This is a genomic window from Paraburkholderia sp. IMGN_8, from assembly GCF_038050405.1.
In the GTDB taxonomy this organism is placed as follows: Bacteria; Pseudomonadota; Gammaproteobacteria; order Burkholderiales; family Burkholderiaceae; genus Paraburkholderia.
On record NZ_CP150901.1, the window covers coordinates 3,905,544 to 3,963,214 of the forward strand.

Annotated in this window: 51 protein-coding genes and 1 pseudogene (2 of these 52 cut by a window edge); 18 read left to right on the top strand and 34 right to left on the bottom strand. The window is 62.9% G+C overall.

Annotated features, from left to right (window positions below; translation table 11 throughout):
- Together WN982_RS38620 and WN982_RS38625 are read left to right on the top strand one after the other, a co-directional pair.
- Positions 1 to 157: the 3' portion of a hypothetical protein gene (locus WN982_RS38620; RefSeq protein WP_341317210.1), read on the top strand. Its footprint begins 101 nt before the window's first position; the window shows 157 of its 258 coding nt (coding positions 102-258); its start codon lies beyond the left edge, outside the window; its stop codon occupies positions 155 to 157.
- A 147-nt stretch (positions 158 to 304) separates the two neighbouring features.
- Positions 305 to 1,414 (top strand): AGE family epimerase/isomerase, encoded by a 1,110-nt coding sequence (locus tag WN982_RS38625; RefSeq protein WP_341317211.1) that lies wholly within the window; start codon positions 305 to 307, stop codon positions 1,412 to 1,414.
- Between the two features lie 54 nt (positions 1,415 to 1,468).
- Here WN982_RS38625 and WN982_RS38630 read toward each other — a convergent pair whose 3' ends face one another.
- A complete protein-coding gene (locus tag WN982_RS38630; protein WP_341317212.1) occupies positions 1,469 to 1,744 on the bottom strand; it encodes a hypothetical protein in 276 nt (91 codons plus the stop codon).
- Between the two features lie 219 nt (positions 1,745 to 1,963).
- Between WN982_RS38630 and WN982_RS38635 the strand changes: the two genes are divergently transcribed.
- Positions 1,964 to 2,167 carry a cold-shock protein gene (locus WN982_RS38635; protein ID WP_007178724.1) on the top strand — a complete coding sequence of 68 codons (204 nt, stop codon included), beginning with the start codon at positions 1,964 to 1,966 and terminating at the stop codon, positions 2,165 to 2,167.
- Positions 2,168 to 2,278: 111 nt separating this feature from the next.
- On the opposite strand, the gene WN982_RS38640 is transcribed toward WN982_RS38635, so the two are convergent.
- Positions 2,279 to 3,901 (bottom strand): methyl-accepting chemotaxis protein, encoded by a 1,623-nt coding sequence (locus WN982_RS38640; RefSeq protein WP_341317213.1) that lies wholly within the window; start codon positions 3,899 to 3,901, stop codon positions 2,279 to 2,281.
- Positions 3,902 to 4,172: 271 nt separating this feature from the next.
- Here WN982_RS38640 and WN982_RS38645 point away from each other — a divergent pair, with 271 nt between their 5' ends.
- Positions 4,173 to 4,607, top strand: a complete 435-nt coding sequence (locus WN982_RS38645) for a PaaI family thioesterase (protein ID WP_341317214.1) — start codon at positions 4,173 to 4,175, stop codon at positions 4,605 to 4,607.
- 250 nt (positions 4,608 to 4,857) lie between these two features.
- Here the strand turns inward: WN982_RS38645 and WN982_RS38650 are convergent, their stop codons facing one another.
- The 9 genes from WN982_RS38650 to WN982_RS38690 form a co-directional block, all read right to left on the bottom strand.
- Positions 4,858 to 5,706, bottom strand: a complete 849-nt coding sequence (locus WN982_RS38650) for an ureidoglycolate lyase (RefSeq protein WP_341317215.1) — start codon at positions 5,704 to 5,706, stop codon at positions 4,858 to 4,860.
- A gap of 36 nt (positions 5,707 to 5,742) precedes the next feature.
- A complete protein-coding gene (locus tag WN982_RS38655; protein ID WP_341317216.1) occupies positions 5,743 to 6,486 on the bottom strand; it encodes an SDR family oxidoreductase in 744 nt (247 codons plus the stop codon).
- Between the two features lie 54 nt (positions 6,487 to 6,540).
- Positions 6,541 to 7,371: an amidohydrolase family protein gene (locus tag WN982_RS38660; RefSeq protein ID WP_341317217.1), complete on the bottom strand. Its 831-nt coding sequence runs from the start codon at positions 7,369 to 7,371 to the stop codon at positions 6,541 to 6,543.
- A gap of 6 nt (positions 7,372 to 7,377) precedes the next feature.
- A complete protein-coding gene (locus WN982_RS38665) occupies positions 7,378 to 8,418 on the bottom strand; it encodes an aldo/keto reductase (RefSeq protein ID WP_341317218.1) in 1,041 nt (346 codons plus the stop codon).
- Between the two features lie 78 nt (positions 8,419 to 8,496).
- On the bottom strand, positions 8,497 to 9,810 hold the full coding sequence (locus WN982_RS38670; protein ID WP_341317219.1) for a UxaA family hydrolase: 1,314 nt from the start codon (positions 9,808 to 9,810) through the stop codon (positions 8,497 to 8,499).
- A 42-nt stretch (positions 9,811 to 9,852) separates the two neighbouring features.
- Positions 9,853 to 10,179: a UxaA family hydrolase gene (locus tag WN982_RS38675; RefSeq protein ID WP_341317220.1), complete on the bottom strand. Its 327-nt coding sequence runs from the start codon at positions 10,177 to 10,179 to the stop codon at positions 9,853 to 9,855.
- Between the two features lie 25 nt (positions 10,180 to 10,204).
- Positions 10,205 to 11,254, bottom strand: coding sequence for an ABC transporter permease (locus WN982_RS38680; protein ID WP_341317221.1), 1,050 nt, complete (start codon positions 11,252 to 11,254; stop codon positions 10,205 to 10,207).
- Positions 11,244 to 12,764 (bottom strand): sugar ABC transporter ATP-binding protein, encoded by a 1,521-nt coding sequence (locus tag WN982_RS38685; protein ID WP_341317222.1) that lies wholly within the window; start codon positions 12,762 to 12,764, stop codon positions 11,244 to 11,246. Before WN982_RS38685 ends, WN982_RS38680 begins: the two co-directional genes overlap by 11 nt.
- The gene (locus tag WN982_RS38690; RefSeq protein WP_341317223.1) at positions 12,761 to 13,810 is read right to left on the bottom strand and encodes a sugar ABC transporter substrate-binding protein; all 1,050 of its coding nucleotides are present in this window, start codon (positions 13,808 to 13,810) and stop codon (positions 12,761 to 12,763) included. Before WN982_RS38690 ends, WN982_RS38685 begins: the two co-directional genes overlap by 4 nt.
- 264 nt (positions 13,811 to 14,074) lie before the next feature.
- On the opposite strand from WN982_RS38690, the gene WN982_RS38695 reads away from it, so the two are divergent.
- Both WN982_RS38695 and WN982_RS38700 read left to right on the top strand, forming a co-directional pair.
- Positions 14,075 to 14,860 (top strand): IclR family transcriptional regulator, encoded by a 786-nt coding sequence (locus tag WN982_RS38695; protein WP_341319561.1) that lies wholly within the window; start codon positions 14,075 to 14,077, stop codon positions 14,858 to 14,860.
- Between the two features lie 132 nt (positions 14,861 to 14,992).
- Positions 14,993 to 15,538, top strand: a complete 546-nt coding sequence (locus WN982_RS38700; protein ID WP_341317224.1) for a hypothetical protein — start codon at positions 14,993 to 14,995, stop codon at positions 15,536 to 15,538.
- 80 nt (positions 15,539 to 15,618) lie between these two features.
- Here WN982_RS38700 and WN982_RS38705 read toward each other — a convergent pair whose 3' ends face one another.
- Positions 15,619 to 18,072: a GNAT family N-acetyltransferase gene (locus WN982_RS38705; RefSeq protein WP_341317225.1), complete on the bottom strand. Its 2,454-nt coding sequence runs from the start codon at positions 18,070 to 18,072 to the stop codon at positions 15,619 to 15,621.
- Positions 18,073 to 18,432: 360 nt separating this feature from the next.
- On the opposite strand from WN982_RS38705, the gene WN982_RS38710 reads away from it, so the two are divergent.
- Positions 18,433 to 19,302: a LysR family transcriptional regulator gene (locus tag WN982_RS38710; RefSeq protein ID WP_341317226.1), complete on the top strand. Its 870-nt coding sequence runs from the start codon at positions 18,433 to 18,435 to the stop codon at positions 19,300 to 19,302.
- Between the two features lie 119 nt (positions 19,303 to 19,421).
- Here the strand turns inward: WN982_RS38710 and WN982_RS38715 are convergent, their stop codons facing one another.
- The 10 genes from WN982_RS38715 to WN982_RS38760 form a co-directional block, all read right to left on the bottom strand.
- A complete protein-coding gene (locus WN982_RS38715) occupies positions 19,422 to 21,023 on the bottom strand; it encodes a peptide chain release factor 3 (RefSeq protein ID WP_341317227.1) in 1,602 nt (533 codons plus the stop codon).
- Positions 21,024 to 21,407: 384 nt separating this feature from the next.
- Positions 21,408 to 22,793, bottom strand: coding sequence for an MFS transporter (locus WN982_RS38720; protein WP_341317228.1), 1,386 nt, complete (start codon positions 22,791 to 22,793; stop codon positions 21,408 to 21,410).
- Between the two features lie 135 nt (positions 22,794 to 22,928).
- On the bottom strand, positions 22,929 to 24,368 hold the full coding sequence (locus WN982_RS38725) for an NAD-dependent succinate-semialdehyde dehydrogenase (RefSeq protein ID WP_341317229.1): 1,440 nt from the start codon (positions 24,366 to 24,368) through the stop codon (positions 22,929 to 22,931).
- A complete protein-coding gene (locus WN982_RS38730; protein ID WP_341317230.1) occupies positions 24,365 to 25,402 on the bottom strand; it encodes an aldo/keto reductase in 1,038 nt (345 codons plus the stop codon). The genes WN982_RS38725 and WN982_RS38730 overlap by 4 nt, the downstream gene beginning before the upstream one ends.
- A 43-nt stretch (positions 25,403 to 25,445) precedes the next feature.
- The gene (gene fae, locus WN982_RS38735; RefSeq protein WP_341317231.1) at positions 25,446 to 25,970 is read right to left on the bottom strand and encodes a formaldehyde-activating enzyme; all 525 of its coding nucleotides are present in this window, start codon (positions 25,968 to 25,970) and stop codon (positions 25,446 to 25,448) included.
- Positions 25,971 to 26,584: 614 nt separating this feature from the next.
- Positions 26,585 to 26,875: an H-NS histone family protein gene (locus WN982_RS38740; protein ID WP_341317232.1), complete on the bottom strand. Its 291-nt coding sequence runs from the start codon at positions 26,873 to 26,875 to the stop codon at positions 26,585 to 26,587.
- Between the two features lie 133 nt (positions 26,876 to 27,008).
- A complete protein-coding gene (locus tag WN982_RS38745; protein ID WP_341317233.1) occupies positions 27,009 to 28,208 on the bottom strand; it encodes a serine hydrolase domain-containing protein in 1,200 nt (399 codons plus the stop codon).
- Positions 28,209 to 28,337: 129 nt separating this feature from the next.
- Positions 28,338 to 28,541, bottom strand: a complete 204-nt coding sequence (locus tag WN982_RS38750) for a hypothetical protein (protein ID WP_341317234.1) — start codon at positions 28,539 to 28,541, stop codon at positions 28,338 to 28,340.
- Positions 28,542 to 29,045: 504 nt separating this feature from the next.
- Positions 29,046 to 29,306, bottom strand: coding sequence for a hypothetical protein (locus WN982_RS38755; RefSeq protein ID WP_341317235.1), 261 nt, complete (start codon positions 29,304 to 29,306; stop codon positions 29,046 to 29,048).
- A 76-nt stretch (positions 29,307 to 29,382) separates the two neighbouring features.
- Entirely contained in the window at positions 29,383 to 30,855 is a 1,473-nt protein-coding gene (locus WN982_RS38760; protein WP_341317236.1) for a sigma 54-interacting transcriptional regulator, read from the bottom strand.
- A gap of 301 nt (positions 30,856 to 31,156) precedes the next feature.
- On the opposite strand from WN982_RS38760, the gene WN982_RS38765 reads away from it, so the two are divergent.
- From WN982_RS38765 to WN982_RS38805, 9 genes are all read left to right on the top strand, one after another.
- Positions 31,157 to 32,557 (top strand): GntP family permease, encoded by a 1,401-nt coding sequence (locus WN982_RS38765; RefSeq protein WP_341317237.1) that lies wholly within the window; start codon positions 31,157 to 31,159, stop codon positions 32,555 to 32,557.
- 236 nt (positions 32,558 to 32,793) lie between these two features.
- Positions 32,794 to 34,371 carry a diguanylate cyclase gene (locus WN982_RS38770; RefSeq protein WP_341317238.1) on the top strand — a complete coding sequence of 526 codons (1,578 nt, stop codon included), beginning with the start codon at positions 32,794 to 32,796 and terminating at the stop codon, positions 34,369 to 34,371.
- Between the two features lie 213 nt (positions 34,372 to 34,584).
- The gene (locus WN982_RS38775; protein ID WP_341317239.1) at positions 34,585 to 34,986 is read left to right on the top strand and encodes a RidA family protein; all 402 of its coding nucleotides are present in this window, start codon (positions 34,585 to 34,587) and stop codon (positions 34,984 to 34,986) included.
- Between the two features lie 200 nt (positions 34,987 to 35,186).
- A complete protein-coding gene (locus WN982_RS38780; RefSeq protein WP_341317240.1) occupies positions 35,187 to 36,887 on the top strand; it encodes a methyl-accepting chemotaxis protein in 1,701 nt (566 codons plus the stop codon).
- Positions 36,888 to 37,342: 455 nt separating this feature from the next.
- Positions 37,343 to 37,936, top strand: a complete 594-nt coding sequence (locus WN982_RS38785) for a DinB family protein (RefSeq protein ID WP_341317241.1) — start codon at positions 37,343 to 37,345, stop codon at positions 37,934 to 37,936.
- Positions 37,937 to 38,262: 326 nt separating this feature from the next.
- Complete coding sequence (locus tag WN982_RS38790; RefSeq protein WP_007178686.1) at positions 38,263 to 38,514, top strand: hypothetical protein; 252 nt, start codon at positions 38,263 to 38,265, stop codon at positions 38,512 to 38,514.
- Positions 38,515 to 38,892: 378 nt separating this feature from the next.
- Entirely contained in the window at positions 38,893 to 39,885 is a 993-nt protein-coding gene (locus WN982_RS38795; protein WP_341317242.1) for a DedA family protein/thiosulfate sulfurtransferase GlpE, read from the top strand.
- Between the two features lie 86 nt (positions 39,886 to 39,971).
- Positions 39,972 to 41,684 carry an FAD-dependent oxidoreductase gene (locus tag WN982_RS38800; RefSeq protein WP_341317243.1) on the top strand — a complete coding sequence of 571 codons (1,713 nt, stop codon included), beginning with the start codon at positions 39,972 to 39,974 and terminating at the stop codon, positions 41,682 to 41,684.
- 259 nt (positions 41,685 to 41,943) lie between these two features.
- Positions 41,944 to 43,167 (top strand): winged helix-turn-helix domain-containing protein, encoded by a 1,224-nt coding sequence (locus WN982_RS38805; RefSeq protein WP_341317244.1) that lies wholly within the window; start codon positions 41,944 to 41,946, stop codon positions 43,165 to 43,167.
- Positions 43,168 to 43,189: 22 nt separating this feature from the next.
- Here WN982_RS38805 and WN982_RS38810 read toward each other — a convergent pair whose 3' ends face one another.
- From WN982_RS38810 to WN982_RS38830, 5 genes and pseudogenes are all read right to left on the bottom strand, one after another.
- On the bottom strand, positions 43,190 to 43,789 hold the full coding sequence (locus tag WN982_RS38810) for a LysE family transporter (RefSeq protein ID WP_341317245.1): 600 nt from the start codon (positions 43,787 to 43,789) through the stop codon (positions 43,190 to 43,192).
- A 140-nt stretch (positions 43,790 to 43,929) separates the two neighbouring features.
- Positions 43,930 to 44,187, bottom strand: a complete 258-nt coding sequence (locus tag WN982_RS38815) for a hypothetical protein (protein WP_341317246.1) — start codon at positions 44,185 to 44,187, stop codon at positions 43,930 to 43,932.
- Positions 44,188 to 44,297: 110 nt separating this feature from the next.
- The gene (locus tag WN982_RS38820; protein WP_341317247.1) at positions 44,298 to 46,481 is read right to left on the bottom strand and encodes a hypothetical protein; all 2,184 of its coding nucleotides are present in this window, start codon (positions 46,479 to 46,481) and stop codon (positions 44,298 to 44,300) included.
- Positions 46,482 to 46,694: 213 nt separating this feature from the next.
- Positions 46,695 to 46,805 (bottom strand): annotated as a pseudogene (locus WN982_RS38825) (MarR family transcriptional regulator); the annotation flags it as partial.
- A 36-nt stretch (positions 46,806 to 46,841) separates the two neighbouring features.
- Complete coding sequence (locus tag WN982_RS38830) at positions 46,842 to 47,711, bottom strand: LysR family transcriptional regulator (protein ID WP_341319562.1); 870 nt, start codon at positions 47,709 to 47,711, stop codon at positions 46,842 to 46,844.
- A 128-nt stretch (positions 47,712 to 47,839) separates the two neighbouring features.
- Here WN982_RS38830 and WN982_RS38835 point away from each other — a divergent pair, with 128 nt between their 5' ends.
- Positions 47,840 to 49,267: an MFS transporter gene (locus tag WN982_RS38835; protein WP_341317248.1), complete on the top strand. Its 1,428-nt coding sequence runs from the start codon at positions 47,840 to 47,842 to the stop codon at positions 49,265 to 49,267.
- 17 nt (positions 49,268 to 49,284) lie between these two features.
- Here WN982_RS38835 and WN982_RS38840 read toward each other — a convergent pair whose 3' ends face one another.
- From WN982_RS38840 to WN982_RS38870, 7 genes are all read right to left on the bottom strand, one after another.
- Positions 49,285 to 50,484 (bottom strand): ABC transporter ATP-binding protein, encoded by a 1,200-nt coding sequence (locus tag WN982_RS38840; protein ID WP_341317249.1) that lies wholly within the window; start codon positions 50,482 to 50,484, stop codon positions 49,285 to 49,287.
- Entirely contained in the window at positions 50,481 to 51,134 is a 654-nt protein-coding gene (locus WN982_RS38845; RefSeq protein WP_341317250.1) for an ABC transporter permease, read from the bottom strand. Before WN982_RS38845 ends, WN982_RS38840 begins: the two co-directional genes overlap by 4 nt.
- Positions 51,135 to 51,147: 13 nt before the next feature.
- Positions 51,148 to 52,041 (bottom strand): glycine betaine ABC transporter substrate-binding protein, encoded by an 894-nt coding sequence (locus tag WN982_RS38850; RefSeq protein WP_341319563.1) that lies wholly within the window; start codon positions 52,039 to 52,041, stop codon positions 51,148 to 51,150.
- Complete coding sequence (locus WN982_RS38855; RefSeq protein ID WP_341317251.1) at positions 52,041 to 52,757, bottom strand: ABC transporter permease; 717 nt, start codon at positions 52,755 to 52,757, stop codon at positions 52,041 to 52,043. Before WN982_RS38855 ends, WN982_RS38850 begins: the two co-directional genes overlap by 1 nt.
- 962 nt (positions 52,758 to 53,719) lie before the next feature.
- Entirely contained in the window at positions 53,720 to 54,520 is an 801-nt protein-coding gene (gene scpB / locus WN982_RS38860) for a methylmalonyl-CoA decarboxylase (protein ID WP_341317252.1), read from the bottom strand.
- Positions 54,517 to 55,776, bottom strand: a complete 1,260-nt coding sequence (locus WN982_RS38865; protein WP_341317253.1) for a CaiB/BaiF CoA-transferase family protein — start codon at positions 55,774 to 55,776, stop codon at positions 54,517 to 54,519. Before WN982_RS38865 ends, scpB begins: the two co-directional genes overlap by 4 nt.
- Positions 55,777 to 55,817: 41 nt before the next feature.
- Positions 55,818 to 57,155, bottom strand: coding sequence for an MFS transporter (locus WN982_RS38870; protein WP_341317254.1), 1,338 nt, complete (start codon positions 57,153 to 57,155; stop codon positions 55,818 to 55,820).
- A 175-nt stretch (positions 57,156 to 57,330) separates the two neighbouring features.
- Here WN982_RS38870 and WN982_RS38875 point away from each other — a divergent pair, with 175 nt between their 5' ends.
- Positions 57,331 to 57,671, top strand: the start of a protein-coding gene (locus tag WN982_RS38875) for a LysR substrate-binding domain-containing protein (protein WP_341317255.1). The gene runs 577 nt beyond the window's last position; only the first 341 of its 918 coding nucleotides appear in the window; it begins with the start codon at positions 57,331 to 57,333; the stop codon falls past the right edge of the window.

The window sequence follows — 57,671 nt, forward strand, 5'->3', positions numbered from 1 at the left end:
ACGGCTTGACGCCGAGCAGTTGACGCAAGCGTTCGCAGTTCGCGTCGTATTCAATGCCTGGCACTACCTGCGCACCCATCCGCGCCGGATCGAGCACGACATGTTGGCCGGACGCCGGACGACACTGCGGCGAACCCACATGCCGACACAATCATGAATAGCGAGCGCCGAGCCGACATGATTCGAAGCGTATTGCGCGTCTGCACGAGCGTGCCAGCAGCACGCGTTTGCTTTATGCTTGGCCGCACGCCGAATGGCCTGAATCAATGGGCGTTTCGAATTACAGCGTTTGAAGAACTGAACTATGCAAAGCATGAACCCTTCCGCCGCTTCGGCGATCTCCCTGGCTGCCACGTTGCGCGATCACTTCGCCCGGGTGGTGCTGCCGCTCTGGCGCGGGCCGGGTTTCAACACTGAGTTGAAGCTGCCGTACGAAGCGGTCAGCGCCGACGATCATCAACCGCTTCCCGCCGCACGCTACCGCGCGATGGCTTGCGCGCGACAATTGTTCGTGTTTTCGCAAGCCGGCGATGCGGCGCATGCACAGGTGCTGTTCGACGCGCTGGTGCACACGTTTCAGGACACACGCCACGGTGGATGGATCTATAGCGTCGATGCGCAAGGCGCGCCGCTCGACACCACCAAAGATTTGTACACCCACGCGTTCGTCGTATTCGCGTGCGCGGAATATGGCCGCCGTTCCGGAAATCGCGACGCGCTGGAAGTCGTGCATCGCACGTCGACACTGATTCAGTCGCGTTTTGCCGCCGACGGCGATCTTTTCAACGCCGCTTTGGACGCCGACTTCGCCGCCGTGACCGGCACGCCGATCCAGAATCCGCTGATGCATTTGACCGAGGCCTGGCTGGCGGCCCGCGAAGCGACGCACGACGCCGCCTTCGACGCCGCGTTGAGCCGCCTTGCCGGCGCCGTCGCGCGTCATTTCGTGCATGCGCCGACCGGCTGCGTCGCCGAGTTGCCGCTGGGCGCCGACGACAACCGTTTGGAGCCGGGGCATCAGTTCGAATGGTTCTGGCTGGTGAAACGCGGGGGCGCTCTGTTTGAGGCCTCGGGTCTCAACGAAGCACTCACGCGCGCGTTCAGCTTTGCGCAGCAATACGGCGTGGATAAAGACACCGGCGGCGTTTGCGCGTCGCTCGACGAAACCGGCCGGATCAAGGACGCCACCCAGCGGATCTGGGCGCAAACCGAATATCTGCGCGCACTGGCGAGCCACGACGACCCGGCTGCACTCGCCGCGCTACCGGGCCAGATCGAACGTTTCCAGCAGCGCTTTCTGCGTCCGCAAGGCTGGTTCGAATGCAAGACACCGGCGGGTGAAGTGGCGAGGGCCGACATGCCGTCGACCACGCCCTATCACCTTGCAACGGCCTACGAGGCGCTGCCGGGCTGAGCTGAGCGCCGTCAATGAACCGGACGCGGCCGGTTCAGCCGACCGGCCGGTCGATCAATACTCTTCGCGCTGCCAGGGTCCCCAATCGGCGTTGGCCGTTTTAAATCGCGTGAAGGTCGCGCTTTTTCCGGTGGGGGTGTCCGACGTGTCGCCGTGCGGCTTCTGGTCGGTGGTGTGAAGGGCGAAAGCCTGGTGATCTTCGGTGTCGACGGTAATTCGGCCGACCGGATCCAGGGCGCCTTCTTGAGGTGATTTAGACTCCAATATCGCGAGATAGGGGGTCAAACGACTCCAGAACGATGTAAGTTCTTCTTGCAAATAATGTGTCAATGTTTTTCCTGGAAGAGTAATACAACCAGTTTACCCTACCGGCCGGGGCACCCCTTCAAAATGCCTCGAAGGGCTCAAAACGGGGCTATCGGGGGAATACCCGAATACTTGTTGATTGGCGTCCATCATAAAGACGTGATACAACTCGTACTTCGCGCTCGATCTCGTGTTGAGAAATAGCGGTCGCGAATGCAACACACAACATTTACTGGATTAAAAATGGCAACAGGTACTGTGAAGTGGTTTAACGATGCAAAGGGCTTTGGCTTCATCACGCCGGACGACGGTGGCGAAGACCTGTTCGCGCACTTTTCGGAAGTTCAAGGTAGCGGCTTCAAGTCGCTGCAAGAAAACCAGAAGGTGACGTTTGAAGTTAAGCAAGGCCCGAAGGGCAAGCAGGCTGCGAACATCCAGCCGGCCTAAGTACCCTCAGGTACGCCTGGCACCCTTAGGCGCTTGCGTCTAAAGCAAAATGGCCCGCTCGCGCGGGCCATTTTCATTGGCGAACGCCATTTTTCCAGGCGCTTGCACGGCTTAAATCGCCCGCACTTCCGACAGCGAAAACGCCGCAGCCTGGCCGCGCATGTCATCAATGTGTTGCGTGCGCAACACAGTTTCCGAAATTTCGAACACGGACACGGCCTGCTTCAGTTGCTGCGTCTGCTGGTGCAGCGAAGCCGCCGCTGCCGCCGCCTCTTCGACGAGCGCCGCATTCTGCTGCGTCATCTCATCCATCTGCACCACTGCCTGATTGACCTGTTCGATGCCCGTGCTCTGCTCGAGCGACGACGCGCTGATCTCGGCCATCATCTGCGTGACGCGTGAAATCGATGCCGAAACGTTGCTCATGGCCTCGCCGGCATGCTCGACCAGCATCGAACCGCCCTGAATCTCGGCAACCGATTCGCTGATCAAGGTCTTGATTTCCTTGGCCGACTGCGCGCTGCGCTGGGCCAGCCCCCGCACCTCGCCCGCTACCACCGCGAAGCCGCGGCCCTGTTCGCCCGCGCGGGCCGCTTCGACGGCCGCGTTCAACGCGAGGATATTGGTCTGGAACGCAATGCCGTCGATCACCGAAATGATCTCGGCGATCTTGTCCGAGCTTTGCGCGATGCCGCGCATCTTCACGACCACTTCGTTGACCACTTCGCTGCCGCGCGAGGTCGCATCGAGCGCCGTCTCGGCGAGCGCGTTGGCTTCGCGGGCGTGCTCGGCGTTCTGGCGCACGGTGGCGGTCAGCTCTTCCATGCTCGACGCGGTTTCTTCGAGCGATGCCGCCTGGTTTTCGGTGCGCGCGGACAGATCGGCGTTGCCGGTGGCGATTTCGTCGGCGCCCAGGTGGATCGAGTCGGCGGATTCGCGCACGGTCTGCACGGTGCGCGCGACGCTCGCCTGCATTTTCGCGAGGCCGGAGAAGAGACGCCCGATTTCATTAGTGCCGCGCGACGCGATCGGCTGGTTGAGGCGGCCCAGCGCGATGCGCTCGAAGTGACGGCCAGCTTCTTCGAGCGGCGCCACCACGCCCCGGCGCAACGCCATATAAACCGCAAACGTGCCCACTACCAGCAACAGCAGAATGGCGATGCTGACGCCGCGGAACATCGCCATGCGGGCGTCGATCGAATCGAGCGACGCGCGGCTCGCCGCGTCGCCGAACTGCACGAAGTTGTGCGACTCCGCGAGGTAGGCGTCCTGGAACGACTGGGTCGGCTGGTCGAGAAACGCCTGGATATTGTTCGAGTCGAGGAACTGCACCAGCTCCGCGAGCGCGTCGTGCAGCTTTTTATAGCGCTCGGCCAACGCCGTGGCGCGGGCGCTGTTTTCGTCGCTGGTCTTCTGCGCGCTCATGAAAGCGGCGAATGACTGATCGGCGGCCGTCAGTTGTTCACGGGCGTGCTGCACGATGTCGGCCGGCTCGGCGCCGCCGCGCACCATCCGCGTACCGGCGCGCGACAGGTTGATACGGGCATCCATCAGATGTTGCGTCGTTTCATTGACTGCATCGACCTGCTTCAACGCGATATTCGACAGATCGCCCACGTCGTCGTGAGTGCGCGTGAGCGACCAGAACCCCAGGCCGACGGTCACAAGCTGGAACACGCAGAACGCGGCCAGGACACATAACAGGCCGGATGCAACCTTGATCTTGCTGAACATCGTTAACACCTGAATTGCAAAAGAATGGCAGGGAGCTACCTTCGGGTTAACGGCGACGCCAGGCGTGTCTTGAGATCAATTTCCCTAAAAATCGCCTTACGTCCCCTTTTTATCGGCCAACTTCACAATTGCGGTCGTTTTGCACAACAATGTGTGGCGGATTTTTCCGAATCACCTTGACGCCGTGCACACAGGCTTCCTAGAGTGGGTAGGGACTGCACAACGCACGCCAGTGCAGATGCCACCGCGGGCCATGCCCGAAGGAATCAAGATGACCGACCTCCTCGACCGGGCGCGCGGCGCACTGCATGCCCAGCCGTTCAGCATGCTGCTTGGCGCCGAGTTGATGCACACGGGCACCAGCGAACTGACGCTGTCTCTGCCGATCCGCGACGAACTGCGGCAGCAGCATGGCTTCGTGCATGGCGGCGTCATCAGCTATCTCGCCGACAACGCGCTGACGTTCGCCGGCGCGTTATCGCTGGGACCGAAGGTCGTGACCGGCGAGTACAAGATCAACTATCTGCGGCCGGCGATCAACGGCACGCTGATCGCGCGCGCCAAGGTCATCTACGCGGGTCAGACTCAGGCGACCTGCCAATGCAACGTGTACGTGATGGACGGCAATCGCGAGAAGCTTGTTGCGGTTGCGCAAGGCACGGTCAATCGGATCAGTGATAGCAGCGAGCACGAACCGGCGGGTTAAACGCGCGGCGGCCGCTAGTCATAACCGCACCGCCGTAAAGCCGGTTGCTCACTCGGCATCGCGCCCGCCACCACCACGCAGCACGTGCGTATCCTCGCTGACGCCGGGCTTGCGCAGCTGCTCAAAGCTCAGCGTGTGTGAACCCGCCTGAACGCTCCCGCCAAGAACGGGGTCATAAAAAAAGGCCGTTCCTGCTCGACGCGGGAACGGCCCTTTTTCATCATCAACACCTTTCGACTACACCCGCCACTCACTCCGCCGCATAAGTCTTCTGCGTCTGCTCGCCTAAGCCTTCGATACCCAGACGGATCGTCTGTCCCGGCTTCAGATACACCGGATTCGGCTTCACGCCCATGCCGACGCCCGGCGGCGTGCCGGTCGAAATCACGTCGCCCGGTTGCAGGCTCATGCACTGCGACACATACGACACCAGCTTCGCGACGCCGAACACCATCGTCTTCGTGCTGCCGTTCTGATAGCGATGGCCGTCCACTTCGAGCCACAGGCTCAGGTTCTGCGGATCCGCAACTTCGTCGCGCGTGACGACCCACGGGCCGATCGGGCCGAACGTATCGAAGCCCTTGCCCTTATCCCACGTGCCGCCGCGCTCGATCTGCCATTCGCGTTCCGACACGTCATTGATCACGCAATAACCGGCGACGTAATCGAGCGCGTTGGCTTCGTCGACGTATTTCGCCGGCTTGCCGATCACCACGCCGAGTTCGACTTCCCAGTCGGTCTTTTGCGAGCCGCGCGGAATTTCGACGTCGTCGTGCGGGCCGCTGATCGCGCTCGTCCACTTGTTGAAAATCACCGGCTCGGCCGGCACCGGCAGATTCGATTCCGCCGCATGATCCGCATAGTTCAGCCCAATGCAGATGAACTTGCCGATCTTGCCGACGCACGGGCCGAGACGCGGATTGCCTTCGACCAGCGGCAGCGAAGCCGGATCGACCGCGCGCAGTTTGGCGAGACCTTCAGCGGTCAGCGCGGCGCCGTCGATATCGGCGACCACTTTCGACAGATCGCGAATCTTGCCCTGCGCGTCGAGCAAGCCCGGCTTTTCCTGACCTTTCGGCCCATAACGAAGCAGTTTCATCCTGACACGTCCTTTTTCAGTGATATTCAGTGTGCGTCAGTTCGACCAGCCGCCGTCGATCACATGCGCGTGACCGGTGGTAAACGACGATTCGTCGGACGCGAGATACAGCGCCAGCGCGGCGATCTCTTCGGGCTTGCCGACACGGCCCATCGGCTGACGCGCGACAAAGGCCGCCTGCACGACGTCGAGCGTCACGCCTTGCGCCCGAGCCTGCTCGGCGATCCGCTGTTCGAGCGACGGCGAAGCCACCGTGCCCGGGCAGATCGCGTTACAGCGTACACCACGCGTGATGAAGTCCGCAGCAACGGACTTCGTCAGACCGATCACCGCGGCTTTCGACGCGCTGTACGCAAAGCGGTTCGGCACGCCCTTCACGCTCGACGCCGCCGACGACATATTGATGATCGAGCCGCCGCCCTTTTCCAGCATGGCCGGCAAGAACGCACGGATCGTGCGGTACATCGCCTTCACATTCAGGTCGAACGCGAAGTCCCAATCTTCTTCGCTGCATTCGAGAATCGTACCGGCGTGCACAAAGCCCGCGCAATTGAACAGCACGTCGATCGCGCCGAGTTCGGCGGACAGCGCCTTGATCGCCGCGTCGTCGCGCACGTCGAGCTTGCGCGCTTCGACCGGCTTGCCGGCGAGCCCGTCGATGCGGATATCGGTGGCGATCACGCGCGCGCCTTCGCGTGCGTATAGCTCCGCGGTGGCGAGACCGATGCCTTGTCCCGCCGCGGTGATCAGGGCCGTTTTGCCGGCCAGTCTTTGTGTCATCTACGACTCCAGTTGAATGGGCTTCTCTTGTCTTCGCGACCCGTCTTCATCGCGTCAAAGTCGATAAAACGCGGCGGCGTTGCCGCCGAAAACCGCCTCGCGCTCGCCGTCGCTCAAGGACGCGAGCAAGGTGTTCGCCACCGAATGCCACAACAGATAGTCGCCGTTCAGATCGAGCACCGGCCAGTCGCTGCCCCACATCAAACGCGCTGGACCGAACGACGCCAGCAGATGATCGACATACGGCTGCAAGGTTTCTTCGGTCCAGCCAGGTGCTGCCTCCGTAACGAGCCCCGACAGCTTGCAATGCACGTGCGGCAACGCTGCGAGCCGCGTGATCGCGTCGGCCCATGTTTGCCAACCCGCGCGAGCGTAACGGATCGGCGGCTTCGCACCATGGTCGACGACGATGCGCAGCGCCGGAAAGCGCGTCGCGAAGGTTTCGAAGTGCTCGACGTGGCGCGCGTAAATCAGCGCGTCGAACGCAAGATCGTGTGCGATCAGGGCTTCAATCGCGGGGGTGAGATCGGGGTTGGCGATCCACGTATTGTCAGGCAAATCCTGCAACATCGGCCGCACGCCTTTGAACTTCGGCTCATGCGCGAAGGCATCGATCACGTCCGGCGCAGTCGGCAACAACAACGGCACCCAACCGACCACGCCCGCAATCGACGGCTCATGGCGCGCAATATCCAGCAAGTAACGCGTTTCATCGATGGTCGGTGCCGCCTGCACTACCACCGTTCGCTCGATTCCCGCTCTGTCGCGCAACGGTGCGAGGTCGGCGGGGCCAAACGGGCGATACAGGGTTTTCAGTTCCGGTGTGAGCCACTCGTAATCGCCGCGCGCGGGGTCCCAATAGTGCTGGTGGGCGTCGATATGCATCGTCAGTCAATCCTCCGGCGCGGGCGCGCGGCGGTCGAGCAAGCCCTCGTCGCGCAACGCGGACCACAACGCCGCGGGGATCGGCTGCTCGAACGACGCCACGTTCTCGCGCAATTCATCGGCACTGCGCGCGCCGGTCAGCACGGTGGCGACCGCCGGATGCGCATAGGGAAATTGCAAGGCTGCGGCGGCAAGCGGCACGCCATGCACGCGGCACACCGCTTCCAGCCGTGCGACGCGCTCGACCACTTCGCGCGGCGCATCGCCGTAGTTGAATTTCAGATCGCCTTCGACGCCGCGCGCCAGAATGCCCGAATTGAACGCGCCGCCTAACAGGATGCTGACGCCGCGCTTTTCGCATGCCGGCAGCAGGTCGTCGAGGGTGGTCTGTTCGAGCAGCGTATAACGGCCCGCGAGCAACGCGCAATCGATATCGAACTCCGCCATCGCGTCGAGTATTACCGCGCCTTCGTTGACGCCGAGCCCGACCGCCTTAACCGCACCCGATGAACGCAACTCGTCGAGCGCGCGAAAGCCGCCACCTTCGGTCAGTTGCCGCCAGTAATGGGGATTCTTGTCGCCGTGCGTGACACGGCCGATATCGTGCACCAGCAGGATGTCGATATCGACGATGCCCAGGCGCTGCTGGCTGTCTTCGAACGACCGCAGAATGCCGTCGTGCGTGTAGTCGTAGATCGCTTCGAACGGCAGCGGGTTTTGCCAGCCTTCGCTGCCGTCGTAGGGCGTGGTGCGCGGCACGAAGCGGCGCCCCACTTTGGTGGACAGCACGAACTCGCTGCGCGGATAGCAGCGCAACGCGTCGCCCAGACGATGCTCGGCTTTCGTATGGCCGTAATGCGGCGCGGTATCGAAGTAACGCACGCCCGTGTCCCACGCGGCGGCGATCGTTGCGTGCGCTTCGTCATCGGACAGATCGCGGTAAAGGCCGCCCAGTGGCGCCGTACCGAGCCCCAATCCGCTCACTTGCAGCGCGCGGCGGCCGATGCCGCGCCGCTGCCCGATCTTCGAACCGATCGTTGCCGTCATTGACCGCGTCTCCTGTGATTAAACGTGTTTTAGCACGCGCGGACGAGGTTTGCCCAGCGCGTTCGTGGACCGATCTGCTCAGTGCGCCTCGATCGCGACAACCCGATGCGGCGCTGCAGCGCTCGACGGCAAGCACGCCGGGCCGACCGGTTCGAAGGTCTTGTAAGTCAGAATGAATTCCTGATGCCCGAGCATCTCCGATTTCGATGCCGCGCCTCGGGACACCGCCACCGTTTGCTCGAATACTTCGCGGCCGACTTCGTCGAGCGTGCCGCGTCCTTCGAGAATGCGGCCCGCATCGACATCCATATCGCCGGCCAGATTGCGATACGTCGCCGGATTCGCGCACACCTTGATAACCGGCGAAATCGCCGAGCCGACCACCGAGCCCCGGCCGGTGGTGAACAGAATCACATGCGCGCCGCATGCGATCAATTCGCCGATTTCCGCGTTGTCGCTGATGTTCGGAAAGCCGAAGCGCGGTTCGCCGTCCGGCACGACATCGAGCAGATAAAGGCCACCGGTCGGCGGCACATCGCCCGGTTTGACGATGCCGACAATCGGCGACGCGCCGCTTTTGGCATACGCGCCTAAAGATTTCTCTTCCTGCGTAGTCAGGCCGCCGTCCGCATTGCCGACCGCGAAGCTGCCATGCCCGAGAATCGAGTAATAGCGCGCCGCCTTCGCCACGCACGCGACGATTGCGTCGCCGAGATCGGGTCGCGCCGCGCGCGTTTTCATATGAAATTCGCAACCCACCAGTTCGCCGGTTTCTTCGAAGATGCAGGTGGCGCCCGCGTCGATCAGATGATCGAACGCGCGGCCCACAGCCGGATTCGCGGTGATGCCGCTGGTGCCGTCCGAGCCGCCGCAGATCGTGCCGATCACCAGCTCGCTCAGCGCCATCGGCACTTTCTGTTGCGCGGCGAGCTGCTTGCGCGCGTCGCGAATCCAGTCGACCCCGTATTGAATCGTGCTGCGTGTGCCGCCTTTTTCCTGAATCGTCAGTATTTCGACGGGACGGCCGCTCGCGCGCACCACGTCCGCCAGATAGTGCTTGTTCATGCTCTCGCAACCGAGCGACACGAACAGCACCGCGCCCACATTCGGGTGCGTGGTGAGACGCTCAAGCATTTTCTCGGCGTAACCGTTCGGATAGCAGCCGGGAAAGCCGATCAGATGCACCGGCGGCTCACGCTCGGCAGAAAGATTATCGAATGCATCCAGCGGCTCGCGAAACTGCGTGACGATCTCGCGCGCGACGTGGTGCGCGCACTCGACCAGATACGCCACCGCGACCACGTTGCGGATGCCTTTGCGGCCATCGCTGCGCAGGTAGCCTTGCAGCGTCGGCTGCTGTGCGGTGGCAGATGCTACGGAAGTGTCAGTCATGATCGTTCCAGCGTGGCGCGCGGCCACTTCAATGTGCACAAATCAGTGATGTACGAACTGGTGGCCCGCATCGTGCGTATAAGTCGGCAGGTAGTCGCTTTCGAGGTTGTGCGTATGCAGATGCGCGCCGCGCATGACTGCTTCGGTCACGTGACCGATTACTGCGCCGTAACGCAGCACCTTGTCGTCTTTCGCGAGTTCCTGGCGTGCCACCTTATGACCGAGTTCGATCGTTTTGGCGAGCGTCACGCGCTCACCTTCGATCTCGACTTGCGTGCCCGCTTCGAGGCGCGCCGCCGCGATCAGGCAGTTATCGGCGGGGCTGAGCAGGATCAAGCGTGGGTCGGTTTGCAATGGGCGGCTGGTCAAGTGAGTTCTCCGTCACGCGTGCTCATTAGTTCTGGCCTTCGCCGCTGGCGAGGCGCGCGATCATCAGCGAGCCGAGGATGATCGCGCCGTAGATCGCCTGAATCCAGAACGACGGTACTTGCGCGAGCGTCAGCAGGTTCTGCACGACGCCGAGCAGCAGCACGCCGGAGAGCGCGCCGAGCATCGTGCCCTTGCCGCCGTCGAGCGAAATGCCGCCGATCACCGCCGCCGCGAACACCGTGAAAATCATCCCGTTGCCCTGATTCGCGTTGATCGCGCCGACATAGCCGGTCACGATCAAGCCGCCGACCGATGCGAGCATGCTGCCGAGCACGAATACGCCCCACGTGATGCGCTCGACACGAATCCCCGCTGCGCGCGCCGCTTCCGGATTGCCGCCGATCGCGTATAGCGCGCGGCCCAAACGGTGATAGCGCAAGACGAATGCCGCAATCGCGAACGCCGCCGCCGCGAGCCAGACAGACAACGGCAAGCCGAGCACGATGGTGGTCGCGAGCGAGAAGAACGACGGCGGCATATCGAACAACGTGCCGCCTTTGGTGGCGCCGACCAGCATGCCGCGTAACACGATCAGCATGGCCAGCGTGACGATGAATGCATTCAGCCGCAAACGCACCACCAGAAATCCGTTGATGAACCCGATCACCGCGCCGACTACGACGATGGCGAGCAAGCCCGCCGCCGCCGGCCATTGCATGCCGAAGCCCGCGGACGCCGCCGGCATCACCAGCATCGCGCCGACAGCAGGCGCGATGCCAACCGTCGATTCGAGCGACAGATCGAACTTGCCGGTCAGCACGATCAGCGATTCAGCGAGCACGACAAGCGCCAATGCCGCCGACGCGCCCAGCACGCTGATCAGATTCGCTCGCGTCAGAAAACTCGGGCTGACAAATGCGCCGATCACGAGCAGCAACGCGAGCGCGGGCAACAACGCCAAGTCGCGCAGGCGAGCAAATTCGATCCGCGCGCGTTTGCCGCGCGTGGCTGCCACGGCCGGCTGCGCTTGAGCTTGCGTCGTGCCGAATGCGGGGCTGGGCACACTATTCTTCATGGAGACTGACTCCTTCAACGGATGCGATCAGATCGTGGTCCTGCCAACCGGCGGGAAATTCGCCCGCGACGCGGCCACGGAACATGACCAGCACACGGTCACAGGTACGCAGATCGTCGAGTTCGCCGGACACCACCAGCACGGCTTTGCCCTCTTCGCGCACGCGATCCACGACGGACAGCAACGCTTCCTTCGATTTCACGTCGACACCGGCGGTCGGGTCGATCAGCACGAGCACATTGGGATCGGTGGCGAGCGCGCGGGCCATCACCACTTTCTGCTGATTGCCGCCCGAGAGCCCAGAGACGATGTGCTCGGGACCTTGCGCGACGATGCCGAGCGCGTCGATCATCTTCTGGCCGAAGGCGTTTTTCTTCGCCGGTGGCGCGATGCCGAATTTGCCGAGCAGGCGCGCAATGGTCATCGAGGCGTTTTCGGCGACCGATTGCGTCAGCACCAGGCCTTCGTGATGGCGATCCTTCGGCACGCAGCCGATGCCATGTGCCAATGCCGCGGGTACGTCGCCAGGCGGCAGTGTGGCGCCGTCAACGCGAATTGCGCCGCGTTTCGCCGCACGCAAACCAGCGATCGCTTCCGCCACGCTGGTGCGGCCGCTACTCGTCGCGCCGGTGAGGCCGACTACTTCGCCGCGCTTCACCGCGAACGACACGTCTTCGTAATCGGAGCCGGCCAGTTCTTCGACTTCCAGCGCGATGGCCGTATCGGCAGGCAACGCATCGCGCGCCGCCGCATCGGCGACTGCGAGGCCGCCGCGCTCGCCGGTCATCGCTTCGATCAACCGCTCGCGCGGCAACGCGGAAACCGGCGCGCTGACGATATGCCGCGCGTCGCGCAGCACCGTCACGGCCTGGCAGATCTCATAGACCTCTTGCAGATGATGCGAGATGAACAGGAATGTCACGCCCTCGCGCTGCAACTCGCTGATACGGCGGAACAGGCGCTTGATTTCATCGCCGTCGAGTTGCGCGGTCGGCTCGTCGAGGATGATGAAACGCGCGCCGTATGACAGCGCCCGCGCGATTTCGACCAGTTGCCGCGCTTCCACTGTCAGATCGCCGGCGCGCGCGTCTTCGCGCACGTCGATTTTCCAGTGGTCGAGCAAATCGCGAGCGTCGCGGCGCATCGCGTTCCAGTCGATCACGCCGTGCCGCGACGGTTGCCGGTTGATGAACAGATTTTCCGCCACCGTGAGATCGCGGATGATGGTCGAATGCTGATAGACGCAGGCGACGCGTTCGCGCCACGCATCGCGATCCGCGATCGACGGCGCGGCCGCACCGCTGAAACGCACCTCGCCGGTATCGGGCTTGCGCAGGCCGGTGAGGATCGACACCAGCGTCGATTTGCCCGCACCGTTGCGCCCGACGAGCGCGTGAGACTCGCCGGGCATCACGCGGATGCTCACGTCGTTCAGCGCGGCCGTGGAGCCGAAGCGTTTGGTGATCTCAAACGCTTCGACGACCGGCACGGATGGCGTGAGCTCGCTCATTTAACCGTGTTACCCCACAACGCTTTGTCGTCGACATTCGACCTGGTCACGAGCGGAGCGGGCAACTGGTCCTCGAGAATGCCCGGCGCCAACTGGATGATGTTGCTGCCGTGATCGGTCGGACCCGGTTTGAAGGTTTGTCCCGCGAGCGCCGCCTTGATATAGAACAGGCCGTACTTCGCATACGAATCGGCGGGCTGGGAAACGGTCGCGTCGATATCGCCGCGGCGGATTGCGTCGAACTCCTGCGGAATACCATCGTTGCTGACGATCACGACGTGCTTCGCGTCGCCGGTGGGAAACAGCATCTGCTTGCGGCGCAGCGTTTGCAGCGTCGGCGACAGATAGACACCGCCCGCCTGCATATAAATACCCTTCACATCAGGGTTCGCGGTCAGCAGACTATCGAGCGCGGTGGCCGCCACGTCGCCCTTCCAGCTCGCCGGAATCTCCAGCAGCGACAAACCCGGATAGCCCTTCAAACAGGACCGGAACGCTTCAGACCGGTCGCGCCCGTTCACCGATGCCAGATCGCCCATGATCTGCACGACCTTGCCCGACTTCACATGCTCGCCGATGTACTTGCACGCCTTCTCGCCATACGCGCGATTGTCGGCGCGCACCACCATCGCGACTTTGCCTTGCGTCGGCGCGACGTCGACGGCGACAACCGGCACGTTCTTCGCCGCCGCCGCATCGAGCGCGCGGCTGATCGCCGCCGAATCCAGCGGCCCGACCACGATGCCCCTGGCGCCGAGATTCAGCAGATTGTTCATGTCGGTGATCTGCTGGGCAGGATCGCCGTTGGAATTGACTGGCGCGAGGATATCGATGCCCATGTCCTTCGCGACCTTGGGCAGATAGTTGTTGTACGACTGCCAGAACGGCGACGTGATGAGCGGCAGATCGAGGCCGATCTTGCCGGCCTCGGTGGCTTGCGCGGTGCCGGTTACAGCGAGGCCGGCAACGCAAGCTGCCGCTGCTGCGGCAAATAGTGAATTCCTGAAAAAACGGCGAGCCGCGAACGGCTCTTTTGCGAACGACATCGTTGTCTCCTGATATGCGTTGTTGAACTGCGTGATCCGGCCATGTTGGATGGCAGGCACTTCGTCCTGCGCTTTCTTATCGTATTGGCGTGCGCTCATTCACCAATGAACGTATTATTCATATACGAATTTTTCGAAGTCAAGGACTATGCACTGTACCAACTGTCCGTGTTTTCCCTGGCCGGGCACAGCCCCGCATGGAATTCACCACGCACTACACTCATGCGCCAGATAATGAGAACTGCACACGGAACGACACCCAAGATGGATGCGGAAGACAAAGACGACGACCGTTACCGCGCGCCCGCGCTCGACAAAGGCCTCGATATCCTCGAACTGCTCGCCGAGCAGAAAGAGGGACTGACGCGCGCCGAAATCACCAAGCTGCTGGGACGCAACGCGAGCGAGATGTACCGGATGCTGGAGCGACTGGTCGCGCGGCAGTACGTCGTGCGTTCGGCGGCGGGCGACCGTTATTCGCTGAGTCTGAAGCTGTACGCGCTCGCGCATCGGCATCCGCCGATGAACCGGCTGATTTCCGAAGCGTTACCGCTGATGCAGCGCTTTGCCGATAGCGCCGAGCAATCGTGTCACCTCGTGGTGTACGACCGCGGCAATCTGCTCGTGATCGCCCAGGTGGATGGACCGGGCACGTGGGGTATTTCGGTGCGGCTCGGGGCGCGTGTCGGTCTGATCGATACGGGTTCGGGGCGGGTGATGCTGGCATTCCAAAGCCCGGAGCAGCGCGAGCAGATGCTGGCCGAACACACCAAGGTGAAAGGCGAAGTCACGATCAATCGCGATGCGCTGGAACAGGCGTGTGAACAAACTCGCGCGGCAGGATTCTCGCAGAAGGACAGCCAGCAGACTGTTGGCGTGACGGACGTCACCTTCCCGATCCAAGGGCCCTCGGGCCAGGCGATTGCGGCGCTTACGTGCCCGTACTTGCGACGCATCGACGAATATGTTGCGCCGACTTTGGAGGCCGCTACAGCGCTGCTGCGCGAGACGGTGCAGGCGTTGTCGATGTTTCGGGAGAGTGGCGTCTAGCGTGGCGTCGACAGAGAGCGAATGTGTGCAGCAGGCCGCTGCACAATCAACCCCATCCGCACATGGTTTAGAATGGCGACCCCCTCAAAAATCACGCCGCATGGGTCCCCTCATGCGCGCCCTCGATAAGCAATGGCGAAACTTCTGACCGATTCCGAATTCCAGCGTTTTTCCGAACTCCAGCAGAAGCAATCGAGCTTCACGATCACGCCCGAAGAAGCCGACGAACTGCGCGACATCGTCGCTCATGCGCAGAAGCGCCGCGACGACCGCGCCGCGGCGATGCAAAGCATCGAGACTTTTATTCAGCAATTCGACATCAGCCCGGACGAACTGTTTTCGCCCGAGCAGATCGGCGACGCCGCACGCACCTACGGCCTGATTCCCGCGGCGAAGAAAGAGCGCGTGCTGCCGCCGTCGTTCACGTTCAACGGCAAGCCGTATCAATGGACGACGCGCGCGCTGCCGGACGACATTCGCGTGCCGCTGTTCGATGCGTTCAAGGCGGGTGAATCGGTGAAGACGTTCATTGCGACGCCGAAGGACGCGAACCGTTGTGCGGCGACGATTGCGCGCCTCGAGCGCGAGACCGGCGCGGTCTACGCTGAAGCATGGCTGGAAGAACTGGCCGTGACGCGCACGCAAGTCGACGAAGCCGCGGCCAAGCTGCCGGCTTGAGGCCATAAACGTCTTTTGTTTTTCGATCACCGCCTCAGCCGTCTGATCGGCGCGGGCGGTGATGATGTGCCCCCCTCCAGTCAATTCTTGCTGCGCGCCGCCTCTGCGCTTTCCTGGGCGGTTTCATCCAACGCCATCCTGAAGCCGACCACGCCCGGATCTTCCGTCTGCGTCATGGTGAACCCGCTGGATTTGGCCAGCGCGATCATCGGACCGTTTTCGCGCAACGCCTCGCCGACCAGCCAATGCGTGCCGCGCGCCCGCGCATACGCGATGATCTTCTCCACCAGCAAGCGTCCTAACTGCCGCCCTTTCTGATCCGAGCGTACCGCGACGGCGAATTCGGCCGTTTCGTTATCGGGATCGGCCACCGCCCGCACCACGCCCAGCGTCCGCGTGAAACCCTCCTCGCTTGCCACCGTCGCGATCAGCGCCATTTCGCGGTCGTAGTCGATCTGCGTCATCCGCGCGAGCTGCGAGTGGTCGAAGCTGCCGACCGCGCCGAAGAACCGCAGGCGTAAATCTTCGGGCGTCATCGCTTCGACGAAATCGTGATGCGCGGCTTCGTCTTCCGGCCGGATCGGCCGCACCGTGATGCGCAGGCCGTGCCAGTCGAGCGTTTCCTCGAAGCGGCGCGGATAAGGCACGATCGCGAGCCGGCTGCGCGTCGATGCGATGCTCAGGGTCGGCTCGACTACCACCACGTGATCGCTGAACACCCGCAGCGTCAGCGTGAGGCCGACGATCTCCTTGACGTCGCACACCGCCTGCGACAACGCCGTCAATGCAGCCAATGCCGGCTCTGGCTCGACCAGACGCGCATAACGCGAACGCGTGACGATGTCGCGCGCGAGCATCGGATTGAGCGGCGGCAAACCGTAGACCCGCAACGGCTCGGATACGCCATCCGCCGACGGTGCGATGAAGCGAAAAACAGGGCCGAAGTTGTCGTCGTCGTGAAGCTCGACGGCGAGGTCGACCACCGGTTTTTTAGCCCGCGTGGCGGCCTGGTCCGCGCAGGGATCAACTGGCTGTTCCACGCGCTCTTCCGCCTGTCCCACCGCGTGCTGCTCGACACGCAGTCCGAAGCGCTCGAGCAGTCGCGCCGCCGCTTCCCCGGTTAGTTGGTGCTCACCTGCCCCGATTGCGGCACGCGCCTGCGCCTGAGCCGCGTCGATCGCTTCGGGAATCTCCGCCGGCAATCCTTCCGGCGTTTGCATCAGCAATTCGCGGCCCAACCGGTAATCGACCAACCGCGCGAAAGCACGCGCGAGCCGCTGCGGCGTCGTATGAACCGGAATGCCTTGCGCATGCAGCGCGTCGCGCGTGGCCGCATCCACGCCGCCGAAAAAACACGCAAGCAAACCGCGATAGGCGAAGCGCTGATTGGCGATCAACGCCTGCGCGACCTCGCCGACCGGCGCGCCATGCGTCGACGCGTGAACCACGAACGCCGTGCCCGTGCTGCGATGCTCGGCAAGTAGCTTCAGCGCGGTGCCGAAATGCTCGGGACGGGCGTCGTCGCCGAGTTGCAGCGGGTTGCCCGCCACCGCGTATGGCAGTGCTTCAGTGAGCGCCGCGTCGGCTTCGGCGGGCCACGGCGCGAGCGTGTCGCCGGCTGCCACAAAAGCGTCGCAGGCGAGCGTGGCGAGGCCTCGGTCGCTGGTGATCAACGTCGCCGTTGCGCCCGCCGCGACGCGGCCCACACCGAGGGTTTCGATTTCGTCGAGCAGATCGTCGAGCGCATCCACGCGCACCATACCTGCGCGACGGAATGCGGCGGTGTACAGCGCGTCGGCGGGATCGGCGCGGCCCGAGCGCAACGCCAGCACCGGCTTGTTGCGCGCCGCCGCGCGTGCCGCCGACATGAACTTGCGCGCCGCGCGCACCGTATCCAGTTCGAGCAGGATGGCGCGCGTGCCGGAATCGCTCGCCAGGTAATCGAGCACGTCGCCGGCATCCACGTCCGCCTCGCCGCCCAGCGCGACCGCGTGCGAAAACCCCAGTCCGCGCGCGTGCGCCCAGCCGAGCACGGCGTTGGTCAGCGCATTCGACTGCGAGACCCACGCGACGCCGCCCCCCTTCACCGTGCACGACGGTGCGCCGAAATGCGCGCGCAGCGCCGGCGACACCACGCCCAGACTGCCAGGCCCGACGATACGCAGCAGATGCGGCCGCGCCGCCGACAGCGCGTGCCGCAACGCGAGCCGGTCGTCATCGGTTCGCACTTCGCCGACGATGATCGCCGCGCGCGTGCCCAAACCGCCAAGCCGATGGATGATGCCAGGCCAGGTATCAGGCGGCGTGCAGATCAGCGCGACGGTAGGCGCGTGCGGCAGATCGCCGGCATCGCCGATCACCGCGCGGCCGCCGAGCGTGTCGTATTTCGGATTGACCGGCCAGATGGGACCGCCGAAGCCGCCTTCCAGCACGCGCGCCCACACCATCGCGCCGGTACTGCCCGGCCGCTCGGAAGCGCCGATCACGGCGACGGATTCGGGTCGGAACAAAGCGTCGAGGTTACGAACGGTCACGGGCGCTCCGCAGATTGAAAAGGGCGCGCCGGCGGCGAGGCGCGTGTCTTCGTCAGGATAGGCGAAGTCGCGGGCTTGCGCGGTGCTTCTGAATGGGTGGCGCGATATGCACGAAATTCCGCTTGATCCGAGCCAACGTGCATCGGAATTTTTTTAGCGCACTTAAGCAAAATATCGAGCCGAAATGCGACAATTAACATGCTGCACGGCGCCTTTGCTCTAGAAGCGCCGGCTGATCATTGCCTGCGTGGCGCGTCGGAGACAACGCGCAGCCAGCGACGCAGCACGAACATAAATTCTGCGGTACTGGCACGACACCTACGGCCTGCACCGGATGATCAAAGAGACAGAAGGTGATTTATGCGGCGCTTGCCATCGCTGATCGCGTTGCGCTTCTTCGAAGAGACAGCCCGCCATATGAGCTTCAATCGCGCTGCGATCGCGCTGTGCGTGACGCAAGGCGCGGTGAGCCGGCAGATCAAGCTGCTCGAGGAATCGCTCGGCGCGAAACTGTTCGAGCGCGATCACAAGGGTATCCGTTTGACGCCGGCCGGTGTGCAATTCCTGCCCTGTCTATCGGACGCTTTCGACACGATCGAACGCGGCTTCCGTCAGATCACCGCGGCCAAAGGCCGGCGGCGTCTCGTCGTCGCGGTGCCGCCGACCTTTGCGACACAGTGGTTCTCACCGCGGCTCGGTTCGCTGGGCGACGAGTTGCCCGATGTCGAACTGTCCGTTCGCACCTCGCCCACGGAAGACTGTCACTGCAATATCCGCTTCGGCCGCGACGCGCTGGCGGGTGCGCATTCCGAATTGCTGATGACCGAGCGCCACGTACTGGTCGGCGCACCACGTTTGCTCAGTGAATCACTCGACATGCTGCTCGAGCATATGCCCGCGCTGCACGTGCTGCATAACGATGCCCGCCTGGACCTGTGGCCGAACTGGCTGGCGAAGGCGGACCTGCCCGCACGCTATGCGGAAAACGGTATCGAGTTTTCTACACTGGAGCAGGCGATTCGCGCGGCGCGCAAAGGCGCTGGGCTGGCGGTGGTCGATCGGAACATGATCGTCGAGGAACTGGCTGATGGGAGTCTGGCGCAGTTCTCGGAGATCGAAGTGACCGGGCCGTTCGGTTACTGGCTCGACATCCCGCAGCAGCACGCGGCGCTTGAGCATGTGCAAGCGTTTGCCAGCTGGATGCGGGAAGAGGTTTTGAAGATGGAGTGAGGTGGTGCACTGCACTGCGCGGCGAGCAGCAAAGCAGGGACGAAAAAATGCCGCGTTTTCGACGCGGCATTTTTATTCGTCTAACGACGCAAGCACCAAGCGCTCACAGCAGGATGAAGTTACATCGCCTTCTTGAACGGCGCGCCCGAGTGCTCGCGCAATTCGTTAAAGACAATCTTCGGCCAAGCCTTCTGCGCGACTTCGATCTCCGACACATGCGACGCCAGATACGTCGGTGCATCCGATGCATCGAGCGCGATCCGCGCCGCGTACGAATCGGTGAAACGGCGCAATTCGGCCGCATCGTCGCTGGTCACCCAACGCGACATGCGATAGCGCGCCGGCGCCATCCGCACGTCGACCTTGTATTCCGTCGACAAGCGGTGCGACACCACTTCGAACTGCAGTTGGCCAACCGCGCCAAGAATCATCAAGCCGCCGACTTCCGGACGGAACACCTGAATCGCGCCTTCTTCGCCGAGCTGCTTCAGCGCCTCGCCGAGTTGCTTGGCGCGCATCGGGTCCACCACTTCGACCGTCTGGAAAATTTCCGGCGCGAAGAACGGCAAGCCGACGAACTGCAACTGCTCGCCTTCGGTCAGCGTATCGCCGAGGCTCAGCGTACCGTGATTCGGGATACCGATGATGTCGCCCGGATACGCCTCGCTGACCGTCTCACGACGCTGCGAAAGGAACGTCACCACGTTATTCGCGCGGAACGTCTTGTTCGTGCGCGTGACCTTCACCGCCATGCCGCGTTCGAAATGCCCCGAACACACGCGAATGAACGCCACGCGGTCGCGGTGCGCGAGGTCCATATTCGCCTGCACCTTGAACACGACGCCGGTGAACTTCGGCTCGTCCGGCATCACCGGACGTTGCACCGTCATGCGCATCGACGGCGGCGGCGCCAGATCGACCAGCGCGTCGAGAATTTCCTTCACGCCGAAATTATTGATCGCCGAGCCGAACAGCACCGGCGATTGCTGACCCGCGAGGAACTGCTCGCGATCGAAATCAGGCGACGCGCCGGTGATCAGGTCGATTTCTTCTTTCGCCTTGACCCAGCTATGACCGAAGCGGCGTTCGCCTTCTTCATCGCTGAGCGCTTGCAGCGTTTCGACCTCGCCGCCCGCCTTATCCTGCCCGGCGCGGAACAGGCGCACCTGATCGCGCTGGATGTCGTAGACACCCTGGAATTCCTTGCCCATGCCGATCGGCCACGTGAACGGCACGGCGGCGACGCCCAGATGCTGCTCGATTTCATCGAGCAGTTCGAGCGGTTCGCGCACTTCGCGGTCGAGCTTGTTGATGAAGGTGACGATCGGCGTCTTGCGGCTGCGGCAGACTTCGAGCAGCTTGAGCGTTTGCGCTTCGACGCCGTTCGCGCCGTCGATCACCATCACGGCGGCGTCGACCGCGGTCAGCACACGGTAGGTATCTTCAGAGAAGTCTTCGTGGCCCGGGGTGTCGAGCAGGTTGATGACAGCGTCGCCGTACTCGAACTGCATGACCGAACTGGCAACGGAAATGCCGCGCTGCTTTTCGATCTCCATCCAGTCCGAGGTCGCGTAGCGATTGCTCTTGCGGCCCTTCACGGTACCGGCGATCTGAATCGCGCCCGAGAACAGCAGCAGCTTTTCAGTGAGCGTGGTTTTGCCCGCGTCCGGGTGGGAAATGACCGCGAACGTGCGGCGGCGTTTGAGTTCGGAGACTGACATCGGGTCTGGCGGTCACGGATAGAGGTTCAGGCGGTCTTCAGAAGCTTGTGGCCTCTGGTCTGCCATGTCTGGCGCGGCGGCGCCGAACTGCGGGAGCCGGTCCGGGACCCGCTTCACGCGGCAAGTCCGCCGCGTCGTAACCAGGTTACGAACGAGCGTTTGAAAATACGGGAATTGCCGGCACAGAACAGCGCAGGGAACGAATGATACACGTCATAGGGGTGGACGTATGGAAATGGGGTTTGGGGGCCACATGAGCGATCGGCGATTGAGACTTTTCGGAAAGTTGTCCAGGGTCACGTCCCCCGGCTCTCGCACGGTAAATAGAAACCCCGCCGCATCGTTGCCGATGCGGCGGGGTTTCTAAACAGCGCTAACCACGGACTATGCGCCGCTGGCTTCGTTCAACGTCAGATGCTTCGTCTCCGGCGCCCACGCAATCGACACCACCATGCCGATCAGCAGGACGACGGCAAGCGCCATCATCGTCGCGTGGAAACCCAGGTGGACGATGCCGAGCGGCAACAAAAACGTACCGACCGCCGAACCAAGGCGACTGCACGCAATGGCAAGCCCGACACCACACGCGCGCACCTCGGTCGGAAAACACTCCGGTGGAAACACACCGACAAGGTTCGAAAAAGCCGACATCGTCAGCGTGAAGATCGCGAATGCGACGATCATCGAGAGCGTTGCAGACTCCGGCAGCAAGCTCAACGCAATCAGCGACATGCATGTCACTGCGAACGAACCGATCAGAAACGCGCGGCGCGATAACTTAATGGTGAGCCAGATGCCGATCAGCGCGCCAAGCACGAGGAAGCCGTTCAACAGAAAATCCGCGCCCGAGCCGTCGTCCAAATGGATCGCTTTAAGAATGGTCGGCAGAAACGTGTAGATCGCGAAATAGGGAATCACGAGGCACACAAAGAACGCGCAGTTGAAGATCGTTCTGCGGATCAGATCTTTCCTGAACAGGCGCATGAAGCCGCCATGCGTTTGCGCGTGTTCATCGACGCCGCCGTCGAGCGTGACGTTGGGACCGAAGTGTTTGAGAACGATCGCTTTGGCTTCGGCCACACGTCCCTTGCCATGCAGCCAACGCGGCGATTCGGGCGTGCCCATACGCAAAATCAACACGATCAGCGCGGGAATGCCGGCCGACGCAAGCAGCCATCGCCATGCATCGGGCGACGCGTCGGCATACTGCATGCCGAGCACGTTAGCCACCACATAGCCGATGGTCCACACCACGCTGAACGACCCGAGCAAGGTGCCGCGATGTTTGCGCGGCGAAAACTCGGCGAGGATCGCATGTCCAACCGCGAAATCGCCGCCCATGCCGAAGCCGATCAACACCCGCAGCAGACACAGCTCGAACGGCGAACTCACGTAGAACTGCGCAAACGCCGCCGCGGTGATGATGAGAAAGCTCAACAGAAAGATTTTCTGTCGTCCCAGGCGATCCGACAGCCAGCCGAACACGAGGCTGCCGACAAAGATGCCCATCAGCGCGGAGCTTCCGATCATGCCCATCCAGAATGCGTCGAGCGGCATCTGGCGATTCAGCGAGGCGAGTGCGTAGCCGATCGTTCCGAGTGCAAAACCTTCGGTAAAGTGAGCGCCGAACGTCAAGCCGGCGATCTTGACGTGGAACGCGTTCAGCGGAACGTCGTCGAGAGGAATGGGGCCGCGCGCGGCTGCAGCAGCGGCGGGCGGCAAAGTGGGGGCGAGGCCGAGAGTGGCGGCCTGGAAATCCTGATTGCTCACGCTGTCTCCTTCGTTGTGTGGGCAGCTGTTGCGTGGCCGGCGTATGACCGGCTTCAGATACGCAGGGCTGCATCGTCCGCCTCTCGCGTGTGCAGCTCGAAGCGGACGCATAAACGCTCGATGCAAGGGCGAGGGCTAGCGTCCGAGGCCGCCCATCATCATGTACTTCAGTTCTGTGTATTCATCGAGCCCGTACTTCGAGCCTTCGCGACCAAGACCCGATTGCTTGACGCCGCCGAACGGCGCGACTTCGGTCGACAAAATGCCCTCGTTAATGCCGACCATGCCGCTCTCAAGCGCCTCGGCGACGCGCCATGCGCGAGCAAGATCGCGCGTGTAGAAATACGCGGAGAGGCCGAACGGTGTGTCGTTGGCCGCGGCGATGGCTTCGTCTTCAGTCTTGAAGCGAAAGCAGGCTGCCACCGGGCCGAAGGTTTCTTCCGCAGCAATCAGCATCGACTTTGATGCGTCGATCAGCACGGTCGGCTCATAGAACGTGCCGCCGAGTGCATGCGGTTTGCCGCCCGTCAAAACCTTCGCGCCTTTTTGCAACGCGTCGGCGACATGCGTTTCCACCTTCTTCAGCGCCGCCTGGTTGATCAGCGGACCTTGCTCGACCTCGCCTTGCAGCGCATTGCCCACGCGCATCTTCCGCACAGCCTGTGTCAGCGCCTGCGTGAATGCATCGTAGATACCGTCCTGCACGTAGAAGCGATTCACGCACACGCAGGTCTGTCCGGTGTTGCGGAATTTCGAGGCCATCGCGCCTTGCACGGCGGCGTCGATATCCGCATCGTCGAATACGATGAAGGGCGCATTGCCGCCTAGTTCAAGCGACAGCTTCTTCAACGTATCCGCCGACTGCTTCGCGAGCAGTTTGCCGACGCGCGTCGAGCCGGTGAACGACAGCTTGCGCACCACCTCCGATTCGGTCAGCACGCCGCCGATCGCCACCGCGTCGCCGGAGACGATGTTGAACACACCTGGTGGAATGCCGGCCTTCTCCGCCAGCACCGCCAATGCCAAGGCGGACAGCGGCGTTTCTTCGGAAGGCTTGAGCACCATCGTGCAGCCTGCCGCGAGCGCCGGGCCGGCCTTGCGTGTGATCATCGCGAGCGGGAAATTCCACGGCGTGATCGCCGCGACCACGCCGACCGGTTCACGCGTCACGATGATCTTCGCGTTCGGATTCGGGCTCGGGATCACGTCGCCATAACTGCGCTTAGCCTCTTCGGCAAACCATTCGAAGAAGCTCGCGGCATAGCCGACTTCGCCGCGCGCTTCGGCAAGCGGCTTGCCTTGCTCGCGCGTCAGCAGTTCGGCGAGCGCCTCGCGGTTCTCAAGCATCAACTCGCCCCAGCGTCTGATGCGCGCGCCACGCTCCTTGGCTGTTATCGAGCGCCACGCCGGAAAGGCTCGCTCCGCCGCCGCGACGGCTTGCGTCGTTTCCGCGGCGCCGCCTCTCGCGACCTGAGCAATGACCTCGCCCGTTGCAGGATTCAGAACGGGATACGTGCTCGCGCTTTCGTACCACTCGCCGCCAATGTAATGGCCGGTTCGAAGAAATTCGTTCATGCTGCCTTCTCCAGGTTCTCGACGAACACGCCTTGCGCAAGCCGCGCTTCGCGGGCGATACGCTTACCGGCGGTGTAGTCGTTGATCAGATCGCACGGTGTGTAGTTGCGTTCGAGTTCGAAGAACTCGTCGGTTGAGAGCTTCGTGCCGAGCGCGGCGAGCGCGCTGTCGAATTGGGCAGGCGTATCGGCACCGACCAGCATGCTCGCCACACCCCCGTGATTGAGCACCCACGCTTGCGCGATCTGCGCAGCCGACACACCACGCCGCGCCGCCACGCGCGCCACCGACGCGGCAATCTCACGCGACGCCGTATCGCCATACATTTGCGCGGTGAAGAAATCGGTCTGGTTGCGCGTCGAGTTCGGCTCGCAGGTCAGCAGGCCGCGAGCAAGCGGACTGAATACCGACACGCCCACACCCTGATCCTGGCAGTACGGAATCATTTCGCGCTCTTCCTCGCGGTACGCGAGATTCAACTGCAACTGCATGTTGATCGGCTTGTGCCAGCCATTGCGCTCGCACACTTGCATGATCTTCGCGAACTGCCACGTGTACATCGTCGATACGCCGATGTAGCGGGCCTTGCCCGCGCACACGATATCGTTCAGCGCACCCATGGTTTCTTCGACGGGCGTATTCACGTCGAAGAAATGCAGCATGTAGATATCGACGTAATCCATACCGAGGCGCGTCAGCGACGCGTCGATAGCATCCATGACGTGCTTGCGCGAATGGCCGCCGGCGTTCTGATACGCGCCCATGTCATAGCCGACCTTGGTCGCCACGACGAGTTCCTCGCGACGCGCGATGCGCTTCAAAATGCGGCCCACCACTTCTTCACCGACGCCGGTCGAATAGAAGTCAGCGAGGTCGATGAAATTAACGCCGGCGTTCAGCGCGTGGCGCACGATCGGCTCGCTTTGCGCTTCGTCGAAGATCCACGGCTTCCATTGCGGCGTGCCCATGTTCATCGTGCCGAGGCACAGACGAGAAACCTTCAGGCCGGATTGGCCGAGGCGAATGTATTCCATAGCGTTGTCTCCTTTCTGATAGCGCACGATGCGCTTGCGCGTCTTAGCGTTGTTTGGGCGTATAGAACGGGTTCGACACATCGCGTGCGGCGGCGAACACTTCATCGCGATGCGGCAAGCCCTTCATTGCCGCGAGGATCGCGTTCTTGCACGCGCGGTAGTTGTTCTCGAATACCGCGTCGAGATCGTCGGTTTTCGGGTTGACCCAATTCGCCGACACCACCACCCAATCGTTTTCCGCTTCGGGCGGCAGTGTGCCGTTCTCCAGCGACTCGGCCACAGCCTTCGCGATGCCGGCTTGCGAGGCGCCCCACGTCGCGTTGCCGTGGAAGTCGCCGTCGATCTGCGCCTTGTTCACGTACAGCGTCAGCGGCTTGGTCGGCACACCCGGCCGTGCGATCACGACAAACGGCGCATGGCCTGCGGAAGGCGTCGCCAACGCAGTGGCGAAGGCCTGCCCTGCCGGCCCATTGCGCGGACCGACCAATACATTGATATGCGCGAGGTTGACGCCCGGGCCTTCGAATCCTTCGCCGATAAAGAGTTGTTTGTCCGTCGATACGCTCATGGTCTTTCCGTCGGGGTTGAGTGGATGACCGATTGTGCTGTTCGGCATCCGCGACCATGTATCGATGAGTTTTGATGCGGGGTATGAGGCAAACTCAACTCCGGGTTTGTCCCGAGTGGATCGATTGGAACGCTCGGAAGAGCGCCAGGAATGCAAAGGTGAGAATTTTCGGGACCCGCGATTGCCGACATCGAATCGCGGCCAAAGGTGACCACACCGAACGCTGCTCACGCACCGGCAATGCGCAAGTTCGGCCGACCGCCAGTGTCCATGGAAGACGCGCCGCGACAAGCAATAGACAGCGGGCACGATGCTTCGCAAAGCCAGGAAACGCCCGCCACCAAAGGCTGACGCTGGTTATACGGAAGGTTCAGGAACAGCTGCGATCAGCGCGATCGATCGCTTGCGCGAGGTGCGCAAAACGCCAACGCCAGGTTCACCGAACAAACCAGGCCCGACGCAAGGCGCACGGAAAAATCCATGCATCGCGACCCAGGTTCACGCGAAAGGTGAGCGTTTTCGGGACCACTGCTGCGGTGCGAAAAAAAGTACGCACCGGTTCACTTTGGAGAAACAACCGCGTTGCGAGCGAACGCGCCATGCAGTGCGGGACTTCAGACTTCGATCAGGAAACGCTCGCGATTCTTGCCTGCCAGCCAGTTGGGCGAGCGGCCACGACCACTCCACGTCTCGCCGGTTTTCGGGTTGCGATACTTGGCCACCGAGGCCGATTTGCGCCCCGCCGCACGCTTGCTCGAAAAGCCCAGCTCTTCCGCGGTCAAGTCGTATTCGGCGACCTTTTGCTTGATGTCGGCGATCGCCTGCGCGACTTCCTTCTCACGCGCCAGCGCGACTTCTTTGTGGAGTTTTTCGAGCTGGGCAGTCAACTGCTTGTACGAGGCCATGACAGTGCTCCGATCGGTTTGACTAACTGCAGTGTGACCCTATCAGACGAAAAAAGCATCGGATAGCGCGGCCCGTGCAGGGAGACCCGCTGCCCCTACCCATCAAGGCCGCGAGCTGGAGGAACCGGCACACTCAATCGTCAATCGCATCGTATACGCGCCGCTCGAAATCGACTGACATCGGGAACGGTTCGACTGCGCGGCGCTGGATCAGCATCAGGCCGATCAGGTTTTCCACCGGATCGGCGAACCAGCTGGTGCCATACGCGCCCGGCCAGCCGAACGAACCCATCGAGCGATAACCGAGCGGCAGCTGCTGCGCCGGATCGTCGACGATGGACAGCCCGAGTCCAAATCCTTGACCCGCCCATAGCACATGCCCGAACGCCGGCACGCGGCGCTGGTCCCGGCTGAGAAAATTCGAGCGCATCAAATCGACCGAGCGATGCGACAGCAAACGCGTTGCGCCGACGCGTCCACGCCCGAGGAGCAGTTGCGCGAACTGCAAGTAGTCTTGCGCCGTCGAAACGAGCCCGCCGCCCCCGCTCTGAAATCGTGCGGGATTCGCCCAACGGCTCGCCGTCGGATGATCCTCGACCACGCGCCGCCGCGTGCCCTGCTCGACGCCATAAGCCGTGGCGAGCCGCTCAAGCTGCGCGTCGGGCACCCAGAAAGCCGTATCGCGCATGCCGAGCGGTTCGAAGATCCGAGTCCGGAAGAACTCGCCGAGCGACATTGCGCTGACACGCTCGATCAACACGCCGAGTACGTCGGTTGCGATACCGTAATGCCAGCGCGAGCCAGGCTGGAACATCAGCGGCAAGCCGGCGATGCGAGCCAACCAGGCATTGGCGTCTGCCCGTGCTTCAAGACCGTTGAAAGCCGCCGCGTACGCTTCGGCAAGCGGCCCGGTGGCAGTGAAGTGATAAGCGAAACCGGCGCGATGCGTCAGCAGATCGAGCACGGTCAGCGGCGCTCGGGCTGCATCGGTTTCGTCGAGCGGGCCGGCCGGGTCGCGCAGCACGCGTGGCGCGGCTAACTCTGGGAGCCACTGTGAGATCGGCGTGTCGAGCGCGAGCCGGTCTTCTTCGATCAGCATCAGGATCGCCGCGCTAGTGACCGGCTTGGTCATCGACGCGATGCGAAACAGCGTGTCGCGCTCCATCGGCAACTGCCCGGCTTCGTCGCGCCAGCCGAGCGGCTGGAAGTAGCCGATTTCGCCGCGCCGCCAGACCAGCGAAACGACACCCGCCACCTCGCCCCGATCCACATAGCCTTGCATGGCGTGCGTGAGCGCCGTCAGCCGAGCCGCTGAAAGTCCTGCTGGATGCATGATCGTCCTGAATCGGTGGATGTGGGTTCGTCTGGCGCGCCGTTTTGCGTCGGCGCGCCATGTTCCGTTATTGTGCGAAAAATGTTACCCGATCAGAGGCCGCACGCGGCCATCCACTACCGCTCGCGGTCAGGCTTTCTGTCGTGCCTCCAATGCCAGCAGCGCGGCATTGAGCCGTTTCACGCGGGACGCCTGCGCCGGCACCAGCGCCGCGCCAGACACCGAATCGATCCGGTTGCGCCAATATGACAGCGGAATACGATCTTCGGCAGAAATGTGCGAGATTACGTGTTCAAGATGTTCAATATCTTTTTCGAGTTGGTGGTGATTCATCTCTTTCCCCGGAAAGCCAAATCAAAACAATTGCTTAGCATAAAACGTGCCGCAATCGAGCCACAGTATTGTTCGAGACGGAAAATCTTTCGTAACCACTCATTCTGCCGACCCCAATCGGCAAAACAGACGTATCGCATTAATCTGCAAGTCGCCAAGACGAGGATACTGCGACTAATATTCGCGTTCCGTTGGATGCCGCACCGACTCGGCTTATCGGAAAACCCCTAGTGCCTTCAATTCTGGCGGGAACGGCGAAAGAAATAATGCGAAGGCGTTCATTAAAATCCATTGCGCATCACCGGCCATCAGCCAATACGCATTAGATACAGATCTTTATGACGACAATGTGCTTATCGACAGGCACCGGCCAGCTGAATGGCTCAGGTCGAGCTGAAGTCGGCACTCACCAGAATGGAGACGCTCGCCGTTGCGGGCCGACTGGCGGGCTCTAAATGGAGGAAGGGGTAAAGCAAACCGCGCCAGCCGCGGGCTGGCGCATTGTTATTTCGCCCGGCAGGCGTAAATCAGGCTGAGCATGCTGCTGTTGGTGGACTGGCGCACCACGTCGTAAGCGCCGCCGCAACTCGCGCGCGCCTGTTGAACGCAGGAGTCGGAGCCAGCCGGGCATTGGACCAGTGTAGTGGCGCGACCGTCCGACAGAAACAGCGGCGCGCTGCTGCTGCAACCGCTCAGCACGGCGATTCCGGCGACGGCCAGCGCCGCGCAAGCCCGGCGCGCAAAAGAGGAAAGACTGCGTTTCATTGAAACCCCGATTGCTTCTTGTTTTTCGACCACGCGATTGTGCCACGCGCGAATTGCGCTGCGTCAGTCGATGTCTTCACACCTCGATGCCGTAAGTCGCAATCTTCTTATAAAGCGTCGCGCGGCCCATGCCGATCTGCGCCGCCGTCTCGATCACGCGCCCGCCATTGGCGTGCAATGCGTCGCTCAGGAAGCGTTTCTCGAACGCCGCCATGGCATCGCTCCACAATGGCCGCTCGGGCGCAGCGGCCGTTTCAGCCGGGGCGCGCGCCCCAGTCGTCATATCGAGCTCACGCGGATTGCGCGAGACCCCATGCGCCGGACCGACGAATGGCGCCAACGCGCGCGCGTCGATGCGCTCGCTGTCGGACAGCATCACGGCGCGTTCCAGCGTATTGCGCAATTCCCGCACATTGCCGGGCCATCCGTACGAACACAGCAGCCGCAGCGCGTCGTCCTGCAATTCGAAGTGACTGCCGCCGCGCGCTTGCGTCGACAGATCCTCGAGCATCGCGTAGGCCAGCGCTTCGATATCGGACCGACGCTCGCGCAACGCCGGCGCCTGGATCGTCAGCACGTTCAGACGGTAGAACAGGTCCGCGCGAAAGCGCCCGGCCGCGACCAGCGCCGGCAAATCGGCCGAGGTCGCGGCAATGATCCGCACGTCCGCGCGCACGATCCGGTTGGAGCCGAGCGGTTCGAACTCCTTGTCTTGCAGCACACGCAGCAGCTTGCCTTGCAAGGGCAGCGGCATGTCGCCGATTTCGTCGAGAAACAGTGTGCCGCCATTCGCGAGTTCGAACTTGCCGACGCGGCCCTTGCGATCGGCGCCGGTGTACGCGCCTGGCGCCGCGCCGAAGAATTCGACTTCGAGCAAGCTATCGGGAATCGCCGCGACGTTGACGGTGACGAGCGGCTGATTCGCCCGCGCCGATCCGGCGTGGATCGCGTGCGCCAGCAGTTCCTTGCCGGTGCCGGTTTCGCCGAGCAGAAGCACCGGCGAGTCGACCTGCGCCGCCCGGCGCGCCTGGCGCTTCACTTCGAGACTGGCCGCGCTCGTGCCGACAAAACTGCCGAATGTGTATTTGGCCCGCCGCGCCTGCGCCAGCGACTGACGCGTCGCAATCAACTCCTCCTGCACCCGCGAATAGCGGGAAAAGAGCGGGGTCAGCGCTTTCAGTTCATCGAACAACGCGAAACCGACCGCGCCGACCGTTTCGCCCGCATCGTCTTTCAGCGGCAGCCGCGTGACGACGAGCGGCTCGCGGTCCGTTTCGAGGATGTCGAGCAAAATCGGTTTGCCGGTCTTCACGACCTCGCGCATCAGGCTGTTGGGAATCACCGCTTCGCAGTCGCGGCCGATGGCCTGCTGCGGATCCGAAAAGCCGAAACGCGCCGCATAGCGCTTGTTGATCCATACGACGCGTGCGTCGGCATCGACGATGAAAGTACCTTCGCTGAAATTTTCGAAAGTACGGAAAAGCGAGTCCATCGCCCGGCGCAGCACGTCGCCGTAGGTGGCGGGCAGGCCCGCCCAGTCGTTCATCATGGTGTCGCTGTCTCCGGCTATCGTTTTATTTGTGCTTGTCTCGTTTGATAGACAAGCTTATCTCAACAGAGAGATCGTCAGCAATCCCACCACATAAGGAGTTTACCCAGGTCAGCTTATTTTGCGTCCAGCTTTAGAGACGTTTGGGTACAATCGGCCGCATCACGTTTCGAGCTTTGGTCTGCGGAATCAATCAGCGGGCCGCTGCGGCGCGCGTGGCACGGAACCTGCATTTGCGGGCGCCGGGCCGTCGCACCCTCGGGACGGCGTACACGTAGAACAACCAAGCTTCGGAGACTCAATGTCCTTTGTTATCGTCCTCGCCGCACTGGCGTTTCTGATGTTTGCCGCCTATCGCGGCTACAGCGTCATTCTTTTCGCCCCGATCGCCGCGCTCGGCGCGGTGCTGCTGACCGAACCCGCCGCCGTCGCACCAGTGTTCTCCGGCATCTTCATGGAGAAGATGGTCGGCTTCGTGAAGCTTTACTTCCCGGTGTTTCTGTTGGGCGCGGTGTTCGGCAAGGTCATCGAATTGTCCGGTTTCTCGGAGTCGATCGTGGCCGCGGCGATTCGCTATATCGGCCGCTCGCGCGCCAATGCGGTGATCGTCGCGGTGTGCGCGCTGCTCACCTATGGCGGCGTGTCGCTGTTCGTCGTGGTGTTCGCGGTGTATCCGTTCGCGGCCGAGCTGTACCGCCAGAGCAATATTCCGAAGCGCCTGATGCCTGGCGCGATCGCACTCGGCGCGTTCTCGTTCACGATGGATTCGCTGCCGGGCACGCCGCAGATCCAGAACATCATCCCGACCACGTTCTTCAAGACGACGTCCTGGGCCGCGCCGACGCTGGGCGTGATCGGCTCGCTGTTCATCATCGTGGTTGGGCTGACATATCTGGAATGGCGCCGCCGTGCCGCAATGGCGACCGGCGAAGGTTACGGTACCGATCTCGTCAACGAACCGGAGCGCGTCGAATCGAAGCAACTGCCGCATCCGCTGCTGGCGGTCGCGCCGCTGATTCTGGTCGGCGTGGCGAACTTCCTGCTGACCCGCTGGATTCCCAATTGGTACGGCGCGTCGTACACGGTCGCAGCGGACATCCTGCCGGGCGTCCATGCACCGGTCACCACGACGATCAAGAGCGTGGTTGCAATCTGGGCCGTCGAAGGCGCGTTGCTGCTCGGTGTCGTCATGGTCGTGGTGACGGCGTTCGGCCGCGTGCGCGAGCGTTTTGCGATCGGCACCAAGGCTGCGGTGGCGGGCGCGCTGCTGGCCTCGTTGAATACCGCGTCGGAGTATGGCTTCGGCGGCGTGATCGCCGCATTGCCCGGCTTTCTGGTGGTCAGCGATGCGTTGAAGAGCATTCCGAATCCGCTCGTCAATGCGGCCGTTTCGGTGAGCTCGCTGGCGGGCATTACGGGTTCGGCGTCGGGCGGCATGAGTATCGCGCTCGCGGCCATGTCCGACGTGTTCATCAAGGGCGCGGAAGCCGCGCATATCCCGATGGAAGTGTTGCACCGGGTCGTCGCGATGGCGAGCGGCGGCATGGACACGCTGCCGCATAACGGCGCGGTGATCACGCTGCTGGCGGTGACGGGATTAACGCACCGCCAGTCGTATCGCGACATCTTCGCGGTGACGGTGATCAAGACGCTGGCGGTGTTCTTCGTGATCTCGGTGTATTACATGACCGGGTTGGTTTGATTGTCCGATAAGCTGCGGGCGTTGTCGCCGCCAATGCCCGCAGCCAATATTTCCGATGCGGTACGTGAGGTTTGTTTGATAGGAGCCGGCCGGTCGCACATTTATCAGGTGAATTGGCTTGGCATGTGGCGTAAGTATCTACGCTCCTCAAGAAAACAGCCGCTTCCGCCGTAAAAGCAGAGAGTTGCCGTCAATTGACGCGGCCCGGAAACTAACCTTCACTGCGCGGCCACACCATGTCAGGCAGGACGTCCATCCTCAATGCAATTCTTGCGACACCGTCGTCGGATCACGGACAGGTTACAGCCGCCATCCGGTCGTCAATGCTATCGACTTTGTTCGAGCATACGCGGCCACTGCTCCTGTCTGGCCTCGCCAGTGCATTTGTTGCGTTCGTTGCCCTCGTCCGTCTGCATCAGATGTGGGCGGCGCTATGGCTGGTAGCGGATATATGTCTCCTCGCCGCACGGCTCGGCATCGCGCATGCCTACGTCATGCGCAGCCGGACCGAAGCGGCTCATCCCGGTCCGTGGGCAATGCACTACGCTCCGGTTTCGCTGCTGGCCTGCTTCCTGTTCGGCATCGGAACGATGGCGTGTGTCATGTCCCCGGATGCGGAATTAGCCTCACTCGCCGTCATGGTGACCGCCGGAATTCTTGGCGGTATAGCGTCGAGAAATGCGGCGTTGCCCCGCCTCGCCATCGCACAGATTTGCCTGGGCGCATGTCCCATTGGTCTGGGTGCGCTGCTCGCACCTCGCAGCGGGTCGTGGATTCTCGTGCCGCCACTCTTCATGTACATCGCCGCAATGGCTTCGGTTGTCCGGAGACACTATGCGGTGCTCGTTGCCCTGATGACGGCGGAACAGCGCCATGCTGAACTTGCAGCCAGATTCGACGCCGCATTGGCCCATATGCCACACGGGCTATGCACGATTGATAGCGCCGGCAAGGTGATTATTGCCAACCGCCGAACCGCAGAGCTGTTCGGCGCGACTATCGAAATGCTGAAGCTCAACGTCCCGCTCCCTGAGTTTATCGGCCACGTGGGACTGGCGAAGTTTGGAGAAACGCTCAGAAGGCAACTTGTCGAACAGTGCGCCGTATGGCTATCGAATGAAGGGCGTCCCTTCAGCATGGAACTCAACGACGGCCGCCACCTCGAGATGACCCGAAACCCGGTACCTGATGGAAGCGCTGTCATCATTATCGAAGACGTCACGGAACGCCGGGAGTCCGAAGCGAAGATCCTCTATCTGGCGCGTCACGACCCGCTCACGGGCCTTCCCAATCGCCGGGAATTACGCGACGAGATTGAAGGGATTCTCTGCCGTTGCGCGGCGAACCGCGAAGCTACAGTGGCGGTGATGTGTCTCGACCTGGACGGCTTCAAACAGGTCAACGACAGGTTCGGTCATCATGCCGGCGACGAGGTACTGGTAACCGTTGCAGACCGATTGAGAGCGTTGCTTCAACGTGAGGAGTTGGTGGCGCGACTCGGCGGCGATGAGTTCGCCGTTGTCCTCGAGAACGCAACCTCTTCCGGCGCCGGCGCACTCGCTCAACGCGTTATCCGCCAAATCGCCAAGCCGTATTGGCTATCGACAGACGATGCAGTAAGCATTGGCACCAGCATCGGCATCGCGTTCGCGGTGAGCGGTGAGTCCTTCGAACGATTGATGAAGCGCGCCGACGCGGCGTTGTACGACGCAAAGCAATCCGGCAAGGGTACGTATCGCTTCTCGAGCGCGGAGGTTACCGCGAAGGAAATTCCTTGTGGGACTAGCGAATCCGCCTTGCAAAGGTCCCAATAGCGCGCCCCCCGAGCGCGAGCACCCGGCTGCTTCCGTTTCTCTCTACACACACCATCGGCCAGGTGGTGTCGGCCGGCGACTCATTCTTCAAGCTGTGGCGCTCCGTGCCGAAGCCCATTCCAGATCGGAGGCGCGTAATGGCAACAGCAACGGCGAGACTTTTGTTCAGTTAGCTTAGCGGTTTGCCCCGCGAACCCAACCACCGCCACGCCCATGAGCCCAACGCCCGCCTTCTGGATGATTCCCAACGCCCCGACACCGGTCGGACCGTTCTCGCATGCCACCGAAGCCGACGGCTGGGTGTTCCTGACCGGCCAGATGCCGACCTCGCCCACCGACGATGCCGCGCCGTTACCCGACGGCGTCGTCGCGCAAACGCAGCGCGTAATGGACAACCTGATTCTCGTCTTGCAAGGCATCGGCCTGGGCCTGCAACACGTGGTCGCCGCGCGCATCTTTCTGACCGAGTTCAAGCGCGACTACGCGGCGATGAACGACACTTACCGCGCCTACTTCCCCGCGGACGCGCTGCCTGCGAGGACCTGCATTGGCGTCACCGCGCTGGCGCGCGATGCGCTGGTCGAGATCGACTTCATCGCGAAGCGGCCAGGCTGATCCGCCTCGGCGAAACGCGTCCCGCACCCGTTTTCACGGCTACTCGGCACGCATCAAAGCAACCCTGCAATAACGGCTCAGCGCGGCATAAACCTGAGTGGTTTACTGGGAAACCCTCAAGAGTGCAGGGTCAATGCCGTTAATCCTTGCATAGTCGTAAGGACCGCGCGGACGCGCGTCCGCTCCAAGCAAGGAAAGCCATGCGCAACAATCAGCCCGTCACCGGGCACGAATACGAATTCCCTTCGTCACAGATGCTTGTTTCCGCGACCGATCTGACCGGCCGCATCCAGTATTGCAATCCGGCGTTCATCGCCGTCTCGGGCTTTACGCGCAATGAACTGATCGGCCAGCCGCACAACCTGATCCGTCATCCGGACATGCCGCGCGAAGCCTTCGCCGACATGTGGACAACCATCCGCGACGGCCGTCCATGGACCGCGCTCGTCAAAAACCGCCGCAAGACCGGCGACCACTACTGGGTGCACGCGAGCGTCACGCCGGTGGTCGAGAAAGGCGCGGTGGTCGGCTATCTGAGCGTGCGCGTGAAGCCGGAACGCGACGCGGTGCGCGCCGCCGAAGCGCTGTATGCGCGCATCCGCACGGGCAAATCGCGCGCGTTCACGTTGCGCCGCGGCGTGGTGGTACGCACCGGCGTGCCCGGCCGTTTGCAAGCATTGATGCGCCTGCCCGTCGCGACGCGCGCGGCGATCGGCTATGCGATCACGCCGCTGGCGCTGCTGCTTACCGGCTTCGCGGCCTGGAGCGGCACGCCGCCGGCGCCGTTCTGGATCGCGTTCGGCGTCACCACGGTGTTCAGCATCGCGTCGTGGCAGATACTGAAGCGGCAACTCGCCGAGCCGATCCGTGAGATGTCCGGCTTCGCAACCCGCCTCGCCGCCGGCGACCTGACCGCCGATCTGGTGATCGCGCGTCACGACGACCTCGGCGACGTGCTGCAGGCATTGAATCAATTGAAGGCGAATCTCGCGGCGATCGTCTACGACGTGCGCGCGCAGATCACCGGCATGCTCGACAACGCGCGTGAAATTTCCAGCGGCAATGTCGATCTTGCGCGCCGCACGGAATTGCAGGCTGCGTCGCTCGAAGAAACCGCCGCCACCATGGAGGAACTGACCACCACCGTGCAGGCCAATGCCGATGCCAGCGTGCGCGCGCTCGACCTGGCGAAAGACGCGCAAGCGGCGGCGGCGGTCGGAGGCAAGATCGCAGGCCAGGTCGAGCAGACTATGGCCGGCATTACGGCCGCGTCGAAGCGCATTGCCGACATCACCGGCGTGATCGACGGCATCGCGTTCCAGACCAACATCCTCGCACTGAATGCCGCTGTCGAGGCGGCGCGCGCGGGCGAAGCGGGCCGCTCGTTCGCGGTCGTCGCCAGCGAGGTGCGCATGCTGGCGCAACGTTGCGCGGCGTCGTCGAAGGAAATCAAATCGGTGGTCGAGGCAAGTGCAACCGAAGTTGCGCTGGGCACCGAACTGGTTGCACGCACAACCTCGCAGATGCGCGTGATCGATGAGGCGGTGAGCCGCGTGTCGTCGATCATCGTCGAAGTGGCGAATGCCAGCAGCGAGCAGGCCGAAGGGATTCGCCAGGTGAATCAGGCGGTCTCGCATCTGGACGGCGCCACGCAGCAGAACGCCACGCTGGTCGAGCAGGCGGCCGCCACGGCGCAACGTCTTGCGGAACAGGCCGACGTGCTGGACGAAGCGGTGCGCCTCTTCACCCTCGCCGACGCAACACCCGCGCGGCGCGCGGCCACGCCGAAGCGCCAGGCCACCGCGCACAATCAGGCACGCGCAGAGGCACGCGAAGTGAAGCGCAATGCTGCACATGCAATTGCACGCGATATCGAGCAGGAAGAAACGACATCGATCTGATAGACACGACATTGATCTGATAGATCGGCGTTACTCCCACCTCGACAGCCCGCTATTGACACACCAGGATGGAACCGTCAGCGCCCAGTGAATTGTGTGGGCCGGCTGACCTGAGTAACAACGGCGTTTTGCGGCCCGTCTCTTTCTGGACGGGCTATTTTTTTGCCCGTTTTTTTGCCCGTTGTTTCCTGGTCGCTTTTTCGGGTGGCGATCCTTGAGGCCGTGCTCGCGGCTGAGCGTAGCCGTCGATCGAGGCAGCCATGCGAACGGTGAGGGAATACGGGAGCAATCGGCGCGGGTTTGGTGCGTCGTTGTAACCCGGCACGGCGCGGCACCGATGGCGCGCCCAGCGCGAAGCGATGCTACGCTAAGCAGGCTGCGCCCGCATTCGCGCGCGTTTGCCCGTAAGCCTTACGAGGTGCAAGCAACAGGATCCACCATCCCCGGAGACTGACGTGACTGCTTCCGACGCGCCGCACATCAATCCGCTCTCCTCGCACTACACCGCCATGGCGCGCAACAACGCGTGGTCGAATCTGCGCCTGTACCGCACCTGTCTCACGTTGACCGATGAGGCCTTCGCCGAGCGCAGGGTGAGTTTCTTTCCGTCGTTGCAGCTCACGTTGAATCACATTCTTCTGGTCGATCGGTATTACTTCGATGCGCTGGTCGACGGCGGTAAAGGGCTCACCATTTTCGACAACGAATTGCCCTATCCGCGCGCAGCCGACCTGTGGGATGCACAAGTAGAGAGCGACCGGCAACTGCTGGCCTTCTGCGAATCGCTGACCGACGATGCTTTACAACGCGACGTTCGGATCGACCGCGGTCCTGCTGTCGGTGTGCAGCACGAAAAGATCGGCAGCGTATTGCCGCATGTTTTCGTCCATCAGATCCATCATCGCGGCCAGGCGCATGCGATGTTGAGCGGCACCACCGCCGCCCCGCCTCAGCTCGACGAGTTTTTCCTCGCCGCCGACGCGCCGTTACGCGCGCCCGACCTGCGTGAGCTGGCTAGCCTGAACGAGCTACCGGGATCGCCGCGATAAGTCAAAACAAGTCCGCAAACTGGCTAACCGAAGCGCGCGTCAGCAACATGACAGCCAGGAAGAAGGATTGCACCGCCACGGGGCACGAAAAATGCATCCGTCGTCACAGAGAGTCGCGTTAAACTGGCTGTCATAGTCGCGCGGCGCAGCACGCACCGCGCGGCGGGCGGCACGGCGCCGGGTAACGCGCAAGCGCGCGCGCAGGGCGGCACCCCGCAGGCAGTTGAATGAACGGGCGGATGCCCCGATGTGAGCGCGGCGCGACAGACGGCGCTCCATCCTGCCCGTACAATGGTTCGATCAACAACGGAACAAGGACAAGCTCGATGCGCACTACCGGGTCCTCCGGGTCAATGGCCCTGCTCACTGAATACGACGACGCAACGGCGCGCGAACTCCGCTCGCTGCGCCTCGAATCGACAGAAGACGGCAAAGGCATTCTTCTGATTGAAGTCGATGAGCGCAAGCCAGGCATTCATCGCGAAGTGCGCTACGAAATCACGCCTGCGGAACTGATTGCGGCGATTCGCGCGCATGGCGCGGAGTTGCCGGGCGAACAACACAATCATCGTCAATAACGCTCAGCACCCGGCATCGCGCCGTCTCGCGGGTGCCGGGTGGCCGCGCGCCACCGCGCGCTTCAATTCATTTCGATCTGTTCCACGCGCGCTTTTAATTCGCTGCTTTTAATTCGCTTCCGTGACTGGCTTTCAATGCCTCTGCGCACGCGTGCTGAGCAAGCCTTGCCTCAAGTTATTCACATTTTTAATACTCTTTTTAATTGGCGGACGTCCGGCCGGACGGTCAATCAGCGCGCCGCATAAGCGCTTGCAGCACCCGAATAACGGGCATCATTGCTGGGCGTTTGCACGTATTGAAAATGCGTCCATAATCCTTGCATTCTCTATTGTTTCCCCCACCTATGCCGCTCCTGAAAGGGCTGCGGATGTAAGCCGATGCTACATGATCTCGTCGAGCAATACGGGCCGGCACTCATTTTCGCCAATGTGCTGGCCGCCTCCCTGGGGCTGCCTGTCCCGGCAATGCCGTCGCTCGTCCTGTTCGGCGCGATGGCCGCGATGCATCCCGGCTCGGTGGGCACGCAATTGATGCCCGTGCTCGTGCTGTCGATATTCGCCACGCTGATCGGCGACAGCGCGTGGTATCTCGCCGGGCGTCTATACGGCGGCAACACGCTGAAGGCGATCTGCCGTCTTTCGCTGTCGCGCGACACTTGCGTAAAAAAGACAGAACGATTTTTCGGACGTTGGGGCGTGCGCGTGCTGGCCGTGGCAAAGTTCGTCCCGGGCCTGTCGATCGTGTCGATTCCGATGGCCGGCGCGATGGGCACGCGCTACCGCACGTTCCTCACGTATGACAGCATCGGCGCCGCTTTGTGGTCCGGCACGGGTCTGATCATCGGCGCGCTGTTCGCGAAGCAGATCGACATGCTGTTCGCGGCCGCCGGGCGCCTCGGCCGTACGGCCGCGCTGGTAGTCGTCGCTTTGCTGCTGTTGTACGCCGGTTATCGCTGGATGCGCCGCCGCCAACTGATTTCGAAGCTCGCGTCCGCGCGAATCGAAGTCGACGAGCTGGCAGAACTGGTCGCGGCCGGCCGCACGCCGGTGCTGTTCGATATCCGTTCGCAGGAAAAGCGTAAGCTCGATCCGTTCGTGATTCCGGGCTCGCTATTCGCCGACGAGCGGCAGCTCGACGAGATCGTCGCGAAGTACCCGCGCGATCAGAAGGTGGTGATTTACTGTTCGTGCCCGAATGAGATTTCCGCGGCATGGATGGCCAAGCAGATGAACGAAGCCGGCTTCGCCGATGTGCTGCCGCTGCGCGGCGGCATGGAAGCCTGGCGCGACTCGGGCAAAACGGTAGAAGCGCTGCCCGATATGCCGCCGCCGGACCTGGCGGTCGATCATATCGCGCCGAAGGCCGTGTAGCGCAGCGCGCACCCGCATTAGCGCCATCGCGCGCCCGCGCCGCTTCGCCGTCGAACAATCAGGATGAAGACAGAAGGAGCGGTTCAATGCTTTCGACTCAAGAAGCTGAAGGGCAACAAGCAGTAGTCGCCGATGCGCCGTTTTCGTCGCTCGCGACACGCAAGCACCAGATGTTCCCGGAGCTTACGTCAGAGGAAATCAAGCGCCTGCGCCGGTTCGGCGAAGAACACCATTGGGAAGCCGGCGATCTGCTGTTCGAAACCGGCCGCACCGGCCCCGGCATGTTCGTGGTGCTGAACGGGAGCGTGAAGGTGTACCAGCGCGACGGCATCGGACGTGAAGTTTTGATCGCCGAACATGGCGCAGGGCAATTTCTCGCCGAAGTCGGTCAACTGTCAGGACGGCCCGCGCTGGTCAACGGCATGGCGCTCGGTCCGGTGGATGCGCTGCTGATTCCGCCGGTCAAGCTGCGTGCGCTGATCGTCGCCGAAGCCGAACTTGGCGAGCGCATCATGCGAGCGCTGATCCTGCGCCGCGTCGCGCTGATCGAAAAAGGCGCGGGCGGCCCGATTCTGATCGGCAACAGCACCGACTCGCGGCTCGTTTTGTTGCAAGGGTTCCTGTCGCGCAACGGCCATCCTCATTCAGTGATCGACGAGCGCGACGAAGACGCGCTGCGTCTGATCGAACAGTTCGCCGCGCAAAAAGAAGACCTGCCGCTGGTCATCTGCCCGGACGGCTCGGTGCTGCGCCATCCGAGCATGCCGGAACTCGCCAGTTGTCTCGGCTTACTGCCCGATCTCGACGATTCGGTTGTGTATGACGTCGCGATCGTCGGCGCCGGCCCCGCAGGCCTCGCCACCGCGGTGTATGCCGCGTCCGAAGGACTGCAGGTGATCGTGCTCGACAGCCGCGCGCCGGGCGGCCAGGCGGGCGCCAGTGCACGGATCGAAAACTATCTCGGCTTTCCGACCGGCATCTCCGGCCAGGCGCTGGCGGGCCGCGCGTTCGTGCAGGCGCAGAAGTTCGGCGCACATGTCGCGATTCCGGTCCACGTCAAGGCACTGCATTGCGCGGAGTCGCCGCATCGGCTGGAACTCAAGTGCGGCGGCCACATCTCCGCCCGCGCGATCGTGATTGCGAGCGGCGCAGTGTACCGGCGCCCCGAACTCGAAGGCCTCGACCGCCTCGACGGGCGCGGCGTCTATTACTGGGCATCCCCGGTCGAAGCCAAGCTGTGCAAGCGCCAGGAGATCGTGCTGGTGGGCGGCGGCAACTCGGCGGGCCAGGCGATCGTCTATCTGGCGACGCACGCGGCCAAAGTCCATGTACTGATCCGCCGGAGCGGCTTTGAAGCCACCATGTCGCGCTACCTGATCGACCGCATCCGCTCGCTGCCGAATGTGTTCGTGCATCCGAACTCGGAGATCGGCAGGCTCGACGCGGACGAAAGCGGCCTCGCGTCGGTGGCATTGAAGAAGCCACTGCCGGACGGCACCGATCATTTCGACACGCGGCACCTGTTCCTCTTTACCGGCGCGAACCCGAATACCGACTGGCTGCGCACTTGCGGCGTGGAACTCGACGCCAAAGGCTTCGTGCTGACCGGCACCAGCGCCGACGGCACATCGACCTGCGATCTCGGCACGACCGTCGAAGGCGTGTACGCGATCGGCGACGCGCGCGCCGGGTCGACCAAACGGGTCGCCGCGGCGGTCGGGGAAGGCGCGGCGGTGGTCTCGCAGATCCATCAGCTTCTGGCGGTATCGGCGGGCGAAGCGGTCGCTTTGGGCGCCTGAATCGGCTCGCGCTTAGGCTGGCTTCCCGGCCGGCACCGCGGCTGGGAACGGCGCCACGGGCGCGACTGATAACTTTTCATCTCACCTGTCCGCGCGCTGGGTCCCGTCGGGTCCGGTTATGCCGCCCAGTTGCGCCCTCGCCGGCATCGTGCCCTGCATCGATTCGTCTGCCGTATTCACGCTAAAGTAGCGACTGCCGATCCTGGCGCCGGAGCTCGCGTCCGCTCCTCAACGCAGTCACTCACTGACCGACACTCGCGTGAAGACTCTTCCGCTATCCGCCGCCCGTACCCTGCATCTGGCCGCGCAAGGTTTGCTGACGCCGCCGCGCCGGAAGGCCGTCAAAGCCGACGTGCTCGACGCGATTCGCCGCATGGCGCAATTGCAGATCGACACGATCCACGTCGTCGCGCGCAGCCCTTACCTTGTGCTGTTCAGCCGGCTCGGCGCGTATCCGCAGCAGTGGCTCGACGAGCACCTCGCTGAAGGCAAACTGTTCGAGTACTGGTCGCACGAAGCCTGTTTCGTGCCGACCGAAGACTACGGTCTGCTGCGCCACCGCATGCTCGATCCGAGCGGCATGGGCTGGAAATACGCGGCCGAGTGGCACAAGAAGCATCGCAAGGACATCGAGCGCCTGCTCGCGCATATTCGTGCAACTGGCCCAGTGCGTTCAGCGGATTTCGCTCGCGAAGCGGGCAAGAGCAACGGCTGGTGGGACTGGAAGCCGGAGAAGCGCCACCTGGAAGTACTGTTCGCGATCGGGCAATTGATGGTGGCCGAGCGGCGCAATTTTCACCGTGTCTACGATCTGACCGAGCGCGTGCTGCCGGACTGGGACGATGCACGCGATCTGCCGCCGGCGGAAACCGTCACCTGGGACGTGTTGCGCCGCACCTGCCGCGCGCTCGGCGTCGCGCGCGCCGATTGGGTCGCCGATTACTACCGGCTGCCGCGCCGTCCGTATCGCGACGAACTGCATGCGCTCGCCGATCAGGGCGAGCTGATTCCCGTACAAGTGGAAGGCTGGAAACAGGACACCTTCGTCCACCACGAATTCGCATCGATGATCGACGATGCAGCCAATGGCAAACTCGCTTCGAGCGTCACCACGGTGCTGTCGCCGTTCGATCCGGTCGTGTGGGACCGCAAGCGCGCCGCCGCGCTATTCGACTTCGACTACGCGATCGAATGCTATACGCCCGCGGCGAAACGCAAATATGGTTACTTCGTTCTACCGCTGTTGAGCCGCGGCCGTCTGGTCGGCCGCGTGGATGCCAAGGCACATCGGACCAACGGCGTGTTCGAACTGAAGTCGCTGCACATCGAACCCGGCGTGCGCCTGAGTGCGCGTCTTGCGGGCGATCTGCGCCGCGCGTTGCAGCGTTGCGCGGATTGGCACGGCACGCCGCAGCTGGAAATCACCTCCGCGTCGCCGGAATGGCTCGAAGCGTTGAGCGCCGACAGCAGCGTGGAAGCGTGAACGTGTTACATCACGCACGCGCTCAATGAAGCCCCGCCCACGCGAGCGACAACGAAAATACGCCCAGCACGATCGACGCGCCGCGCTGCATCTTCACCGGGTTCACCCACGTGAGTTTGCCGCTGCCGAGCGCGGCGCCGAACGCGATCCACGCCAGTGCAATCGGCACTAATAGGCACGCGAACATCAACATCGCAAAGACATACGCCGGCGCATGCGCAAACGCGGCCGCGGGAAAGATCGTGCCGGCGAACAACAAGCCTTTCGGATTGAGCAGCGTCGCGACGAATAACGTGCGCATGCCGCTCGCCCGCTGAGCCGATACGGGTAACGCCACTGCCGCGCGCCACATATCGACGGCGAGATACGCGATGTACACGCCGCTCGCCACGCGCAGCAGCGACGGCAACCACGGCAGTGCATGCGCCGCTTGCGCAAGAAAACGTCCCCATACAGAGATCGACACCAGATAGCCGGCCAGTTCGGCGGCGATCAACGGCAACGAGCGTTGCACGCCCTGGCGCAAACCCGCTGCGGCAAGCAGCGTATTGGTGGGGCCCGGCGTAATCAGCACGACGACAATGCCGACGGCCAGCAACGCGATAGCGGACGTGGAGAGCATAAAAAAGGTGCACTGAAGAAAACAGGGCACCTTTTTATCACAGAGAACCGCGCCGCCGAAATGCGACGGCCAATGCACGATCCGCATCGACGCTCACGCCGATGCAAACCACGCCGCCCGCGGGCGGCGAGCCACCGCTTTCAGTGCTCGAGCCTTGCGCGCATCTCGCGAGCAGTTTCCAGCAGGCCTTCGTAACCCGAACGCGCATGCTCCGGTAAATCGGGATCGCCGACGAGCGCGCCGAGCGTTTCGATCAAGCTGTACAGAATGCCCTTTGCAGCACCCGAAGCAATGCTGCCCGACGATACTTGCCGTTCCACATGCGTGAGCGCGGCATCGAGGTGTTCCAGGTCGGGCTTATCGTCTGTGGGCGGCTTAGGCGTTTCGTCTTGCGTCATGATCAAACATCTCTCCTGGTGAAGCACCGGTGAACAAGCCATCCTTTCACGTTGTTATATACCGATCGTGTGCTGCCGTCCATTCGTGAAGGGACCGAGCGCGATCCAAGTTAAGGCGTCCATCGATACATCAGGATTTTCGCGCGCGCGTCGTCTTCCAGCAGCACGACGTATTCGCCATTGCCGCGCTGCACCGCGCTGATGCCGAGATACACGTCGACCCAGCCGCTGGTGTTGCCGACACTCGCGCCCGGCGTCATATAGCCGACCGCCTGGCCGGTGCGCGCGTCGTAGACGTCCACCTTCGCGGTGTACAGCTCCGCGACGAAGACATAATTGCCCGCTACCGCGACGCCCACCGTTGTGGTCTGCGGATTGCTCTGCGTATTCCACGGCAGCGAGATCGCGTACTGCTGGGTCGGCGTGCCCGAACTCCAGTTGTCGTAACGCGCGAGCACCGGGCCGGCCTCCTTCCAGTGCGTCGAATCCCACGGAATCGCGCTCGTGAAACCGGATATGTACATCGTGTCGGTCTCCGCAATGTAGACGATCCGAGCGATCCGCGTGAACGGTTGCGGCATCGCGAACATCTTCGAACTCGCGTAGGTGTAGATCGGATTGCCAGCCGAATCCAGACCTTGCAACGGCATCTCGCGGATGCCGCTCGTCGGCGTGGAGAGCCATACGTTGCCGGGCGTATCGACCCACCAGAAGCCGTTGCCGACCGTGCTGCCGGTAGACGGATTGCCGGTGATCTCGCTGGCGTCGACAGTGCCGTTGCCATTGCTGTCGCGCCACAGCCATTCGCCGTAGGTGGGTTGTCCGCTCGGCCAGGTGCCGGGAAGCGGATTTTGCGCCAGCAAGCCAGACGGAATCGCCACTTCGCCATGCGCCGCGTCGAAGCGATACACGTTCAGATAATGCGCGCCCGGATCGAGCGTGTAGAGATACTGCTGACCGTTGATTCGCCGTACCATCGGCTCGCCACGCACGCCGCGCGGCTGGTGAAAGGCCGGGTCGTCGGGATAATCGAAACGGTCGAGCGTAAAGCCCGCATACGACCACTCGTGCCCGACCGGCTGACTGTAATCGAGCGTGAAGCGCTTCGAGCCGGTGTAGACCGAATTCGGCGTCGCGGGATCGAAGGCGGCGCTATCGACAAAGGCCAGCCCGTACAGGCGCCAGTTGAAGGCATGCGTGCTGAAGACGTAGCTCTCGAGCACCGCACCTTGACCGACCGATGCCGAGCCGAGCGGCCGCGGACCTTCGCCGTTTTGCGCGACGTACAGATTGCCGGCCGGATCGACGCCGATGCCCGTGATGCCATTGAAGCGCCAATTGCCCGGCACACCCTTGGTCACGTGGAAAATACCATTGCGCGTGCCGAACGGCGCGGCGGCTTGCGGCTGACCGTTGGCGTCCTTGTTGAAGACGAGGATCTGCTGCGTCGGTCCATTGTCGGCGACAAGGATTTGCCCTGACGGGGTGACCGCGATGTCGGACGGCACCGTGCCGGCGGGCAAGGCCAACGTGCCGGAAAGCGCGGTGCCGTTGGCGGCATAGTGCAGGATGCTCAGGCTTCCCGTCGAGACGCCGCTCATCACCCACAGCGTCGAATCCGTATCCACCGCGATGCGTCCCGGCGACGGCACACTCCACGAGCGCAAGCGCTGCATCGAATTCGCGTCGAACACGAGGACCCGGCTGTTGGACGTATCCGCGACATACAGTTCGCTATCTGTGGCGGCCATGCCGCGAACGCCCGCATCGGTGCCGGTCGTCACGGCGTTGAGCAGCAGAAAACTGTTCTTCGTCGCATTCGCGCTGTTGCCGATGCCGCCGCTGAACGGTGCGCCGGTCGCGAGATTGGCGAGCGTGCGGCGCGTGAGGCCGAACCACGTCTGGTTGGCCGGCGGATAGTCCGCGCCGACCAGTCCGTTCTTCTCGTTGCCGATCGACATCGCCGCGTACAGGTAGGTATGGTTCGTCGCGACCGCATCGCCGCCGGTGTTGCCCCAGCCGTGCGTCGAGCCGGCGACCGCGAGCTTGTCGCCCGCGCGATACGCGGCGATCTCGCTGCCGCTTTCGTCCCAGGGTGCATTGGTGTAGACGGTGCCGTCCGCGCCGACGCTGATCGCCTGGATGTCCTGCTGCATCCATTTGCCATCGCCAAAGCCGAAGCTGTTGCCGATCCAGGAGGTGGTGTAGGTCAGTTGAGATTGCGCGAGCGCGCTGAGCGGGACGAGACTGTGCAGGACAAGCACAGCGGCGCCAAGGCGCGAGGAGAATTTCACGACGGTGTTTCCTTGCGAGGTGCAAAGCGCGCACGGCCGGCGTGTCCGGCGCGCTTCAGCGTGTATGCGGATCGATAGCTATCGCGCATGCGTGAACGTTGGCGTTTTATCCTCGCATAGAAAACGCGGAAATTTATTCGTAAAAAATTCCTTGCGGGCTTGTGGAGGGTTTAAATAATTCGATGTGCATAAGTTTGCACGCGCGCGGCACGCTTAGCTGCTTTTCAGCCGCACGCGATACGCACATCGTCGTGCGCCGGCAAGCACATGTTCGTCGCGTTCAATCGATCCGTCCTCGCCGACAATCTCCTCAAACAGTTGCAACGCGAATACGGGTTCGACACGGCACCGCATTGACCATTAACGCGCGTCCGCGAATTCCTCGGCCACCGCTGCAATCAGCACCTGCATCCGCGCCGTCTTGTACAGATCCGCATGCGCGACCAGCCACACATCGAACGGCTCGGCCCGATGCGGCATGATGCGCACCAGTTCCGGTTCATCATCCGCGCGAAAGCACGGCAGCTCCGCGATACCGAAACCGGCGATGGCCGCCTCGAACAGCATCGCGGTCGATTGCGTCTGGAACACGAGACGTCCGCGCGAGGTCGGCTCGCCGCACAGCGGCGCCCACAGCGACGGAGAGACCGGTTGCTGATACATCACCAGATCGTGACCGTCGAACGCATCGCCCTCCTGCGGCTCGCCACGTGCCGCCACATACTCACGCGACGCGTAGATGCCGACTTCCAGCTGTCCCAGCTTGCGCGCGATCAGATCCGGAGAATCGGGCCGCAGCGTGCGGATCGCCACGTCCGCTTCGCGCCTGGTCAGATTGGTGATCTGCGCGGACGTCACGCAGACGATCTCGATGCCCGGATGCGCGCGCCGCACCTTGGCGATAGCCGGCACCACAAAGCGTTTGCCGAGCGAATCGGTAGTGGCGACGCGGATCGTGCCGGCCAGCTGATCGTCGAGCCCGGCAATCCGCCGCTCGATCGACAACGCCGCCTGTTCCATCGACTCGGCTGGCCCAAGCAGTGCTTCGCCCGCGCGCGTCAGTACATACATGGCGGGCCTGCGCAGAAACAGCGTCGCCGAGAGGGCTTCTTCGAGCGCGGCGATCCGCCGGCCGACCGTCGCCTGATCGACATCGAGGCGCAGCGAAGCGCCACGCAAGGTGCCGGCGCGCGCCACTGCGAGAAAAAATCGGGCATTGTCCCAGTTCATCATCGGTTGGTTCCTCCGTGATGCAATTTTGCATCAGACGGATGCGAAATCACTGCTTTATTGCAGCCGCGCGCGTGACTACACTTCGCCGATCTACCCAATTGCCGATTTAGCCAGAGGAACGCCTGATGACCGAATGCACTGTTGAACGGCCACCGTTAGCGCACGCCGATAAGACGCGGCCCGCAAAGCGGCCGCGCCTGACGCTGGCGCTGGTCGCGAGCGGCATGTTCATGGCCGTGCTCGACACCACCATCGTCAACGTCGCCTTGCCGGCGATGCACGCCACCTTGGGCGCGTCCGTCGGCGGCCTCGCGTGGATCGTCGACGCGTACACGCTGAGCTTCGCCGCGCTGATCCTCGCGGGCGGCATCGCGTCCGACCGTTTCGGCGCGAAGGCGGTGTATTTGTGGGGCCTGGCGTTGTTCGTCGCGGCGTCGGCGGCTTGCGGGCTGGCGCCGAACGTCGGTGCGCTGGTGGCCGCGCGCTTCGTGCAAGGCAGCGGCGCGGCGCTGTTCCTGCCGGCGTCGCTGGCGATCGTGCGCAGTACCTTCGACGACCCCGTCGAACGTGGCCGCGCAATCGCGGTATGGGCAGGGATTGCATCGGTGGCGGCGGCGGTCGGGCCGGTGCTCGGCGGCATCCTCGTGGAAGGGTTCGGCTGGCGCAGTGCGTTTCTGATCAACGTGCCGACCGGCCTGGTTGCGTTCGCCGGCGCGTGGATCGTGGTTCGCCACTCGGTGCGCAGCGTCGGCCGCCGCTTCGACTGGGGCGGCCAGTTGACGAGCATCGTCGCGCTGGGCGCGCTCTGCTTCGCGGCGATCGAATTGCCGTCGCGCGGTATTGCCGCGCCCGAAGTGTGGGGCGCCGCGCTGCTCGCCGTACTGGCAACGTTGACATTGGTCGCCGTCGAGCGCCGCGCACATGATCCGATGGTGCCGGTCGCGTGGTTCAGCAACCGCCTGTTCGTCGCGATGAACGTGATGGGCACGCTTGTCTACGTCGGCTACTTCGGTTTGCTGTTTATGCTGAGCCTCTATCTGCACGGCGAGTTCGGTTTCAACGCGCGGCAGATCGGTCTCACGTTGTTGCCGCTCGCCGGCAGCCTGTCGCTGGGCAACGTGCTAGTGGGCAAGTTGCACGGGCGCTTCACAGCCACGCAGTTCATGACGACCGGGCTCACACTCGCTGCCGTTGCCGTGCCGGTGATGGCAATGAGTCTGGAATGGCGCGCGCCGTGGGTCGTCACGTATGCGGCGATGGTGGTGTTCGGCGGCGGCACGGCCTTGTCGGTCCCGCCGATGATTTCGACGGTGCTGGAACAAGTGCCGGGCGAGTTGGCCGGCGTCGCTTCGGGCGTATTGAATGCGTTGCGGCAGGCAGGTGGCCTGCTCGGCGTTGCGATGGCAGGCGCGGCGACGATTCTGGCGCCGCGCGTGTCGATTGCGTTGTGGTGTGTTGCCGGCATCGGGTTGGTGACCTATGCGAGCGCGGCGGTTCTGGCGGCATACGCGGCCTTCGCGCCGAGATGGAGCGAAGGCCGGCGTGTGGCCTAACCAGCTTGTTGCGGACCTCAGGCGTGCGCAGCAGCAGCCTGCGCGGCAGCCGCTTCAGCCGCGGCAACGGCAGGCGACACGATGGACGGTTGACCGGACTGCCGACGCGAGCGACCCGAGCTCAGATAATCGGCGATCGAATCCTGCGTGACTTCGCCGACATAGCGTCCATCACTGTCCATCACCGGCATCCATGACGAATTGAACTGATACATCTTCGACAGCACGATGCGCAGATGCTCGTCGGCGCTCACCGTGGCCTTGAACTCGCTCAGATGCTCGCCACACACGCCCTGCCCCGCGCGCGCCGCACGGCGCGTGACGTAACCGAGCGCCTGGCGGTTGTCGTCGACGATGGTCAGATAGCGGCTGTCGCTGTCGTCCATCATCTGGAAGGCGCGTGCGACAGGCGTGTCGGCGCGCGCGGTTTCCGGTTGCGTCGCGGCGTCGCCGGCTTTCACCAGCAGCAAACGCTTCAGCGTGCTGTCCTGACCGACGAACGCGCCGACGAACTCATCGCGCGGATGCGCGAGCAGCGTGTCAGGATGATCGTATTGCACCAGCTGGCCACGGCGGAACACGGCCACGCGATCACCGAGCTTGATCGCCTCGTCGATGTCGTGACTCACCATGATCACGGTCTTGTTCAACTGACGCTGCATCTGGAAGAACTCGTTCTGGATCGACTCGCGGTTGATCGGGTCGACCGCGCCGAACGGCTCGTCCATCAGCAGCACCGGCGGATCGGCGGCCAGCGCGCGAATCACGCCGATCCGCTGTTGCTGCCCGCCCGACAACTCGCGCGGATAGCGCTTCAGATACTGCTTCGGATCGAGCGCGACCATCGACATCAACTCGGTCGCGCGTTCGCGGCAGCGCTTCTTGTCCCACCCGAGCAAGCGCGGCACGACGGTGATGTTTTCTTCGATCGTCATGTTGGGAAACAGGCCGATCTGCTGGATCACGTAGCCGATGTGACGGCGCAATTCGACTTCGTTCATGCCCGAGGTGTCCTCACCGTTGATCAGCACGCGGCCCGAAGTCGGTGCGATCAGACGGTTGATCATCTTCAGCGTGGTGGTCTTGCCGCAGCCCGACGGGCCGAGAAACACGCAGATTTCTCCTTCGCCGACGGTGAGGCTCACCGAGTCGACGGCGCGTACCTGCTGGCCGTCCTTCTGCGTAAACGTCTTGGTCAGTTTGTCGAGTTCGATCATGTCTTTTGCACTCCCTTCGGTGTCAGCAAGCGTTGCAACGCTTGCAGCAGCAGGTCGGCGACGATCGCGAGCACGCTCACGAGCACGGCGCCCACCAACAGTTTCATCATGTTGCTTTGGCCAATCGCGCGGATGATCAGCGTGCCGAGGCCGCCCGCACCGATCACCGCCGCGATCGTCATCACGCCGATGTTCATCACGACCGCCGTACGCACGCCGCCGAGAATCACCGGCACTGCGAGCGGCAAATCGACGAGGCGCAGCCGTTGCCAGACCGTCATGCCGATACCGATGCCGGCTTCCTTGATCCCCGCGTCCACATTGCGCAACGCGAGGTAGGTGTTGCGCATGATCGGCAGCAGCGAATAGAGGAACACGGCGGTGATCGCAGGCACCGCGCCGATGCCCTGGCCGAAGCGCGAGAACACCGGAATCATCAAACCGAACAACGCGATCGACGGCAGGGTCAGCACCACGGTCGCTACGCCCAGCAACGGCGACGCGAGCCACTCATGGCGATTGATCAGGATGCCCAGGGGCACGCCGACCAAGATCGCGCAGCCCACCGCGATTCCCACCAGCCACACGTGTTGCGCGGTGAGTTGCAGCAGTTCCGGCCAGTTGGCCGATAGATAGTCGAATACGTTCATCAAAGGTCTCCCCTCAAGGCAGCTTGTGCGTGCGCAGGAATTCCGCCGCCACTTCACGCACCGATTTGCCGTCGATATCGATCTGCTTGTTCATCTCCAGCACGGTGTCGTTGTTCAGCTCGGCGGACAGCGCGTTCAACTGCGTCGCGAGTCGCGGGTTCTGGTCGAGGATCGGCTTACGCACCACCGGCGTTGCGTTGTACGCGGGAAAGTAGTGGCGATCGTCTTCAAGCGGCGTGATGTTGAAACCCTTCACGCGGCCGTCGGTCGTGTAGATCAGCCCGATCGACACCTGGTTGTTATGCAACGCGGTGTAGACGAGACCCGGGTCCATCTGACGCGTTTCCGCGCGGCTGAACTGCATGCCATAGGCGGCTTCGAGCGGCTTCAGACCATCCGGACGATTGGCGAACTCCGCATCCATCGCGAACACGTGCTTCTTGTTCGGCTCGGCGTCGATTTTGGCCGCGAGCTGCGAGATCGTGCGGATGCCGGTTTGTTGCGCCACCTGCTCAGGCAAGCCGATCGCGTACGTGTTGTTCAGCGGCGATGCATCGAGCCAGACGAGGCCACGTTTGGCGTCGAGTGTCTTGACGCGTTCGTACATCGTCTTCGAATCGAGCTTTTCGGTGATCTTGTTGTAGACGATAGCAGCCGTGCCGGTGTATTCCCACACCACGTCGATCTGACCGTTCTCCTGCGCACTGCGCAGCAGTGTGCTGCCGAGACCGGTGCGGGCATCGATCGTGTAACCCTTCGCACGCAGATACTGCGCGGTGATTTCGGCCAGCACATATTGCTCGGTGAAGTTCTTGCCGCCGAGCACCAGGGTGGCCGCACTTGCCTGGAAGCTGGCCAGGAGCAGCGCGCCGGCTGCGATCCAGCGGCCGCGTTTGAACAGATTCATCATGCCGTCACCCCACGTCGTGCGAGCAGGTAGCGGCTGCCGGCCGAGACAATGCCGTCGAGCACCAGCGCGAGAATCGCGGTGGCCGCAGCGCCGAGCAGAAGCTGCTGCTGATTGTCCAGATAGATGCCGGGGAAAATCAGCGTGCCGAGGCTGTCAGCGCCGATCAGATACGCGAGCGGCGCGCTGCCCACGTTGATCGCCAGCGCCGTACGCACGCCGCCGATGATGATCGGCATCGCGTTGGGCAACTCGACGCGCAGCAGCGACTGCCAGCCCGTCATGCCGAGACCGCGGGCCGCTTCGCGCAAAGCGGGCGACACGTTTTTCATGCCTTCGTAAGCGTTGCGCGTGATCGGCAGCAATGACGCGAGGAACAGCGCGACCAGCGCCGGTATATCGCCGATGCCGAAGATGCCGAGCGCAATCGCCAGCACTGCCAACGATGGGATCGTGTTGCCGATGTTGAAGATTTGCATGAAACGTTCGGCATGGCGCGTGAACGCAGGGCGGCTCAGCAGCACGCCCGCGGGAATGCCGACCAGCAGCGCGAGCGCCATCGAATAGCCGACGAGCAGTAGGTGCCTTTTCGTGTAGTAGACGAGATCGGGCGCGTACTGATGCAGCGCGCTGGGGTCGATCGCGCGGCACAACAGCGCAATGACAATGCCGATGGCGACAAGACTGCCGATCAGTCTGGCAGGACGTTGAATCATGAAGATGCGCCTCCTTGTTCGAGCAGCGCGCGGGAATGGCCACGCCGCAAAGGCGTCGTGATGACGCTGCGAATGGGAAGTTCGGGACGCGGCTTGTGCCGCGAAGTGAACCGAGTGATGCCAGGGGTTTTTCCTGACGCGGGGGCGTGGTGCGGTGGTTTGCTTTCGCCCTCGGTGGCTTGCCAGCCTGCAAAGACTGGTGTTGCCAGATCCATCGATAGGACCGGTTCAAGCTGCCGCTGGGCTTGCTTTGGCCGGTGGGGTTTGGGGCCCCAGGGGTTTGATTTTTACCTGCGGTGGGCGGAATGCGGATTGCTGCTAATTTGCATTCAACCCCTTCTAACTTGGCTTATGTAGCTGTGATGTTCACTGTTAGGATGAGGGGATTATACGGGCGTTGGAGAGGTTCGTCTACCCATGTGGTTCATTCATATTCTGGTTTTTTGTTTTTGTTAGGTTTCCTTTTTGTTGTTCTCGTTGGTGTTTTCTTGCTTTTTTCTGCCCCCGCGGCGCGTTATCTCTGTATGCCTACGGCGTTGCCTTTCCTTGATTTCTTAGTGGTCTATTAGCGTCGCCCCTGTGCGGGGCAGGCACTTACTTTCTTTGCCGCCGCAAAGAAAGTAAGCAAAGAAAGCGGCTTCACACCGCCAATTCTTAAGCGGGTCCCCTGGCTTGGAGGAGGCAGTGGAGCATCTGGAATCTGTGCCCTCGCGCACTTCGCGTGAGTGACAAGGCAGTCATTCTTCCGGCGGCGCTGCGCGCGCCGCAGCGGTGCTTCATATGCGCGCTTCGCGCTTTCTTTGGCTCCCGAAAAAGCTCACCGTCAGTTTCCTCTCTTGCTCCTTCGCTCCCGAAAACGCTCACCTTAAAAGCCCACCGGTGCGTGCGGGATCATTCGGATCATCACCGTTACCCGGACAGCGAAGATCGAACGGCAACGCTCAGCCCGGCAGACTCATCGTTCACTTTCCATCAAACACCGGTGGCCGTCGCGCGGAAAACGCCGCGAGTCCTTCGCTGAAATCGGCGCTTTCGCACGCCTGCCGGCGCAGCTCGGCAATCTGCTCCATGGCCTGGACAGGCATAGGTTGCAGGTCTTCAAGTATTCGCAGTTGTTCCTTCACAGCCTGGATCGCCAGCGGCGCCTTGCCGGCTATTCCGCGTGCCAACTCAAGCGCCGTTGCTTCCAGCTTCTCGCTGTCGACCAGACGGTTGATCACGCCGAAACGCTCTGCCCGCTGCGCGTCCAGCGGTTGGGCGCAGAAGAACATTTCCTTCAACACATGAATCGGCAGGTTGTTGAAGAAGCGCAGCAACCCGCTCGTCGTATACGGCAAGCCGATGTTCGCCGGGGTCATCGCAAAACGTGCGCTGCCGTCGGCGACGACGAGGTCGCAACTCATCGTCAGATCGACGGCGCCGCCCCACACGGAGCCCGACACCATCGCGATCACCACGCCGGGATAAGCGCGCACGCGGCGCAACAGCTGTTCGAGCGGCTTGCCGTAGGCGATCGGGTCGCGGTCGTGCGCCAGTTCGCCGAGGTCGTGGCCCGCGCTCCAGACGTCCTGTCCCATTCCGCTGCCAACTATGACAACCGGGATGCGCCACGCCGCGAGTTCGACAAGCCGCGCGTCGAGCGTGCGCAGCAGGTCGGCACTGAGCGCATTTCTTCGCGTAGGATGACTGAAGGTTAATTGCGCAATCCGTTCGTCCACGATATCGACCGTCACCGTGAAAGACGATGTTTCCGGCGTGTTCATTGCATGACTCCCGCTGCGGGTTCCGAGGCTGTTGCCAGCGTATGGTATCCGCCCTGTTGATGCACAGCCTTCGCGGCGAGCAGCGCCTCGATCGACGCGGCATCGAAGCCGGCCTCGCGCAGTACGTCGACGGTATGTTCGCCAAGGCCGGGCGGTGCATGCCGGCTGATGTGCCCAGCAGGCTCGCCCGCCGCCGCGGAAGTGCGCACCGGCGTCACGACCTGGCGCAGTGCGCCAAGCGTCGGATGCTCAAGTGTTTCGACCAGTCTGCAATGCCGCACTTGCGGATCGTCGAACACTTCGTCTAACGTATTGATCGGGCCGGCCGGCAGTCCCACGCCGATGAACAGTTCGGTCCACTCGCGTTTGCTGCGCATCTTCAGACGGGCTTCGAGCGCAGCCTTCAATTCGTCTCGATGCGCGACGCGGGCTTCGTTGGTCGCGAAACGTGGGTCGTCCGGTAAGGTGGGCAGATCGAGCAACTGGCATAGGCGCAGCCACATGTCGGACGTGATCGGCGCCAGGTTGAGCGGGCCGTCGGCAGTTTCGAACACGCCATACGGAGCGATCACCGAATGCGCGTTGCCGGTACGGCGCGGGATATCGCCAAGGCTCAGGTAACGCTGACCATGCACGCTCAGCAGCCCCACCAGACTGGCAAGCAACGAGGTGCTCACATGCTGACCACGCCCGGTTCGCTCGCGCTCGAGCAGCGCGGCAAGAATCGCCATCGCGAGCCACATGCCCGAACTCAGATCGCCGATCGCCGTGCCGGTGCGCGTGGGGTCGCCATCGGCGAAACCGGTCAAGCTCATCAGCCCCGAATAGCCTTGCGCAATCTGGTCGAATCCCGGCCAGCCGCTCATCGGACCATCGGCGCCGAACGCGTTGATGCTGCCCATCACGAGCCGCGGATTGCGCGCGCTGAGCACGTCATAGCCGAGTCCCATGCTGTCGATGGTGCCAGGTTTGAAGTTCTCGATCACCACGTCGGCATCGTCGACCAGCCGGTGGATCGCGGCCAGTCCCTGCGGGTTGCGAAAGTCGATGCACACGCCGCGCTTGTTGCGATTGCACGATAGATAGTAGGTACTCACACCCCGGTCGAACGGCCCCCACGTGCGGCTCATGTCGCCGCCTGGGCCCGGCTCGACCTTGATCACATCAGCGCCGAGATCGGCCAGCACCATCGAGCAGAACGGCCCCGACAGCGCACGGCTCAGTTCGACGACCTTGATTCCTTGTAACGCTTGCATCCAGTTCTCCAGCAGATTAATGACAGGTGGGAGCGGGCGCGCTATTCCGGCAACGTCTGATGACGCGTCTCGACGGCAAACGGCAGGATCAGCAGGCCGATCACAAAGGCCGCCGCTGTCCACGCGATCGGCAACCCCAGCGAGCCTTGCCAATGAATCGCGGCAGCCAGCAGGAAATTGACGCCCGCGCCGAGCAGACGGCCCACCGACGCATTGAAGGCAAACGCGGTGGCGCGTATCCGTGTGGGGTATTGCTCGGGCAGCCACAGCGAGAAAATTGCGAAATTGCCGCCGAAGAAGCCGAGGAACAGCAGCGACACCATGAACAGGTTGAGTCCGTTCGGCAGATAGAAGACCCAGCCGAACGCGAACACGATCGACACGGCCATGCCGGCGAAGTACGCGCCTAGCGCCACCCGGCGCCCCAGCCGTTCCGCCAGCCACGGCGCGGCGAGACAACCGAGGATCGTCCCGACCGACAGCACCGCCGCACCGATCGACGCGAGATGCACGGCGCCGACGCGGTCGATGCCGGCGCGCGTCGCCAGCGTCACGACCGCGCTCGCTTCGTAGACCGACCCGGCCCACAAGCCGATGATCGCGACACCCACCAGGCTCGCGCTAGTCAGCGTGCGACGCCGATAAGCCGGCGCAAATATCTCCAGCAGCGGCCGGCGACCGGACACCGCCGGCACGTTGTTCGTATTCGTATGGCCGACGCCGTGCGTGGCCTTGCGCCACTGACCCGGCTCCTTCACCTTGAGCACCGTGAAAATGGCGAGCAACGCAGGCGCGAGGCCGCACAGAAACATCGCGCGCCAGCCGTACGTCGCGCCGACCGTATAGTTCAGCAAGGCAGCCAGGAAGAATCCCACGTAGTAGCCGGTCTGCAGATACCCCGCACCCATCTTGCGGCGATCCTCCGGCCAGCTCTCGGCCACATAGGTGCCGGCCAGCGCCCATTCGCCGCCCACGCCGATGCCCGCGATCAGCCGGAACGCCGCCAGTTCCCAGACGTTGTGCGCGAACGCGGCCGCGCCGGTGAACACCGAGTAGATGAGGATGCTGGCGGCCAGTGTCTTGACCCGCCCAAACCGGTCGGCGAGCGGCCCCCAGATGAACGACAGACCCCAGCCGATCAGAAACAGCGCAAACAGGATCGAGCCGTACATGCCGAGATTGCCCGGCGTCGCGGCAATGCCCGAGACGGGTAACAGCTCGGTCAGCGCCGGAATCAGCACCAGCGCGTAGATCACCGAATCCACGCCGTCCAGAACCCATCCCGAGTACACCGCCCAGAAGCCGCCGATCTGCTCACGGGTGAGAGGCGTGCGCCGGGGCTTGATCCCCGGCGCCGATGCAGCGATCGCTTTGGACATTCTTGTCTCCTGGCCGGCCTGGGCCGGCAGTTTTGAAGCGGCGCCGGACCGGTCAGGACAGGCACGCTTCGGTTTTTTGTGGCTTGAGTATAAGAACGCGCCCGATAAACGAAAAATATGATATTTCTCTAACTCGATCGGATTTCGTTATGGGACGAGGGAGCACGAGACTCGCATGGACCTGCGGCAACTGCGGTATTTCGTCAAAGTGGTGGAGTGCGGCAACGTCACGCGCGCCAGCGAAGCGCTGCACATCGCGCAACCCGCGATCAGCCAGCAGATGCGGAAACTGGAGCAGGATCTGGGAATGCAACTGCTCGAGCGCAGCGTGCACGGCGTGGCGCCCACCGCGGCAGGGCAGACGCTTTACCGGCACGCCGTCGAACTGTTAAGGCAAGCCGACGGTACCCGCGAACTGCTGCGTCAGGACGCCGAGTTTCCGCAGGGCAAAGTGTCGGTCGCCATGCCGTCGAGCACGGCACGCATGATTGCCATTCCGCTTGCGCGCACGATCCG

Coding starts and splice junctions, on each gene's coding strand:
- WN982_RS38625 (WP_341317211.1), top strand. CDS start 305: ATGCAAAGCATGAACCCTTCCGCCGCTTCGGCGATCTCCCTGGCTGCC.
- WN982_RS38635 (WP_007178724.1), top strand. CDS start 1,964: ATGGCAACAGGTACTGTGAAGTGGTTTAACGATGCAAAGGGCTTTGGC.
- WN982_RS38640 (WP_341317213.1), bottom strand. CDS start 3,901: ATGTTCAGCAAGATCAAGGTTGCATCCGGCCTGTTATGTGTCCTGGCC.
- WN982_RS38645 (WP_341317214.1), top strand. CDS start 4,173: ATGACCGACCTCCTCGACCGGGCGCGCGGCGCACTGCATGCCCAGCCG.
- WN982_RS38650 (WP_341317215.1), bottom strand. CDS start 5,706: ATGAAACTGCTTCGTTATGGGCCGAAAGGTCAGGAAAAGCCGGGCTTG.
- WN982_RS38655 (WP_341317216.1), bottom strand. CDS start 6,486: ATGACACAAAGACTGGCCGGCAAAACGGCCCTGATCACCGCGGCGGGA.
- WN982_RS38660 (WP_341317217.1), bottom strand. CDS start 7,371: ATGCATATCGACGCCCACCAGCACTATTGGGACCCCGCGCGCGGCGAT.
- WN982_RS38665 (WP_341317218.1), bottom strand. CDS start 8,418: ATGACGGCAACGATCGGTTCGAAGATCGGGCAGCGGCGCGGCATCGGC.
- WN982_RS38670 (WP_341317219.1), bottom strand. CDS start 9,810: ATGACTGACACTTCCGTAGCATCTGCCACCGCACAGCAGCCGACGCTG.
- WN982_RS38680 (WP_341317221.1), bottom strand. CDS start 11,254: ATGAAGAATAGTGTGCCCAGCCCCGCATTCGGCACGACGCAAGCTCAA.
- WN982_RS38685 (WP_341317222.1), bottom strand. CDS start 12,764: ATGAGCGAGCTCACGCCATCCGTGCCGGTCGTCGAAGCGTTTGAGATC.
- WN982_RS38690 (WP_341317223.1), bottom strand. CDS start 13,810: ATGTCGTTCGCAAAAGAGCCGTTCGCGGCTCGCCGTTTTTTCAGGAAT.
- WN982_RS38695 (WP_341319561.1), top strand. CDS start 14,075: ATGGATGCGGAAGACAAAGACGACGACCGTTACCGCGCGCCCGCGCTC.
- WN982_RS38700 (WP_341317224.1), top strand. CDS start 14,993: ATGGCGAAACTTCTGACCGATTCCGAATTCCAGCGTTTTTCCGAACTC.
- WN982_RS38710 (WP_341317226.1), top strand. CDS start 18,433: ATGCGGCGCTTGCCATCGCTGATCGCGTTGCGCTTCTTCGAAGAGACA.
- WN982_RS38715 (WP_341317227.1), bottom strand. CDS start 21,023: ATGTCAGTCTCCGAACTCAAACGCCGCCGCACGTTCGCGGTCATTTCC.
- WN982_RS38725 (WP_341317229.1), bottom strand. CDS start 24,368: ATGAACGAATTTCTTCGAACCGGCCATTACATTGGCGGCGAGTGGTAC.
- WN982_RS38730 (WP_341317230.1), bottom strand. CDS start 25,402: ATGGAATACATTCGCCTCGGCCAATCCGGCCTGAAGGTTTCTCGTCTG.
- fae (WP_341317231.1), bottom strand. CDS start 25,970: ATGAGCGTATCGACGGACAAACAACTCTTTATCGGCGAAGGATTCGAA.
- WN982_RS38740 (WP_341317232.1), bottom strand. CDS start 26,875: ATGGCCTCGTACAAGCAGTTGACTGCCCAGCTCGAAAAACTCCACAAA.
- WN982_RS38745 (WP_341317233.1), bottom strand. CDS start 28,208: ATGCATCCAGCAGGACTTTCAGCGGCTCGGCTGACGGCGCTCACGCAC.
- WN982_RS38750 (WP_341317234.1), bottom strand. CDS start 28,541: ATGAATCACCACCAACTCGAAAAAGATATTGAACATCTTGAACACGTA.
- WN982_RS38755 (WP_341317235.1), bottom strand. CDS start 29,306: ATGAAACGCAGTCTTTCCTCTTTTGCGCGCCGGGCTTGCGCGGCGCTG.
- WN982_RS38760 (WP_341317236.1), bottom strand. CDS start 30,855: ATGATGAACGACTGGGCGGGCCTGCCCGCCACCTACGGCGACGTGCTG.
- WN982_RS38765 (WP_341317237.1), top strand. CDS start 31,157: ATGTCCTTTGTTATCGTCCTCGCCGCACTGGCGTTTCTGATGTTTGCC.
- WN982_RS38770 (WP_341317238.1), top strand. CDS start 32,794: ATGTCAGGCAGGACGTCCATCCTCAATGCAATTCTTGCGACACCGTCG.
- WN982_RS38775 (WP_341317239.1), top strand. CDS start 34,585: ATGAGCCCAACGCCCGCCTTCTGGATGATTCCCAACGCCCCGACACCG.
- WN982_RS38780 (WP_341317240.1), top strand. CDS start 35,187: ATGCGCAACAATCAGCCCGTCACCGGGCACGAATACGAATTCCCTTCG.
- WN982_RS38790 (WP_007178686.1), top strand. CDS start 38,263: ATGCGCACTACCGGGTCCTCCGGGTCAATGGCCCTGCTCACTGAATAC.
- WN982_RS38795 (WP_341317242.1), top strand. CDS start 38,893: ATGCTACATGATCTCGTCGAGCAATACGGGCCGGCACTCATTTTCGCC.
- WN982_RS38800 (WP_341317243.1), top strand. CDS start 39,972: ATGCTTTCGACTCAAGAAGCTGAAGGGCAACAAGCAGTAGTCGCCGAT.
- WN982_RS38810 (WP_341317245.1), bottom strand. CDS start 43,789: ATGCTCTCCACGTCCGCTATCGCGTTGCTGGCCGTCGGCATTGTCGTC.
- WN982_RS38815 (WP_341317246.1), bottom strand. CDS start 44,187: ATGACGCAAGACGAAACGCCTAAGCCGCCCACAGACGATAAGCCCGAC.
- WN982_RS38830 (WP_341319562.1), bottom strand. CDS start 47,711: ATGAACTGGGACAATGCCCGATTTTTTCTCGCAGTGGCGCGCGCCGGC.
- WN982_RS38835 (WP_341317248.1), top strand. CDS start 47,840: ATGACCGAATGCACTGTTGAACGGCCACCGTTAGCGCACGCCGATAAG.
- WN982_RS38840 (WP_341317249.1), bottom strand. CDS start 50,484: ATGATCGAACTCGACAAACTGACCAAGACGTTTACGCAGAAGGACGGC.
- WN982_RS38845 (WP_341317250.1), bottom strand. CDS start 51,134: ATGAACGTATTCGACTATCTATCGGCCAACTGGCCGGAACTGCTGCAA.
- WN982_RS38850 (WP_341319563.1), bottom strand. CDS start 52,041: ATGAATCTGTTCAAACGCGGCCGCTGGATCGCAGCCGGCGCGCTGCTC.
- WN982_RS38855 (WP_341317251.1), bottom strand. CDS start 52,757: ATGATTCAACGTCCTGCCAGACTGATCGGCAGTCTTGTCGCCATCGGC.
- scpB (WP_341317252.1), bottom strand. CDS start 54,520: ATGAACACGCCGGAAACATCGTCTTTCACGGTGACGGTCGATATCGTG.
- WN982_RS38865 (WP_341317253.1), bottom strand. CDS start 55,776: ATGCAAGCGTTACAAGGAATCAAGGTCGTCGAACTGAGCCGTGCGCTG.
- WN982_RS38870 (WP_341317254.1), bottom strand. CDS start 57,155: ATGTCCAAAGCGATCGCTGCATCGGCGCCGGGGATCAAGCCCCGGCGC.